Source organism: Francisella sp. Scap27, from assembly GCF_013394105.1.
GTDB classification, from domain to species: domain Bacteria; phylum Pseudomonadota; class Gammaproteobacteria; order Francisellales; family Francisellaceae; genus Francisella; species Francisella adeliensis.
Window position 1 is genome coordinate 461,372 of sequence record NZ_CP041326.1, and the last position, 57,671, is coordinate 519,042.

The following is a 57,671-nucleotide window of genomic DNA, read 5'->3' on the forward strand; positions in this document are numbered from 1 at the left end:
CGGCATTAAAAAATCAAAACAAGATATCAAAACAGCTGTGATATATGGCAATGGTGGAGTTTCTGGTGTTGCCTTTAAAGTTCTTCAAGATTTAGACATAAAAGTTACAATGATTGGCAGAAATCCTAAAAAGGTTGAACAAAAGAAAAAAGAACTTGGTGTAGAAAACATACCTCACTTTGAAGGTCCGTACGATTTAGTAGTAGACGCAACCCCAATATCAGCTTCTGCTAGTCTTGAACAAAACACTCTATTTATTGACTTAGTAAAAAACTCAAAAGTCACATTTTGTCACAATATGCCCGAAAAAGATAGCAATAAAAACCACCTACAAGAGTATTGTAACAATAATGGAATCTTTTATATATCAGGTAAAGATATGTATGCTGCTCAACTTATAAAACAATACAGCTTATACTTTCAAAATTTTGACTCTAATTTAAATATCTCACAAGCTGATATTGTAAAAGCGTGGAACTTATAGAATGTTTAATTAAAATATAGGAATAAAGAGAAATCGTATTCACAACTTATACTTTATAGTTAACAAACCTCACTACGGTTTCTACCTTTCTCTTTGGCATCATATAATGCCTTATCAGCATTATGAAGACAGTCAGCGATATTTTCTGAGCCGTTACTATCAGCTATACCACAACTTATAGTATATGACATGTCATCACCATTAAAACTAACAATTTGTTTTTCTACACTTTTACGCAATCGTTCTGCAATTTTCAAAGCATCCTGCTTATCAGAATCTACAATCAATATAGCAAACTCTTCTCCACCAAGTCTAACTCCAGTATCATCATCACGACAATATTCTTTTATAATCTCTGCAAGGTCTTTAATAACCTCATCTCCATGAGCATGAGAATACGTGTCGTTGACATTTTTAAAAAAATCAATATCTATCATCACTAAAGCATACTCTTGTGCTTTTTTTCTGTGATCATCGTAACTTTGAGTTATAGAATCAAAACCTCGTCTATTAAAAAGCTCTGTAAGAGCATCTTTCTCAGCTGCTTCTCTATGTGCAATTTCAGCTTCTTTCAATTTTGTTATATCATGATGTATACCTGCAAAGTGTGTAACATCATCTCTAAAGCCAAGACTAAGGGGGAATATTGATAAATCTACCCAGTATCTTTCGCCATTTTTTCTATAATTAAGAAGAGTGGTTTTTACTGATTTGTTTTTTTCAATTGCCTGTTTTAATGTAAATAAACGCCTTTGATCTGTATCTTTACCTTGTAATATTTTAGGAGTATTTCCAATAAGCTCTTTTTTTGTATAACCCGTTAGTTTTTTAAAAAAGTCATTAACATAAACTATTTTTGGTCCATTTAATTTTGAATCGTTTTTAGCAGTTGTAATAATCATAGCATCAGTTGCTTTATCCACAATTTGCTGAAATGGCAATCGATATTTTTCAGTAACATCTACAAATGTACTGACTACTCTTCCATGATCAGAATAAGCTTTTACCCAAATCCAAACATTTGATTCGCCTTCAGGGTATTCAATCCCCAATAACATTTCACAACTTTCTTCTTGACCATTATAAACAAGGCTAGATGGCCGTTTATCATTATCAACAGCATCACCACTAGCATCAACTATCCTCCAATTTATTTCAAAAAGATTTTTTCCTAGTAGGTCATCACTATCTATTTTTAAAATATTACAAGCAGATTTGTTAACATAAATAACCGACGCATCTGGACCATAAACAATAACACCTGAATAGATATTATCTAACAACTTAGTAATACACAGGCTTTTCATAATTTAAGGAGTCTTCTTACAAGCTCATAGCTAGGATAATTTAATTCTTAAATTTAAATATACTCTATAATTTTAACTATTACTATTTTTTTAGCATAAAAAATATCTTGTATATAAGTAAAGTTAATGGCCACAAGCAGTAAACTGCGATAGTATTTATAGCCCTCAACATATACTAATCGAATAACTATAGATAATATCTCGCTTCATTAAAAGAAAATTATAACCTACTTAAATCATAATAAAACAATTAGTAGTTAACTAACTTTTCAAATTTTAATTGCAGCTCATTTTTAGTTTCTAAATTATTTGGGTCAATAATTATACAATCAACTGGACATACTTCAATACACTGAGAGTCTGAAAAGTGCCCTACGCACTCTGTACATTTATCAGGATCAATCTCAAAACACTCTTCACCTTGGGATATAGCCTCATTTGGGCATTCAGGCTCACATAAATCACAATTAATACAAAAATCTTTTATTAGTAATGCCATACTAGTTTTTATATTTTTTCTCTAATTCTCTAAATACACATTCAGGAACAAACCCACTAACTCTTTTATAGTTATTTAAAGCTACAGCTCGTACAAGAGTCGATGAAATACAAGAGTACTTTTCACTTGGAGTAAAAAATATTGTCTGAATATCACTATTCAATTTGCTATTCATACTAGCCATTTGATACTCATAATCAAAATCTGATACGGCTCTTAAACCTCTAACTATGGCACAAGCATCATGATCTGATGCATGATCAACTAAGAGACCAGAAAAACCAATCACTTTTACCTTAGGATTACTTGCAAAAACTAGTTCAATAAGACTTACTCGTTGCTCAAGATCAAATAAAGTATTTTTACCATAAGCAGTAGATACTGAAACAACAATCTCATCAAACATGCTCAATGCTCTTTCAACAAGATCTACATGACCATTTGTAATAGGATCAAATGTACCGGGATATACAGCTATTTTTTTCATGTGATTAATTCTTATATGAATTTTAGTAATTATAACTTGGTAAAGATAGTTTTGAAATATTTATAAGGTTTAGGACATTAAAAAAGTCCAAGCTCCAGTTTAGCTTCTTCTGTCATAAGCTCAGAGTTCCATGGTGGATCAAAAACCATAACTACATCAACCTTATCAACATTTGGTAGCATTGCAACACGTTTTTCAACATCTGTCATCAATACTGGACCCATACCACAACCTGGTGCAGTAAGTGTCATATCTATAATCACATGAAAATTACCACTTTCAAGCTTCCTCGTAATCACATTATATATAAGACCTAGATCAACTATATTTACAGGTATTTCAGGGTCATAAACAGTCTTCATCTGATCCCATACTGCATCCATATTAATAGGATCACCAGCTTTAATATTATACTCTTCTACTGGATATTTAACTACCTGCTTGCCTATCGCATCAGCATCTTTACCATCCAGATGAAGAAGGTTACCATTTGCATTTACTGTAAAACTACCACCCTTATCTTGAGTTACCAAAACCTCTTGCCCTGGCATAAGCTCAACCTTATCACCAAATGGTACAGCTACTGCTTCAACCTGTCTTCTTACTATCGTTACATCTGTTGTTTTCATTTTTAAATTTATTCCTATAATTTCTATACAGTAAAACTTTCACCACAACCACATCGAGCAGACTCATTAGGGTTGGTATATTCTAGTTTATATAGTCCAAACTCATGCTTAACATAATCAATATTTACACCACTTAAGAAATCCATAGATTTATTTGATACAAAAAATCTCAAACCATGCTGGCTAACTTCTGTTGTATCTTTAGGCTCTTCAGCCACAAAATCTAAATCATAAGCTAATCCAGAACAGCCCATCATTTTCGTACCTATAAATATACCAACACAATCATTATGCTTTTCAAGATGTTTCTTAAAATGTTTCGTAGCAGCTTCTGTTACAGTTATTATATTATTAGGGTTAAATACTTCAACCATACTAAACCTCTTTTATATTTTTATTTTAATTGATTAATTACTCTATTTAGAGCTTTAATAAATAAGTCTACTTCAGCGACTGTATTATACATTCCTAAAGACATTCTTACAGTAGCATTTATGCCAAACCTATATAATAAAGGATGAGCACAATGCTTACCCGTACGCACACATACTCCTTTAATAGATAATAACTCACCAATATCACCAGCATTACAACCATCAACTATAAAGGTTATAACGCCTGCTTTATGCTTAGCTTCACCGATTATTTTGAAGCCATCTATTTCTTTTAACTCCTGCGTTGCGTACTTCAGGAGCTTTTGTTCAGCTTTTTCAATTTCGTTCATACCAATAGAATTTACATATTCTATAGCTACACCAAGACCTATTACACCAACTATATCTGGTGTACCTGCCTCAAACTTATATGGTGGTTTTGCAAATGTAGTTCTAGCAATAGTAACATCTTCAACCATATCACCACCATAGTTAAACGGTGCCAGCTCTTCAAGTAAATTATATTTACCATAAAGCACTCCCACACCTGTCGGTCCATAAAGCTTATGACTCGAAAATACAAAAAAATCACAATCTAAATCTTGAACATCAACTTTCGAATGTATAACAGCTTGCGCTCCATCGACTAGAATTAGTGTGTTTGGATTTATTTTTCTGACATTTTTCACAATTTCTTTAATAGGATTTATAGTCCCTAATACATTAGAGCATAAGGTAATTGCCAATACTTTTGTTTTAGCTGTGATTTTAGAATATAAATCTTCTAAATCAAGCTCACCATTATCTGTTACTTTTACTACTTTAAAATTAAGGTTTTGACGCTTAGCTAACATTTGCCACGGAACAAAATTAGCATGATGTTCCATTTCTGTAACAACCAGTTCATCACCCTTTACCAAATGACTTTGACTTAGAGAATTAGCAATTAAGTTAATTGCTTCTGTAGTACCTTTTGTAAATACTATCTCTTCTTGTTTTTTTGCATTTATAAATTTTTGTACTAAAGTTCTTACACTTTCAAATTTATCACTAGCTTCTTGACTAAGAAAATACACTCCTCGATGGACATTTGCATACCCAAAAGCATATGCTTGAGACACTGCATCAATAACAGCCTGAGGCTTCTGTGCTGACGCACCAGTATCAAAAAAAACTACTGGTTTATCATTAATATTTTGAGCTAAAAATGGAAAATCGCCACGGATTTCATCTATATCGTACATAATCTTTCAAAAGTTTTACAAATCAACCCAATTATACTAAATTAGTATCATATTACTAGTATATTTTATATTTCCATACCATTACCCTTAACCTATATTACTGATTAAAATTAAGTTGATCAGATTCGATTTTCTTCTATATCTATACTAGTTATTATGGTAATTTTAAGAATATAATAGACAATTATTGTAAATACTACTAAGAGAGAAATATATGTATAGGTTATTAAGTTCATTATGTGTTGTTGCAATTTTAGGTGGGTGCTCTATAGTTCCAGATATCCCAAATGATCCAGCTAAAAAAGAAATAAGTCAGACTTTACCGCCTAAATACTTAAGTATTGATGGGTTTAGAAGTTGCTTAAATATCCAAACCAAAGGATTAGCTAATTTTTATTGTATGCCTAAAACAAAACCAGAAGACTGTAGAAAATCTACTTGGACTGCAATAAACAACCTAAAAGGTTCAGAAAAAATACCTGCTTGTTCTGAAGCAAATGATAATAATCAAAGTTAGATTTTTCTAAAGAAAATTTCTATTATTTAGACTGAGATAGTAAGTATTGTGTAAGTAATGGAACTGGTCTACCACTAGCTTTACAGTTAGCAAAATCACCCATTGCAGAGCCTGCGATATCAAGATGAGCCCACTCATAATCTTCTGTAAACTTTGATAAGAAAAGACCTGCAACTATTGAACCTGCTGATCTATCTCTACCACAGTTATCCATATCTGCTACTTTACTGTCTAATTTTTTCATATAAGGTTTATGAAGAGGTAGTCTCCAAACAAGATCATTTGAAACCTGTGAAGCTTGCTTTAAGCTGCTTGCAAGTTTATCACTGTTAGCAAACATACCAGTAAAAGCATCTCCTAAAGAGGTAATCATAGCACCTGTAAGCGTTGCCATATTTATCACTGTTTTTGGCTTATATTTACCAACATAAGTTAAAGTATCACATAATACTAATCGACCTTCTGCATCAGTATTACTAACTTCTACTGTCAAACCTTTCATAGTTTTAAGAACATCTCCAGGACGATATGATCTTGCATCAACAGCATTTTCAGCTAAACCCATCACACCAACAACATTTATTGGTAGGTTGAGCATCGCAAGAGTTTTCATTGTACCCATTACCGCAGCTGCACCACCCATATCCATTTTCATAGAGTCCATGCCTGCTGCACCCTTGATGCAAATACCGCCATTATCAAACACTAAGCCTTTCCCTACAAGAACTATCGGAGCATCATCATTACCAGTACCGTTATATTCCATACATACGGTATAGTTTGACATATCAGAACCACGACCCACTGCTAATGCACATCCCATACCTAACTCAGCCATTTGTTCTTCATCTAAATAATCTAACTCAAAAGTATCGTACTTAGCAGTAAGCTCACGAGCTTCATTTAACATATAGTCTGTATTACAAATGTTAGCTGGTAGATTTTGTAAATCTTTAGCATAATTTTGACCACAAGCAATTGCTAAACCAATTTTAGTAGCTTGCTCAATATCTTGCTGACCACCATATACAAGCTCTATATTTTCTAGTTCATAATCCTCTTTAGTAGTCTTTAATTCATCAAAAATATATGATTCAGAGATTAATGCTCTTACAGTTTCGCGAGCAAACCCAGCAACATCACCATTTACAAGAGCATAATCAATCGAAACTGCAACTTCTTCAATATTTAATTTTTTTAACTGAGCTGCTGCATTTGCCATAGCTTTATCGTATTCGCTTTGTAAAAAATCTGGTCTAGATCCTAATCCAAGTAATACAACAGTACGATCACCATGCAAAAGAGGTAATACTTCACCAAACTTTGCTTTAAACACTTTTCTATCAAGTAAGGCTTTAGAGTTTGGACATTTTGTATCATTGATTAGTTTTTGAAGATTTTCTTCTGCTACTATTATAAGCTCTGCTTGTAAAGTTGCTGTATCTGTTACTGTTAATTTCATATAACCTCGGTAATTTTATTAAACGACAAAATCATCATATCAAAAAATAGTATTATTTGTAATTAATTTTGTATATCTAGACAAGTAAACAGCTGACTTTTCAATAGAAAAACTATAAAATTGTTATCAGCTTATGAGACTAAAGGGTCTAAATTTTGATTTTAAATAAATATTACAACAAAGACATCGTCAACACCTTTACATCTATAACTTTGTTTATTATATCTATAGTTTCTGCAAACTTACTAATTCGTTTGTTCCAAAAAGCTTATTCACAGGGGCTTGGGCTTGATTCAATTTTAAAATTCATTATTTTAACATTACCCGAGAATGTTACTCTTATAGCGCCAATAGCTCTATTTCTTGCTATAGTTACTTGTTTTGGCAAATACTTCGCTAATAATGAAATGTTCGTAACTTTAGCTGGTGGTGTGACATGGATGGAGATGGTGAAAAACACCCTAAAACCAACATTCCTACTTACTATAATTGTGTTCTTCACAACTATGTTTTTAATCCCCTTAGCAAAACAAACCTCAGACATTTTCCAAACATCTCTATCAGCAAAAGCTCTACTTTCATCAATTACTGATGGGAAAATCATTAATGCTCCTGATGGTAGAGTTTTTTATATAAACAGTAAAAATAGCAATAATCTTAATAAAATTTTCATGTATCAAAGACTTGAAAACAGTAAAGAATACAAAATCCTCACGTCTCCAACAGCTAGTATAGAGTCAAACAAAAGTGCCGCTTTCATAGATTTCAAAAAAGCTCATATCTATACCAGAGATACAGACTCTTTTAAATCAAGCTATGGAACAGCTGATAAAGCTATTTATACAATTTATGATAATTCTATAAGGGATTATAATCATGAACGTATGGATAGAAAGTTTATGGGGGAGCTTATAGCAAAATCTTTTGAAGGTCAGCGTAAATATACAGCTGAATTATTTGCAAGATTAAATAACTGCATATCCATCATAGTAGCTGGTCTAATAGCTATTTCAATGTGTCAGCTAAGACCTAGACAAAACAAATATGCTAAACTTTTACCATCAGTTGTAGTTCTAGCTATTTATTTGTGTAGCAACATGTTTATAAATACTTCTATGGGCTCAGGTGGTGTTCCTCCATGGATTGGTATATGGTTACCACACATATTTTTTATAATTTTTGCAATAAAAGCAATTAGAAAGCAAAATGGCTCATCAATAAAAGGATAAACTATGTTATTAAACCGAATTGATCGCTATATTTTTAAGACAGTTTTTAGTAGCTTCTTAATTGTGACTATAATTTTTTGTATTCTTTTCTTTATCTTCACATATCTAGCTCAAGTAAGTAATGACGAAACTGGCTCATCAACTTTTGATTTAATTTTAATCACTTTATACCAGCTACCAGGCATTCTTTATACCCTCTTACCAGCATGTGCTATGGTTGGAGCCTTGATGGGCTTGAGCTTATTAGCAAATAGTTCCGAAATAATTATTTTAAGAGCTTCTGGTTTCTCTACAGCACAAATATCTAAAGGTGTAGTCTTAGTTGGTATTATAGGCTCAATGGCTACTGTCTTGTTTGGAGGATATATCGCCCCTGTATTACAAAAACTTTCAGATACAAGTAAGGTTGCTTATAATACTCATAACATTTGGCTTAAAACTCCAAACGGTATTATGCATATTGGTGAAATTGACTCTAAGAAACAAGTTGCTCTTGATATTAGAAAATTCATAATTAAAGATAACGAACTAAAAGAGATTCGTTTTGCTGAAAAAGCAAAGTATACAAATGATAATAGCGCAGATGTTTTTAATATAAGTAAAGTAGTATTTCCTAATAAAGATGCTGAAAAAGGTATTGATGTATCAACTAAGATTAAACAAGATAAGTGGGAGAATCCACTACCTCTTTCTGTAGCTCAAGTTATTACAATAAATGATAATGACTATTTAAACTTTACTCAACTCTCTAAATTTATGTTCTCTAATTCACAGGCTAATGATAGCTCTTTAAACCTAAAGTTCTGGCAAGAAGTTTTTCAGCCATTATCTCTAATGGTGCTGATACTTCTAGCCGTCCCTTTAAGCATAGGATCAACCAGATCTTCAACTTTGATAGTTAAATTATTGCTTGGTGCGTTTTTTGGGTTTGCGTTCTTTATATTTAACCAAATATTTGGTCCTATTTCGCTTATTTTACATTTACCACCAATATTAGGAGCTGCAGCACCTACATTCATAGCAATATGCTTACTAATATTTTTATTTATGAAGGCTAAAGAAACATAACAATATGACAATACATTCTTACTCACTTGATAATGGGCTTAACATTCATATCAAACAAGACACCCGCGCTCCAGTAGTTTTATCACAAATATGGTATAAAGTAGGCTCATCTTATGAACCTAAAGGCATTACTGGTATTTCTCACATGCTTGAACACATGATGTTTAAAGGCACATCGAAATACACAAAAGAAGATATGAACAGCCTTGTAGAAAACAATGGTGGTGTGCAAAATGCTTTTACAAGCTTTGACTATACTGCATATTATCAGTTTTGGCATAAAAAGAATTTAGAGCTTAGTTTATCTATAGAGTCTTCTCGTATGAGTGACCTTCAATTCGATGATAATGAATTTAAACCTGAAAAAAAAGTTGTCTTAGAAGAGAGAAATCTTAGAGTTGATGATAAAGCTTTCAGTTTCGCTTTTGAACAATTTATGAAGCTTGCTTATAAAGATACTGGGCGTTATGCTCCTATTATTGGTTGGCGTGAAGATATAGAAAACTATAAACTTGAAGATCTAAAAAACTGGTATCAGCAACACTATGCTCCGAACAATGCAAATATTATCATAGCTGGTGACATTGACCCTAAACAATCATTTGAGCTTGTAAAAGAATATTTCCAAGATATCCCAAGATCGTCTATAGAAAATATTCAAACAAATGAACCTCGTTTTAATGTTGGCTATAGATATTCACAAATCAAGAAATCTCCAAATGAGACTTCTGCTGTTATGATGGGCTATATTACTCCATCATTAACTACAGACTATAATGATAATGACCCTTATGCCTTGATGATATTATCAAATATTCTGGGTGGTGCTGATGCCTCTATCTTACAGCAAAAAATTGTAAGAGAAGATAACCTTTGTTGTCATATTGATAGTGAATACTCCCCTTTCACAAAAGGCGAAGACATATTTGTTATCACTGCGATTGCTAACCAAGATGAAAGCCTTGAAAGCATCCAAGATAAAATTGAATCTATAATTACAAACGTAAAGCAAACAAAAGTCACACAAACTCAACTAGATAGAGCAAAAGTTGTAATTAAATCAGATAAAGTTTTTTCTATGGATTCTCTTGAAACTCAAGCAAATTTAATAGGCTCTTTGGCAAGTATTGGACTTGATGTTGACTACTACAAATATATCAATAAGCTTTATGATGTCTCAATTGAAGATGTTCATCGTGTCTTGAGCAAATATTTTAATAAAGAAAACCTAACATCACTTCACCTACTAAAAGATTAATTATGATACAAAAATCAACTATCAATAATACAAACATTTATTTCGAACAAGCTAATAGTATACCAATGCTTGATATAGCCTTAAACTTTAGAGCAGGCTCAGCTTTTGATGGCAAATTAAATGGACTTGCTGATTTAGCTGTTGGGTTATTTGGTACACAAACTAAAACCTTATCAGAAGAAGAACTTATCAATAAAATTACAGATATAGGTGCTTCTATCCATGCCGAAACTTCTAAAGAATATTTTAGCATCAAAATTCGCTCATTAAGTGATAAGAATATCTTGGTGAAACTATTTGAAATTTTAGAAGAAATTTTCACTCAACCTGATTTTAATGAAGATATTTTAGCTAGAGAAAAGCTACAAACAACAACTCACATCAAATACCTCTATAATCAGCCCAACTACTTAGCTTCTCTTGAATTTTCTAAGAATCTCTTTAGAGATAATCCATATAGCCACCCTACTATAGGTCATATTGAAACTATTGAAAAAGTAACTGTCAAAGATATTAAAGGTTTTTATGATACAAATATTTGCGCTAATAATACCAATATTTGCATAATTGGTGATATTGATAATACTAAAGCTCAAAATCTTGCAAGTACACTGATCAGTTTCTTACCTGTTGGCAATAAAAACATAGAAAACTCTACACAACATCCTGTGTCTAAAACAACTATAACAAAAAGTTTTGCGAGTAAACAAACTTCTATACTAATGGGACACCAGCTTTTTTTAGATATTGATAATTCATTATATTTTCCATTAAAACTTGGCAATGAAATACTCGGTGGAGGTGGATTAAACTCATTACTTTTCAATAAAGTTCGTGAGGAGCTAGGACTTGTATACAATGTAGGAAGTAGCATTAATCTTAATCCCGACTATGGTAGTTTTGTAATTTCAGCACAAACTAGTAACCCTGAACTTGCACTTAAAACCATAAATGATGTTTATACTGATTTCATATCATCAAATATCGATGAAGAAACTCTATGTAATTCAAAAAAGCATATTGAAGGAACTCATTTGCTAGGCTCTGTTAGAAATAGTTCTCGTTTAAGTATGATGTCATCTATAGCTAATAAGGATTTAGCCTTAGACTTTTTTGACACTTATGTTGATAATATAAATAAAGTTAGCTCCACAGATATAAAAAATGCTTTTACCGAAGTCCAAAAAAACCAAATGCTAACAGTTATGGTTGGAGATGTATAACATTGAAAACAAATACTATACGAGTTGTCGCTGGTAAATATAAAAATCGTAAACTAAAATTCCCATCAATAAATGGCTTACGTCCAACATCTGATCAACTTAAAGAAACTATATTTAATTGGTTAGCTCCATATATTCATGATAGTGTCTGTGTTGATGCTTTTGCTGGTAGTGGTAGCTTAGGTATTGAGAGCTTATCTCGAGGAGCTGAAAAGATCATTTTTTATGAACTTAATTTTAAAGCTATAACTCAGATAAAAGAAAACCTAAATAGCTTAGAGGAAAAAAACTTTGAGATACATAGAAAAGATAGTATAAAAGCATTAACTACTATCAAGCTAGATTCTAAAAGTATAATTTTTATTGATCCTCCTTTTAACAAGAAAATAGCTCCTAAAGCAATAGAATCAATTCGTAATAATATTTCTATAGAAGCTAACACAATCATATATATTGAAACCGAAAAGAATGCTAGGCTAGATCTACATGACTTTAATATTCTTAAAGAAAAAAACACTTCTAATATTTCTGCAAAATTAATTACAAAAAGTTAATTCTTTTTTTGATAATAAGATTTAGAATATACTTAAATTTATTTACCTGGTTTTAGGCTATGAGTAATATCAATCATGTTGGCATTTCTGGACCATATATTTTTAGTATAATGTTTATGCTCGGCATAGTTGCTGAAAGTATGACTGGTGTGATTTCTTCATCTAGAAGGAACATGGATGCATTTGGGGTTGTTGCCATAGCACTAACTACAGCTCTGGGTGGTGGTGTAGTAAGAGACCTACTCTTAGGTAATTTACCTGTGACAATCATCCTTGAACCACACTATATAGTTATATGTTTATTTTTTTCAGTAGTAGCACTTTTTACACAAAAATATATAAACAAATTCTATAAAGTGTTTCTAATTCTTGACTCTATTGGTCTGATAGCATTTGCGTATATAGGTAGTAACATAGCATATGAAATTTGCACAGAAGTCTTTCACATGCAGTTTTTAAGTACTTTAGTGGTTGGTATTACAATTGCTATTATAAATGGGGTAGCTGGAGGGATTATGCGTGATATGATCTGTAATGACATACCCGTAGCATTTAAATCTGAGTTATATGCTTCTGTTGCTGCTTTAATTGGAGGCTTAAATATAATATTCATTCATCTTGACATAAACTCGTATGTTGGAGCTGCAATAATAATTAGTTTTGGAGTAAATATCCGTCTTTTAGCAATTTTGTATAAATGGAAGCTACCTACAGTTTAAAAAACTGTTTTAGCATTTAAAAAAATTCAAGTATAATCTTCTACCTTACGACCATTAACCTTTATTATAATTTCCTATGACTTTTGTAAAAAATAAAAATCATATAATTATATTCTCTATATTTTGTATTTTTTTATTTATAAACCTTTGTCAGCCATTAGTAATGGATGACTTTTGGCGATCAAACATTAATGCTTTATATAAAGGAACCATATTCACTAATGTTTATCAGGACTATTTTTATTGGACTGGAAGAATATCTGCCCAGATTCCTGTATATTTGTTTTTTAACAAGAGTTACCCATTTTTATTAGGTTTTATAGACCTAATCAATGCTTTTGCTATGACTTCATTAGTAGTATACCTTTATAAGAGCGTTATAAAAAATGAATACAATACTTGCTCTAAACAGTTTATAATATTTTTAAGCTTATTCTTGTTATACTTTTTCAAATCTGGATTTATCTCTAGTGCTACGTGGAAAACAGGCAGTATCCAATATTTGTGGGGGCTAAGTCTATTAGTTTATATTTTCCATAAATTACATGTCGAAAATATAAGTCAAAGGCTTTTAAGCATTATCTATGGGATTATACTTGGCTGTTATAATGAAGCTTTTTTCATGGTTATATTTATAATTATTTTTTACTATATTATTTTTCAGATCACTGCTCGAGAAAAATTAAACAAAAATACTTTATTCTTTTTTATTCCATTTATAGTTTCTGGAGTATTAATGATTATAGCTCCAGGCAATTATGTTAGAACTGCTGGAATGCTTAGTGGCCAAACTTTGTTCTCTTACCTTGCATCTCACTTTATAGACTTCATTATTTTATTCGTTACCAAGTTTGAACTCTCTATACCTTTTTTACTATCTATAGTTCTTACATTAATTTATGAGAAAAACACAAAAACTAAAACATTTATATGCCTTGGATTAATTTCAATTTCATTAACTATTTTTTTGATCATGTTTGGGCTTTCTACTAGAGTTGAAATGGTATACATGCTTGTATATTTTTATATTTGTTGTAAGTATTTTTTAAGCATAGAGAGAATATACCATTTCAAATACCTACATATTATTTTTTTAATTATTCTTGCTATTTACTCATATAAACTAGTATCAGTATATTTTCAGGTTGGTCTTCGTAAGGAGATGAGAAGTGAAGAAATTCATCAGTATAAAAAAGAAAATAAAAAAAATATAACTCTCACTAACTTTTTCCTTCCAAGCAGGAATAATGTATATTACACCGAATTAGCACCCTTTAAAAATGACTGGTATAATGAGCAATTTGCTAAATACTATGGTTTTGATTCTGTAGCTGCAAAATACCATGGTTTTGGTTATGTACCCAAAAAAAAGTAAAGTCACTCTACTGATTAGTTTATTATAGTGACTGACTAACGGATGGATTATCAAGAATATATTTAACTATAATACCGAAAAATATAGTCATAAATTAGCAAAGAACAGCTGTTGTAAAACAGCACTTAAATAGCGATAAAGCTTCAAATATTTACAGTTTTTAAGTACAATATATTACTCTATTATAATATTTATTATTACTCTTTTTATGGCAAATATGAAAAATAAAACTTATGCTATAGCTATACTTATATTTTGTTTGTTTTTATTTATAAATTATTGTCAACCATTAATAATGGATGACTTTTGGCGCTCAAATATTGATGCTTTATATAAAGGAACTATCCTTTCTAATCTCTATCATGACTATTTCTACTGGACTGGAAGAATGTCAGCACAGCTTCCTGTGTACCTATTTTTTAACAAAAGCTATCCTTTTTTACTAGTATTAATAAACTTTATTAATGCTTTTGCTATGACTTTATTCATAATCTACCTTTATAAAAGTGTTATGAAGAACAAATACAAAGTTTGCTCTAAACACTTTATAATATACTTAAGCTTATTTCTATTATATTTTTTTAAATCTGGGTTTATTGCTAACGCCACATGGAAAACAGTCGGCATTCAATATTTGTGGGGAATAAGTTTATTAGTTTATATATTCCATGAATTATATGTTGAAGATAAAGTCCAAAGGCTTCTAAGTATCATATATGGGATTATACTTGGTTGTTATAATGAAGCCTTTTTTATGGTTATCTTTACTATTGTCTTTTACTATATAATCTTTCAAGTTACTGCTCGAAAAAAATTAAATACAAACACATTATTCTTTCTTATTTCATTTATAATCTCTGGAGTGTTAATGATTATAGCACCTGGAAACTATGTTAGAACTAATGGGATGCTTGAAGGACAATCTTTACTTTCCTATCTTTTAACTCACTTTATTGATTTTATTACTTACTTCACCAATAAACCTGAATTATTTTTACCATTTTTACTCTCTATTATCCTCACATTAGTTTATGAGAAAAACACAAAGACTAAAATATTTATATGCCTTGGCTTAACTTCGATTTCATTTACGATGTTTTTTATAATGTTTGGGCTTTCTACTAGGGTTGAAATGATATACATGGTCGTATATTTTTATGTCTGTTGTAAGTATTTTTTAAATATAAGGCTAATTAACCATTTAAAGTATTTATACCTCTTGTGTTTAGCTATTATCGCTTTTTATTCATATCAGTTATTTTCAGCTTACTTAGAAATGGGTACTGATAATCAGATCAGAAACCAAGAAATTATAGAATACCAAGAGAACAATATTAAAGACGCTGTTGTTTCAAATTATTTTCTATCAAAGCAAAACGATGTTTACTATTATGAATTAGCTCCATTTAAGAATAATTGGTATAACCAGCAGTTTGCAGAATATTATAATTTTGACTCCATAGTAGCAGAACATTAAAACATAAATCATTCACAATAAAAAATCCACATTATCATCATTATCAAAAACTTCTAGTAATGGTTCAAAATTAATCGACAATCCTATTACTTTAAATACTTCAGCTAACTTATCTCCAAGTAAAAGTTCTTTCATATCTGTACTATATCTCAGCTGTTCCTCTAAGCTTATCCGTTTTGATATATCTGTAAATACGCTTGCTACATCCGCTCTTTTAAGAAAGTTTGACTGGGTCATAAACCCCTGTAATTCAAACCCATTTTCACAGGCACTTTCAACAACGGCAGTAAAATCAATATGAGCTGTAATATCTTGCTCACCAACATTAATAAAAGGGTCATAATTCACTCTGTGCTGATGATAACAAGCTAAGGTTCCCATACTTCTTTCAGCTCTATAATAATCTGCTCGATGATAACCATAATCAGCTATTAGCACAACACCAGCTTCTAAGCATTCTGAAAGAGATTTTACCCAGGGTCTAATCCAGGTATTAACTTCACTTGTATAATCAGTTTCAAATATAAGCCCATCATTTTTAAGAATTTCTACTTCATTATCAAATCGAGATTCATTTTTAGACAAATCAACAAAGCTAAACTCATTACCAACCAAAGCTACACCTTGTTGCTTTATACTTGTGCCATATGACTTAAAAATTTCTACTGGCATTGCATCTAAAACTTCATTAGCAAAAACTATGGCTTTAACTTTTTGTTTAGGTAATTCATACAACCATTCAAATTTATCGTAAAGGTGAGGAGCTTTTTCTTTTATAAAATATTGTTGTCGTAACCTTAAGTCATTACTTAACTCTATAATAATGTATTTTCTAGGCAGCTCCTTAAGTCTCTCAAGTTGTAGTATACTATCAACTGCAAACTTACCAGTACCAGCGCCAAACTCAATAACACATGTATCTTTACCTATCTCTCTTATAATCTTTGCGAATACTTCAGCAAAAGTACAAGCAAATATAGAAGTTTGGCTTGTTGCCGTTATAAAGTCACCTGCTGAAGATATTTTATCTTTAGCTCCCGAATAATATCCTAATTCAGGATAGTATAATGCTAGATGCATATAATCCTGAAAAGTTATTATGCCATCATTTTTTTGGATTTTTTTACAAATAATTTCTTTAAGACTCAAAACAATATCAAATAAAATTTAGTTAATTGTGATTATTTTAAAAGTATTTTAAATTTTAAGCAAAAAAATATGACTTTCAAAGAAAAAAAGATTAGAATACTAGCTCATAAAATACCTATAATTAAAAAACATGTCAATTATAAATACTTATCCTATTGCAATAACAGGCGGTATAGCTAGTGGTAAATCTAAAGCTACAGAAATTTTACGCGAAAAACTAGATTTAACTGTCGTATGTGCTGATACTATCAGTAGAGAAATTACAAAAAAACCCACAGTCATAAAAAAAATAGCAGAAAAATTTGGCAGCGATGTCATAATGAATAAAAATATAAATCGTGCAATGCTTAGATCAATTATTACTGAGTCGCGCGAAGCAAAAAAATGGCTAGAAGATTATCTACATCCTGTAATTAATAGAGAAATAAAAAAACAAGTAAAAGAATCCTCTTCTTCTATGACTATTGTAGATATTCCTCTACTAGCACCTTATAACATCAAGCACTATAGTTATGTAAAAAAAGTAATCGTAATTAAAGCAGACTTTGAAACAAGAGTTCAAAGATTAATGGAAAGAGATAATAAAGATCGTCAACAAGCTACCGCTTTCATAAACTTACAAATATCTGATACTGAAAGAGAAAAAATGGCTAATTTCGTTATTGATAATACAAGTTTATCAGACCAAGAATTAGAAGATAAGCTTATTGACACAATTAATGACATAACTAACTTGACTAACTAATTTTTTAAATCTATAATTGTCATCACTTAATTGCACCCATAGCTCAACTGGATAGAGTACTCGGCTACGAACCGAGCGGTTAGGGGTTCGAATCCCTTTGGGTGTGCCATTAAGAATTCTTGCGGGAATAGCTCAGTGGTAGAGCACAACCTTGCCAAGGTTGGGGTCGCGAGTTCGAGCCTCGTTTCCCGCTCCAAGATATTTTAATCTACATACATAATATTACTTATCTAAAAGCATTCAATATGTTAAAATTTCAAGTAAAATATCACTAGTAATTTACATATGTCTAAAAAAATTATTTTAACAGGAATAACTCCCTCTGGAACTCCTCATCTTGGTAACTATATTGGTGCAATTAAGCCTGCTATAGAAATGTCTTTAAATCAAGATTACCAGTGTATGTACTTCATTGCAGATCAACACTCACTAGTAAAACTTTGGGATAAAAAACTTCGATTACAATACATTAATGAAATCGCTTGTTCATGGTTAGCTCTTGGGCTTGATCCAGACAACTCTTTTTTCTATCGCCAATCAGATATTCCAGAAATAATGGAACTTAATTGGATACTTACCACTGTTGCTCCAAAAGGCTTACTAAATAGAGCTCACGCATATAAAGCTCTTGCTGACCAAAATATCCAAGCAAATAATTCAGATCCAGATAAAGGTATAACTATGGGGTTGTTTAACTATCCTGTATTAATGTCAGCTGACATTATAATGTTTGATGCAGAAGTTGTTCCTGTTGGCAAAGACCAAATTCAACATATAGAGATAGCTCGAGACCTTGCAAATAGATTTAACCATATATATAAAACTCAAACGTTGGTTTTACCTCAAGCTTATACTAATGAAGATGGTCAAACCATACTTGGTTTAGATGGCCGGAAAATGTCTAAAAGTTATGATAATACTATTCCGATATTCTCTACTGAAAAGAAGCTTAGAAAACAGGTTATGAAAATAATCACAAATTCTCAACTACCTGAAGAAAAAAAAGATCCAACTAACTGTACTGTGTTTGCAATTTATAAAGCAATTGCAGAAGAGTCTGAAATTAAAAATTTAGAGCAGCAATATATAACTGGTGGATTGGGCTGGGGAGATGCTAAACAGATTTTATTTGAGAAAATAAATACATTCTTAACTGAATCACGAGAAAAATATGATTATCTGATAAACAATCCTAAAGTAGTTGAAGATATACTTGCTAAAGGAGCCAGTAAAACAAGACCACTTGCAATAAAAAAACTAGAAGAGATAAAAAATGCTATAGGAATATAGAATGAATAATTCCTCAAAAAACGTCATAATTGCAAACTATAGTATCCACTCTTTAGCTCTTATTTGTTGGGCGAAAGAAAACTTAAATAATGACTTCTATGTGCTTTCTGTAGATACTGGCTTTGCTTCAAGTGATTGGAATGACTACCTTGAAAAAGTCTTTAGTTGGCTTGATAAATCAAATATAAAATACTCACATTTAAAATCTGAAAATTCATTTCAAGAATTAGTTGCAGCCCGTAAACAATTTCCTTCTCAGCAATTTAGCTGGTGTGCAGGATTCTTAAAAGGCATTACATTACTAACTGAAATTGATGAAATAGATCCCGATTGTGAGGCAACTATTTTACTTAGCCACCGCAAAGATCTATCTTTAGCATCATCTTTACTTAAAAACCTAGATGAAGAAGAAAAATATGATTATCGTGAATTAAAATACCCTCTTTTAGATAAATCGTTTGCTGATATTCAGCAGTACATATCTGATTTACCTTTCACTCCAGTATTTAGAAGTCAAGAATGCCAGCCATGTATTCACTTTACAAAAAAAGAATTTGAAACTATCACTACACATGATAGTCAAAAAATAATACAATTAGAACAAGAAAACCAAACCTTTATGTTTGGAGTTGAATCTTTTGCTAATTCAAAAGATAACTTTTTAGATAAAGATAATATTATGCTAGAACTTTCCAAAGCTTGTAGCTGGGAATATAGCTGTGGCCTTTAAAGCCACTTTTTATAAGGATAAAATACCATGAATGAATATTTTTTATTTAGCTTACTCACTGTAGTAGCTGCCATGATGAGCTATATTAACACCAAATTTTTAAAACTTCCTAAAGCTATAGGACTAACGGTACTTTCAATAACTTTTTCTGCACTATGTGCTTCATTTTTATCTAAAGATAACTTCTTAGTAGTCGCCTTATCTAGTTTTGATTTTAAAACTACTGTTTTAGATGGAATGCTGTCATTTTTATTATTTGCTAATGCATTACATTTTAATATGATTGATCTAAAAAAAGAATTAAAAGCAATATTTGGGTTGGCTAGTGTTGGTTTATTTTTATCTGCTGGATCAACAGCCCTTTTAATTTATGGATTTTGTAAACTAGTAGGTGTGGAGCTAAGTTTTGGTTATTGCCTAGTATTTGGTGCTCTAATATCACCTACTGACCCTATTGCAGTAATTAGTACACTCGCAGGCAACAAAACAATCCCTAAACATCTTAAAACTCGAGTCGTTGGCGAGTCCTTATTTAATGATGCAACTGGAATTGTCCTTTTTGTAGTACTTTCAAATATTGTATTCTTTGGTAGTGGTGGTGATTTTGGTAACACAATATCAGTTAGTAATTTTGACTTTATCTGGACCATATCAAAGCAAATTACCATTGAAGCAGGTGGCGGTATACTTCTTGGTTATATTTTTGCAAAAACTGCTTTAATCTTTTTAAATACCAATGAAGACTCTGAGACATCAATTTTCTTAACTCTAGGTATTGCCAGTATGGGCTATGTAATTGCGCATAGCTTGCATGTATCTGGACCCATATCAATGGTGGTAGCTGGATTGTTTATTGGTAATAGCCTTTCAGACCGTAAAAATGTAAATCCTGAACAAGTCCGTAAGTTAGATAACTTTTGGATGGTAATAGATAACATGCTCAACTCATTCTTATTTATCCTAATAGGTCTTGAACTAACAAGCATACCATTTAATATAAATGCTTTTTGGATAGGTGTTGCGGGAATATTTATTGTAACGATTTCAAGATTTATTAGTGTTTCTATACCTATAACATTAATTGATAAAAAACTATCTCATAGCTCAACTAAAGATAATGTCTTAGTAGCTTGGTCAGGTGTCCGAGGAGGTATTTCCCTTGCTTTAGCATTATCACTTCCTGATGAAGGGAACATGATAGTTGGAATTACATATACTGTTGTGGTCTTATCAATACTTCTTCAAGGGTCAACTTTGAAGTTAGTCTTAAATTGGATTTATCCTCCTAAAATCATTAAGAAAGCTGCTAATGACGAGGCTTGTTAACCTCAGAAAAACTTGATATTAATAGTCATTTCTCAATCGACTATTGTTTGCTCCTTTACTATCATAAAAACCACTATTATGTGTAGAACTCATTAAACTTTCATAATGATGATTACGCCCATAGAAATCAAAATAATTATCTGTCAGCTGCTCGGGAAATGACCCTTGAAGAGTATCACTATAACCATATGGTCTTTTATAATAAGATGCTGACTTATTTAAGTAACTTGGTTCATTTTTAAGTTCAGTAGCTGCTGAGAAAACAGTTACAGAATCGGGATTCAAGTTAACTATTTTTGCACCCTTTGTTTTATTATTTGAAAAACTAGCCACGCCATCTGCATCAGTTTCATATACTTTTTCAGCAAAAACACCCTGTACTAAAAATACAGCAGTCATTATAGAAATAATCTTTTTCATAATGCTTATCTCTTTATAAAATTCTTATTATTCTTTAATATTGCCAAAGCTTGCCTATAATCACAATCATTAAGTATCATAACAATTGCTATTTTGACTGATTTATTGGCTTTCTCATAATATTCTTGTGCGACTTTATAGCTGACACCTGTAGCCTGACAAACTATATTTTTAGCCCTTTCAACAAGCTTTTCATTTGTAGGTTTGACATCGACCATCAAGTTTTCATATACTTTACCAATCTGAACCATTGATAATGTTGATATCATATTTAATATAAGTTTTTGTGTTGTTCCAGATTTAAGTCTAGTTGAGCCAGTTAAAACTTCAGGACCTGGTACAACTTCAATATTATGATTCGCAAATTCAGAAATTTTAGCATTTTTAGTGCAACTTATAGCTACAGTATTTGCATTTATTGAATTCGCATATTTTAATGCTCCAATTACATAAGGAGTTCTACCACTAGCAGCTATCCCTACAACGATATCTTTAGAACTAAGATCTATATCCATCAAATCAGATTCACCAAATATAGGATTATCTTCTGCACCTTCTTGAGCCTCAATAAATGCTCTCTCTCCACCAGCTATTAATCCAACTATAGTGTTATAATCAACACTAAATGTTGGTGGACATTCAACAGCATCTAATATCCCCAGACGACCACTTGTTCCAGCACCTACATAAATGATCCTACCACCGTTTTCTAATACTTTTGCTGTATGAGTTATAACATCTACTAAATTTGAATGTTGATCTTTTAATGCTTCAATAACACTATATTCTTCATTTATCATCAAACTAATAGCATCAGATATATTCATTTTATCTAGATTGATACTTTTGTCATTACGTAATTCTGTGTTTATATTCTTTAATATGCTCATAATACTGTCTGCTTAACTATTCCTAGTGGATAAAGATATTTACTATCTAAATATATTTTTTCTGGAAGAGCTTCCTCTTCATCATCTTTGCTATCTGCTTCTTTTTTAGCTTTAATTTCAGCTAGCTTACTTTCTCTAGTTTGGCTTTTCTTTTTATCTTTTGAGTTATCTTTAACTTCATTCTTATCTTCTGGTGCATCTTCATCTCCAAGTTCATCTTTAATTTCTTGAGCTTTCATATCAAGAGCTGTTGTTTGGATATAAATCTTATTTACTGTATTTTTCACAGAATCTATATCTGCTAATATTTGTGGGCTTACTGCACTATCTAAATCAATTGTTTGTAAAATATCAAAATCATAATTCAATTGCATGACCTTGTCTTTTGTAAATACAAATAAATAACCAAACTTAGGAACTACTAACTGTATCCCCTCATCACTATTCTCCTCTTCCTCATCATTTTTATCCTGCCCAAGACGCTTTGGTTTTGGTGGGGGTGTAGGCTGAGATTCATCTTTTTCAAACTCGAACTCTTTCTCTAAACCATTTTCACCATATTCTAAAGATTCAAAACTTCCATAACCTTTCTTATACTCATAGCGATGTAATTTTTCAGGTTCATAAGTAATTATGTATATTGATTCATTATTTTTTGAAACAATTACTGGCTCACCAACACTTTCACCATCAATATAAGTATCTAAACTTTTTCCAATTCTATGGTCACCATTATAATTAAAATCACTTATATGCATTAAAGTTTTACTGTTATTATCTGGATGAATAATTAATGCCATATTTGCATCAAAATTATTTGTGAAGTCAGGTACAAGTAATTTAATATTTTTTTCTGTCAATTCTCGCTTGATATTTAGTTTACCACCAAGCTTCATTTTATATTGCTTATCAGAAGTTGAATATGTTGAATAATAAGCCTCTAATATTTCCATAGAACCTTTCTTCTGATCAGCTTTTCTTATAATGACTATTTGTGGGGGAGAATCTTTCTCCTCATAATACCAAGCAACATCAAAAATATTTTCTTTAATAAAAGGTCCACCGATACTACCACCACTAGAATCTCCATTTGAAACAGGCTTCCAATTACCTATTTCATTGCCTAACTGCTCATTATCCTCTTCTAAACCCTTAACCTCATCAGCAAGAATATCTTCTAAGTTTACACTTGTTGTAAAAAGTTTATTTGTATCATGAATTATAAGATGTAGAGTCCATTTCCCATCTTCAAGATTCCAGCCAACTTTAACCTTAAACTCAGAGTCCATACCTTCTGGAATTGGTACACCTATCTTTGCATTTTCAGTAAATATACTTATTTGTTGATTTTGAACCTGAATAAAACCAATAAATCCTTTATAATCTTCCTCTATTTCACCATCAGAAAGTCTATAGCTTTTTGCCTGTGGTTCAGTTATTGCAGAAATATTTATCATAGGAACATTTATAGGGATATAATCTCCATCAAAATTTTGATAAATATTATCCATAGCTGCGTTATAAATTATATTTTTGGTTAAATCCACTTTATCGCCGCTACGATTATATGCCTTATATATATCATTGAAACTCATATATTGTTGCCCTTGATATAATTTAGCATTACCATTCTTTGGAAAAAATGATGTGATATCATCTTCATCGACAACTATCTCAAATTTACTATTCCCAATGATATATTCATTTGTCTTAGTAAAATCTATATCATCTTGAATATTTGAAACATAGGTTTCACCTAAAACCTTTTCATTACTATTTTTAACAATGCTTTTTGTTGTAAGCAAACCCATTCTGAATGAATAAAGCAACCCTGTAAGCATTACCATAATTACAAAAGCAAAGATTAATGCCATAAGTAAGGCAGAACCAGAATTTTTAATACTCTTAAATCTCATATGCCACTTATGTCGTACCCATTAAATAAATTTTACTAAATTTTTTACCATCAACTTTAAATGATAGTTTCAATGCTGCTATTTTGTCACCTCTAACCGTAATTAACTTATTTTTTACTTTCTCCCATTTTATAGTAGGATCACCCTGCTTTATATCTTCATTAAAGACATATTCAATATGTAATTCACTAATTCCATCGATAAGTTCATAAGCTGAAGTATCATTTGGACCTTGCTTCACAAACTCATAAAGTGCGTAGATTTCTTTTTTATCCTTACCTTTACGACCTGTATCTGCTATAAAAAATGTTTCTAATATATATTTTCCAACATAATCATTTTCTTTAAACTTATCTTCAATTCGTTGATTAGTTGAAACAAAATCACCAGTAATTGCTGATACTTTTTCTAACTCGCACTCTGTAGCATTACAAAGTACTAAATAATCGTTAGCCTTAATATCTTGTTCAGGAGAAACTCCTTTTCTGAACTCATTTAGTTTAAAAATATTATTTGATGAATTTGTTTTTAGTGATGAACCAAGAGTTGCTCGCTGAATCATTATAAAATCAGTTTTTGGCTGTACGCAGTGAAGCTCTGTATAAATATTCATACTTTCTAAGCTTTTGTTATCTTTCTGTTTTTCTTTACACAGTTCTGGATCAAGCTTTAAATCCTCCGGTAGGCTTGGTATGTTAGCTACCGGAGATTCCCCAATAGTTATAATACCTGCTTTGCCGAATATATCACCAAAGTTATCCCCTGAGTTATCCACAAGATCTTGGTACATATCTCCATATTTTGTCGCAAAACCAGCTCCGCCGATAGCATTATAAAATATTTGCTTGACCATTAACTGCTTTGCATTCATCTGATGTCTTTTATCTAGTTTATTGTATTGGTTTTTCATATCTATATAAATATTCAAAGCCATACCCATTACAAGGGCTGCTATAACCATTGAAACCATTAATTCTGGCAAAGTAAATCCAGCGATTTTTTTATACTTCATCGCTCTCATTTTTTACAACCTCTCTTTCAACAATTTTTATTCTATCAGCAGCTCCCATAGTATCATCAAAGGCTGCGATATTTACTATCTTATATACAATATCGACATCATTATCTTCTGCCTTTTGTGCTTTCTTATCAGCTTTTTCTGCCATTTTTTTAATATCAGCAACACTTAAAGCTTTAAATCTATTAACAGATTTTTCTTCTGATTTCTCCTCAGGTATTGATTCATTCTCTTGTTCGATAATTACAGTTTTTTTGAACTCAATTCCATTTTTAGTAGGCTTATCATCAAAAACGCCTGTAAGACGATAGATACTTACTCGCTCATCTAAAGTACTAGAGATTTCATCTTTCTTATTATCTAGTGCGATACTAACTAAAACACTATTTAGAAGTATAAAGCCTGAAGATAATACAAAAAGTAGAATCATTGCCGCTAACATTGATTCTACTATCCCAAAACCTTTTTGGGATTTTATATTTTTTAGGCTCATGACTTCACAGAAAAGCTTTTATGCTTCTTTGAACTGTCCGAATGACATTAATTTATCATATCTTTTAGAGTTTCTTTGTTCTACAGACATTTTACTTAATTCTTTGATTTCTGCTGAAAGAGCTTTTTTAATATTTTCAGCAGTTACTCCATAGTCTCTATGCGCTCCACCTAATGGCTCAGGTACTACACCGTCGACTATTTTAAGCTCTTTAAGTCTATTAGAAGTAATATTCATCATTTGTGTAACTTCAGAAGCTTTTTCTGCAGTTTTATGAAGTATAGAAGCACACCCCTCTGGAGATATAGTAGCAAAATAGCTATATTGAAGCATAAGGAGTTTATCACCAACACCTATACCTAAAGCTCCGCCTGAACACCCTTCACCTATAACAGTACAAACTACCGGTACTTTAAGAGCACTCATCTCAAAAAGGTTTCTAGCAATAGCTTCACTTTGGCCACGCTCTTCTGCTTTAATTCCTGGATAAGCTCCTGGAGTATCTATAAATGTAACTATAGGCATATTGAATTTCTCAGCTAATTTCATAAGTCTTAGAGCCTTACGATAACCTTCTGGATGCATCATACCAAAGTTGTGTTTAATCTTACTTTTAGTATCACGCCCTTTTTCTTGACCTATAACCATTACTGGTTGGTTATTTAGTTTTGCTAAACCACCAATTACAGCTAAATCATCACCAAAGGCTCTATCGCCATGAAGCTCTTGAAAATCTGTAAATACAAGAGGCAATAAATCTTTAAAATATGGTCTATCTGGATGACGAGATAATTGTACTACTTGCCAGTCAGTCAGCTTAGAATATGTAGATTCCATAAATTCTAGTCTTTTCTTATTCAGCCTTTGTAATTCTTTATCTGTCTTTTCATCTTCAAATATATGTGATAAAGATGTGATTTTGTCTTCAACTTCTTTTATCTTTGATTCAAAATCTAGATAGTTCATTTAAGTACCTCTTGTTATAAATAAAAATATTAATCGTAAACGCTAACCATATATAATAATGTATTTTTCTAAAATAGAAAAGAAAAGAAAACGAACTGATATGATTTTTTTAATGGAACTTTATATAAAGCTACTGCTTTTTATTTTTCTTATAATATTATACATCAAATTCTAATGCTCTTTTTGGTACTCTATAACATTTCATCTACTCTATTAAGGTAGAGTTATACCCCCCCCTGTTATTTAATTTATCTAAAAACAACTCCATAAAAATATAACTATAGTTAAATCTGCAAACCAATGAGTGATTATCGGTGCTAGTAGACCTTTTACTTTGTATCTCATAATACCTAAAGCACCAGCATATATAAAAGTCATGCCAAAGCCAATTACGCCATTAGGGAAACCACCCGCATAATGAAAAGCTGCAAATAAAATACCTTGTATAAATATAGCTATCGAATTAGTAAAGATTTTACTTAGCTCTGTTTGAATAATTCCTCTAAAAACAGTTTCTTCAACTATTGCATTTAATAGCGTCATCAAAGGTATTAGCAATAAAAGTAGAATCGTACTATGCTTTTTCAACTCTGTAATCATAGCTGCTCCGACGCCTAAATTATCTGTCCACAATCCCCACAAAACTAAGCTTGTAGAAGCTATAATTGAAACAACAATAATAGCTAACCATATTTTGATATTTTTTATTTTACCAAGGCTGAATAATTGAAATACTTGTTTTCCATACACTAAAGCAGATATGAATAGCGTAATCATTAATGTTGCAAACATTGGATTTTGATATAGTGGGACTATTAAGTAAATAGGCAAAGTTGATAGAAACAAAAACAGATTTGAGTTAAATACTCTTTTCTCAATCAGCACACTTAAAATCAACGATAAAGCAGAAAAAACGATAGCTAGACACCCAAATAGTTCGTTCTGAAAATAAAAAGATGAAGTTATAAAAAATACATTTATAACAAAAAGAGTCTTTATAAGATTAAGCTTCGTAGACATTTTGTGTAGTTATTAGACAAATCTACAAGTGATTATAGGGAAAATTATTTTGGCTGCCAAACAATATCAAGCTCTTTAGCGGCTTTTACATCATCTAGGCGACGAGCAGGTAGATTGTACGGAGCACCTTTTAGATACTCTGGGTTTGTTTTCGCTATTTCACGAATCTCTACCATTGCTTGGATAAACTGCTCCATGCTATCTACATTTTCAGTTTCAGTTGGCTCTATAAGTAAGCATTCTGGCACTAAAAGTGGGAAATACATAGTAGGAGCATGTACACCTCTGTCGATTAAGCATTTTGCAAAGTCAGTAGCTGTTACACCATACTTTTGTAGCTCCGGCTTTAAAGTCACGATAAACTCATGCGATGCTCTACGCTCCGGGTAAGCTATTGTGAAGCCTTCATCTTTTAGGCGAGCCATAATGTAGTTAGCATTTAGCGTAGCCATTTCAGATGCTTTTGTTAAACCATTGCCACCAAGCATTTCACCGTATATCCAAGCACGCATTAGCACACCGATATTACCATTAAATGCTGATAACCTACCTATAGAGCTAGGTACATCTTCTTCAGTAAGCCAAGCGAGACCATCACCCTTTTTACCTGCTGTAGGCATAGGTAAAAACTCTTTTAACTTATCGTTTACAGCTACAGGACCTGCACCAGGACCACCACCACCATGTGGAGTAGCAAATGTCTTATGTAGATTCATGTGAAGTACATCAAATCCCATATCGCCAGGGCGAGCTTTACCCATAATTGCATTTAGATTTGCACCATCATAGTAAAGTAACCCACCTGCTTTATGAACCATTTTAGCAATAGTACCGATACTTCTTTCAAACACACCTACAGTAGATGGATTTGTCAGCATAATACCTGCAGTTTTAGGACCTAGCACTTTTTCTAGTGCATCCATATCGATATCGCCACATTTTTTAGTAGGTATTTCGATAACTTTTAAACCACAAACTTTTGCAGTAGCTGGATTTGTACCATGAGCTGCATCTGGAACTATGATTTCATTTCTTTCAAAATCACCGCGTTTGTGATGATACGCTTTTATCATAGATACACCAGCAAACTCACCTTGAGCTCCTGCCATAGGTGCTAATGATACGCCTGTCATACCTGTAAGCTCTTTGATAAGCTCTTGTAGGTCATACATACATTCTAGCGTACCTTGTACACTTTCATTAGCAGAGTATGGGTGTCTATCTAAAAATCCCGGTAATGAAGCATATTTATGAGCTGCACGAGGATTATATTTCATCGTACAAGAACCGAGCGGATAGAAATTAGTATCTATACAAAAATTCTTTTGTGAAAGTTGTGTGTAATGTCTTACTACATCAAGCTCAGCTTGTTGTGGCAATATTGGCTTTTTAGCACGAAGCATATTCTCTGGAATGTTTATAGTTCCAGTTGCTTTTTTAGGAATAACTGCAGGAGAGTTATGACCACGAGTTTTTTCAAAAATAACCATTTCTTAACCTCCTACTTTAGCAATTACTTTTTTAGCTGCAGCAACATACTCATCATGGTCACTATCATTATGAATTTCTGTTGAGCAAATCATTACACAGTTTTGTAAATTTTTATCAAATTGAGCCAAGTCAAAACCTGCATCAAAACCTTCTTTTGCCATTTCTTTGATAAAATCTTTTGCTTTGATTGGTAAATTAATAACAACTTCATGGAAATGCACACCGTCAAATCTCACACTTACATCATCAAGACTTGAAAGTTTATTTGCAAGACTGTTGGTATTTACATGACAATTCTCTGCAACTCTAGCAAGACCTTCTGCACCCATCAAGCTCATATAGATAGTAGCAGCTGTTACCATCAGACCTTGGTTAGTACAAATGTTTGAGGTAGCTTTTGCTCGACGGATATGTTGTTCACGAGCTTGTAAAGTAAGGCAAAAACCATCTTTACCATCTAAATCTACAGTTCTACCAACTATACGACCCGGCATTTGACGCACAAATGGCATCTTACAAGTCATAAAGCCAAAGTATGGTCCACCAGAAGCTATAGGCACACCTAAAGGTTGACCTTCGCCACAAACTATATCAGCACCTGTTTCACCCCATTCAGCAGGCGATTTCAGTATTGCTAAAGACACAGGATTTGTCACAGCTACGACCAAAGCACCATGATTATGAGCCCAATCTGTCAAGCCATCTACATCTGGAATTTGACCCAAGAAATTAGGACTTTGAACAACTACCGCAGCATACTGAGTAGCTTCAAAATCTTTTAGATTATCTACAGAATTCTTACCATTTCCTAAATCTAAGCTTACTACATCAACCTCTACACCTTGGTGCTTAGTTACAGTTTCTACAACTTTTAAATAAGTCGGGTGTAAAGCATCCGCTACTAGTACTTTTAGTGACTTTGCTTTTTTGTTTGAGCGAATAGCCATTAATATAGACTCTGCAAGTGCAGTCGCACCATCATACATAGATGCGTTTGATACATCCATACCTGTAAGTGAAGCTATCATTGTTTGGTATTCATAAATTACTTGCAGACCACCCTGTGATGCCTCTGCTTGATACGGTGTATATGCAGTATAAAACTCACCTCTAGCAACTATATCCCATATAGCAGCAGGTATGTGATGACTATATGCACCAGCACCGATGAAGTTTACAAGCTCTTTGTTTTTTGAAGCTCTTTTTTTAGCTAAACGAGCTAACTCTATCTCGCAAAGACCATCAGCTATTTTAAGCTTATCTGCTCTTAGCTCTGGTAAAATCTCATCAAACAAATCATCAACTGAACCAGCTTTGATTATATCGAGCATTTCTTTGATTTGCTCAGGCTTATGTGGAATAAAAGACATACAATCTCCTATGTATAGGTATTTAATAGTTAGTTAAACTTTGTAGACAAGAAATATTTAGTCTGCAATTACTTCTGAATAACTGCTAGCAGACATAAGAGCATCTAATTCTGATTCATCCGACACTTTAAGCTTAAATAACCAACCTTCACTGTAAGGACTATGATTGACTTGTGCTGGATCATCAGATACTGAATCATTTATCTCTATAACTTCACCTGCCACTGGAGAATAAACATCAGAAGCTGCCTTTACAGATTCAACTACACAAGCGTCATCACCTGTAGAAAACTCATCTCCAACTTCTGGCAACTCAACATATACAAGATCACCCAGAAGTGATTGTGCATGCTCAGTAATGCCTACAATTACTTCATCACCATCAACTTTTATCCATTCATGACTCTTTGTGTATTTTAGTTCACTAGGTATATTAGACATATTTATTCCTCCGTTATATTAAAATGTATTTATCTTATTTTTTTACTTATTTACTAGATAGCACAATATACTCGATACTATCTCTACAATCATTTAGCTATAATTTAGCTATAATTTAGCTATAGCAGTGACTTACCATTTTTGACAAATCTAGGCTTAGTAACTTCTACATCAAGTTCTTTACCTCTAATATTTACTTTAGGATTAGTTCCTTCTTTAGGTATATATGCTAATGCTATTGCCACTTTTAAACTTGGTGAAAAACTACCACTCGTAATATAACCTTTTTCACCATTATCAAAGTCTATTTCTTGACCAGCCCTTAGTACACCTTTTGAATGAAGTACTACACCAGTCCACTTAGTTTTTACACCTTGCGCTTTTTTAGCAAGATACGCTTTCTTACCGTTAAATTCTCTATCTTCATCAGATAAATCCACACTCCAACCCAAACCTCTTTCTAGTGGTGTAGTTTGAGTATTCATATCTTGACCATATAAGTGCATACCTGCTTCAAGTCTCAGAGTGTCTCTAGCACCTAAACCAGCTGGTTCAGCTCCATTCTCAAGCAACGTATTCCAAAAATCTACTGCTTTGCTTTGTGGTAAGATTATCTCAAAGCCGTCTTCGCCTGTATAGCCCGTGCGAGCATACATCCACTCACCATCTAATTTAAAGCTAAATGGTTTTAACTCTACAAGCTCACTTGAGATACTAGAACCTACTGATTTAGCAACTATATCTTTAGCATTAGGTCCTTGTACTGCGATAATTGCAGAATCTTCACAAGTTGTAATAGCCACATCAAAATCTTTTGAGTTTTCTCTAAACCAGGCTACATCAGACTCTCTATTACCAGCATTGATAACTATTCTAAAGTGATTATCAGCAACCTTATAAGTTATCAAATCATCAATAATACAAGCATCATCATTAAGCATACAGCCATACAACGCGTGATTTACTTGAAGTTTCTTTACATCATTAGCAAGTATGTTGCGCAAGAAATTCTCAGCATCTCTGCCTTCTATATCTACAGCGAGCATATGTGACACATCAAAGATACCGCAACTTGTACGAACAAGCTCATGTTCTTTGATTTGTGAACCATAATTTATTGGCATTGACCAACCCGAAAAATCTACCATGCGAGCACTTGCATTCACATGACAGTCATATAATGGAGTTTTAAGCATAGTAAAACCTTTTGAATAAAATTTAACACAATTCAGATAAATATCACTATACATTTTTAAAAGCTGTTTTATAAGTATTTTTTTAATTTTTGCATAAAAATATAGTTTAAAAAAAACATCAATTGATTCCAATGAAAGGATCTTGCTAAAAAATAACTTCCTAACTTAAACTTTTAAGATAATATATAAAGCAAAATTTAAATGTATTTGTATTAGAAAAACAACAGTAAATACGCTATCATCTTGTTGTTATATTTTAAAATTTTCGTCAAACGATAAAATAAGGAAGGAAATCCATGAATTTACATGAATATCAAGCTAAAGATCTTTTAGAAAGCTACGGCTTAAAAGTTCAAAAAGGTATTGTTGCTCATAATCCAAATGAAGCTGCTCAAGCATTTGACCAAATCGGTAGTAAATTTGCTGTTGTTAAAGCACAGGTTCATGCTGGTGGCCGTGGTAAAGCTGGCGGTGTTAAAGTTGTTAAGTCTTCTCAAGAAGCGCGTGAAGTTGCTGAAGGTCTTATCGGTACAAACTTAGTTACATTCCAAACAGATGCTGATGGTCAACCTGTAAATTCTGTTGGTATATTCGAAGATGTATACCCTGTTTCTCGTGAATTATACTTAGGCGCTGTTGTAGACAGATCTAGCCGTAAAGTTACATTTATGGTTTCATCTGAAGGTGGTGTAGATATTGAGGAAGTCGCTCATAACACTCCAGAAAAAATTCTTAAAGTAGAAGTAGATCCATTAGTAGGTCTTCAACCATTCCAAGCTCGTGATGTTGCTTTTCAACTAGGCTTAGAAGGCAAACAAATCAACGACTTCACAAAGACTATGCTAGGTGCTTACAAAGCATTTGTTGAATGTGACTTTGCATTATTTGAGATTAACCCTCTTGCTGTAAGAGAAAATGGTGAGATCGTATGTGTTGATGGTAAAATCAATCTTGATTCAAATGCTCTATACAGACACCCTAAACTTTTAGCTCTAAGAGATAAGTCTCAAGAAAACGCTAAAGAGCTTAAAGCATCTGAGCATGAGCTAAACTATGTTGCTCTTGAAGGTAATATCGGTTGTATGGTAAACGGCGCTGGTCTTGCAATGGCTACTATGGATATCATCCAGTTATATGGTGGTAAGCCTGCTAACTTCCTAGATGTAGGTGGTGGCGCAACTAAAGAAAGAGTTATCGAAGCATTTAAACTAATCTTAGATGATGAGAATGTAAAAGCTGTATTGATCAACATCTTCGGTGGTATCGTTAGATGTGACATGATCGCAGAAGCTATTATTGATGCTGTTAAAGAAGTAAATGTAACTGTACCAGTTGTTGTTCGTTTAGAAGGTAACAATGCTGAATTAGGTTCTAAAATCTTATCAGAGTCTGGCTTAAAGCTTATCCCTGCAGAAGGTTTAGCTGACGCTGCTGATAAAGTTGTAAAATCTCTAAAGTAATTTAAATAAAGACAGTTAAAAAGGATATTAAATAATGAGCGTATTAGTTAATAAAAACACAAAAGTTTTAGTACAAGGTTTTACTGGTAAAAACGGTACATTCCACTCAGAGCAAGCGATTGCTTATGGTACACAAATCGTAGGTGGTGTAACTCCTGGTAAAGGTGGACAAACTCACTTAGATAGACCAGTTTTTAACACAATGAAAGAAGCTGTTGCTGCTACTGGTGCTGATGCATCTGTAATTTATGTACCAGCTCCATTTGTAAAAGACTCTGTTATCGAAGCAGTTGATTCTGGTGTAAAACTTGTAGTTATAATCACTGAAGGCGTACCTACTTTAGATATGTTAGAAGTTAAAGAATACTTAAAAGATAAAGATGTACAAGTTGTAGGTCCTAACTGCCCTGGCGTTATTACTCCTGGTGAGTGCAAAATCGGTATTATGCCTGGCCATATTCATCAGCCTGGTAAAGTTGGTATCATCTCTCGTTCTGGTACTTTAACTTATGAAGCAGTTGCTCAAACTACTAAGCTAGGTTTTGGTCAATCTACTTGTATCGGTATAGGTGGCGACCCTATCCCAGGTATGAACCAAATCGAAGCACTTAAATTGCTAGAAAAAGATCCTCAAACAGAAGCTATCATCCTTATCGGTGAAATTGGTGGTACAGCTGAAGAAGAAGCTGCTGAATACATCAAGGATAATGTTACTAAGCCAGTTATTGGTTATATTGCTGGTGTTACAGCTCCTCCAGGTAAGCGTATGGGTCATGCTGGTGCTATCATCTCTGGTGGTACAGGTTCTGCAGAAGAAAAGTTTGCTGCTTTCGAAGCTGCAGGCATTGCTTACACAAGATCACCTGCTGAATTAGGTTCTAAATTAAAAGAAGTTACTGGCTGGTAATGTATCTCAAATAGATTCTTCTAACTTTTTCTTATATAATATCTCTAAATTAAATCTATTTATATAATCAAATGTTTATATATTTTTTAATATTTATTTATAAAGTATCCTTCTTGGCCTTTATTGTATCACTAGCAAAAAACTCTAAAAGTGCTTGGTTAGCACTTTTACTATCAACAATTACTTATATACTAACAATGATACCTATAGAGTATATTAGTATATATAGTATGAGATACTTTTTAGATCAAGTATCTATTATCATACTCGCAATTATTGGCTTTTTAACTTATAACAAAAATGATGCAGTAAATAATTTCAAATCTGCTACCTTCATACAGCTCTCAATGATAATTATAACTTGTGTCATACTTGTTTCGAGCTATTATTACTATATTTTATGCATAGTCTCAGGTATATCTTTTTGGGATGACCCTGCTCGTTTTGGAGCTTTGTTTATTAAAATACTTTTCATCATTATGGGAATTTTAGCAGCACTACTTAAGTTACGCATATCTTATATATATTTAGCAATTTCTATTCTTGCATCACTTGTTTATGGGATTCTTTGTTACCCTATTTTTAAAAACACTGCTGAATTAATATTTACATCCACTTCTCTTATAATCATGCAATTAATTCTCATAGTTGCATATAAAAAACATTTTTCCTCTAAAGAGTAATTTAAAGATAGTTCCTAAGCTAACCTAAAACACTCTTAACTACTACTTAGTTTTATGATATCTTTATAGTCTTACTTTAATCACTAAAATAGAACGGAAATAATTTTGTTAGACTATAAAAATAACTTTATCGGCAGAAATGTTAAATCTGATGTTTTATCTGGATTTGTTGTCGCAGTTGCTCTTATACCTGAAGCTATAGGATTTTCAGTTATCGCTGGAGTCTCACCTACTGTAGGTTTATATACAGCCTTTATACTTGGTCTAATTACAGCATTAATTGGTGGTAAACCTGGCATGGTCTCAGGTGCTACTGGTGCTGTAGCAGTTGTGCTTGTAGGACTTGGCATACAAGTTAAAGCATCTCTATCACCTGAAATGCTTCAATCCTTAACAGCATCTGGTGAGCTTAGTAGCTATATATTACAATATATATTACTATGTGCGATTATGGCTGGCGTTATCCAGATAACTATAGGCTTACTTCGTCTAGGTAAACTGATTCGTTTAGTGCCTCAACCTGCGATGTATGGCTTTGTAAATGGTTTAGCTATAGTTATTGCTTTAGCTCAAATACCTTTATTTCATCATGAAGGTCCTATGATGTATGGTTTAGTATTACTAACTATGTTTATTGTTTACTTCCTACCCAAACTTACAGATAAAGTACCTTCAGGCCTGGTGGCAATAATTGCAATTACAGCTATTGTTGTTATATTTAAAGTCGATACAAAAAGCGTTGGGGACTTAGCTGATATTTCTGGAGCTTTTCCTAGTTTCGCTATCCCAAATATTCATATTACTGCTGAATCTTTTATTACAGTACTGCCTTTTGCAGTTATTGTTGCTTTAGTTGGATTAATTGAGTCATTACTTACTTTATCTGTACTAGATGAGATGGATGAAAAACATGGTAATGGTAACCAGGAATGTATTGCCCAAGGTGTTGGTAATATTACTTGTGGTTTCTTTGGTGGTATGGCTGGCTGTACTATGATAGGACAGTCCATCATCAACTTCACTAATGGTGGTCGTGGTAGACTATCATCGCTTACAGCTGCTTTATTACTTATATCTTTTGTAGTAGCCTTATCAGGGTATATTTCATATATTCCTGTAGCAGTCCTAGCAGGAATTATGTTTATGGTCTGTATTAACACATTTGAGTGGGAAAGCGTAAATCGCATTAGATATATGCCAAATTCTGACAGATTTGTACTCGTTGCTGTTACAGCTATTACAGTTTATTCAGATTTGGCTATAGCTGTTATTTCTGGTGTAATAATATCTGCGTTAGTTTTTGCATGGAAAAGTTCACAAGTTCACAGTCGTACACACCGTGAAGATGAAAATACTAAAGTATATGAATTTTTCGGTCCACTATTCTTTGGTTCTACTGGTTCTTTTAAAAGCTTATTAGACATTAATTTTGACCCCGAAAATATTGTCCTTGATTTTGCAAACTCGAGAGTTATGGATATATCTGGGGCTGAAGCTATTGACGACATTACAAAAAAATACCTAGATTTAGGTAAAAAAGTGACAGTTAAGCACCTAAGTAAAGACTGCCGTAAAGTTCTTAAAAATGCTGGTCCTTACTGTGTATTTGAAGAAATTGATCCAACTTACAAAATAGCGAGAGATATGTAATATGCTAAAAACAAAAATTAATACTGTAAATGCTCCTCAAGCAATAGGTTCTTATGAGCAAGCAATTGTTGTGAATGATTTTGTTTATACCTCAGGACAAATTGGTTTAAAGCCTAATGGTGAATTAGTTGGTGAGTGTATAAAAGAGCAAACAACTCAATGTATGCAAAATTTAAAAGCTGTATTAGAAGCTGCAGGCTCTAATTTAGACAAGGTTATTAAAGTAACTATATTTATAAAAGATATGGTTGAATTTAAAACCATAGATAATATTTATGGTTCTTTTTTTAATAATAACTTTCCAGCTCGCTCTTGTGTTGAAGTTGCTAGACTACCTAAAGATGTTCGCGTTGAAATAGAGGCTATAGCTATAATCTAACAACTTGTCTTATTTATATGTGATAAAATTGTACAAATTTATTATTCGCCTAATGATCTCCTCCTTTTGAAACATAAAAAACTAATTATTAGCTCTGCTATTTTATTAACTGTCGCTTCATTTTCAGTAATTATGGTTGTAAATAAATATAAAAATCTGCTTTTTCACGAAGATTTTTCTTATTCTAATATCATATCTTTTGGTGATAGTCTCTCTGATAAAGGTAACACATACAAAAAATCCTTAGAAACTATACCAAATGACAATACTTGGTTTAACGGTAGATTTAGCAATAACAAAGTTTGGGTAGAATACCTATGTGATTACAGTAAAGACAGAAAATGTAAACTGATAGATAATGCTTATGGCGGTGCATATAGTAAAAATGGTTACCAAGATATTAAGCTCAATGACAAATCAATTATAAAGCTTATAACCAATCTACTTCAGCAAGTTGAAAATTTTGTTAAGAAAGATAAATCATACAATCCAAACACTACATTATATACTATGGAGATCGGTGCTAATGACATAATGGATCTTGGTGCTGCCCCAAGTATAATTGCACAAAACATAGATACTTCTTTAAACTTATTAATCAAAAAAGAAAAGGCAAAACATATAGCTTTTCTTAATCTTCCCGACTTTAGTAAAGCTCCAAGATATGCTAAAGCAAGTGTTAAAAAACGAGAAAGTATTCATAATAGGGTTATAGAAACAAATGAACTTACTAAAAAAATTATTGAGAAGTATAAAAGTGAAGGTATTGATATTAAAATTATAGATTTTCATAAGTTGTTAAACTCTTTATTGAAAAACAAAAATTTAATAAGTGATAAGCCTTGTTTAAATATACCACTAAAAACTGGTAAACTCGATTTTTTGATAGACTACAGAAAAACAAAAAATTGTGAATCCAAACTTAACAAGTATATATTTTTTGATAATTTACACCCTTCCAATATAATTCATCAAAAATTAGCTAAGCTTACTAGAGAGAATTTTTAAAAACTAAAAGCTTCCATTTATGTTTAAACTTAATTATATTAACTTTAGACCTCACTAATTATTTTTAGTATGAAAACCTTTAAACATCTTTACGCCCAAGTATTAGTAGGAATTTTTATTGGCATAATTCTTGGAATATTTGCACCAAGTATTGCTATTAGCTTAAAGCCTTTTGCAGATGTATTTATTAAGTTAATAAAACTAATGATCGCTCCTATCATATTTTTAACTCTAGTCTCTGGCATAGCTGCTATGAGTGATCTAAAGGCTGTTGGTAAAATTGGTGGTATTGCTTTACTATATTTTTTCGCTACTACAATTGTCGCTTTATCTATAGGCATGATTATTGCCAATTTAGTCAAGCCTGGAATTGGGTTAAATATAGATCCAAACTCTTTAGATATAAATAGTGCTAAAGCCTATATGGGTAATGTTGAGCATATGGAGAGCGTACAAGACTTCTTTATGGACATTATCCCTCATACATTTGCTGGTGCTTTTACTGATGGTGATATTTTACAGGTACTATTTGTGGCAATATTATTTGCTGTGGGTCTAGTAGCTTACGGAGAAAAAGCTCAACCAATAATTACTGGCATTCAATCTCTATCTCAAGTATTTTTTAAAATCATCCATATAATCATGTACTACTCACCTTTAGCAGCATGTGCTGCAATGGGTTACACTATAGGTATGTATGGTACCGATACTCTTTTTGGGCTTTTAGGTTTATTACTATGCTTTTATGCTACTTGCTTAATTTTTATATTAGGAATATTAGGTTTAATTTTAAGACTTTATTGTGGTATAAACATCTTTAAGCTTTTAGGCTATATAAAAACTGAGATTTTAATCGTGCTAGGGACATCTTCTTCTGAAACAGTATTACCAAATTTAATGGAAAAACTAGAAAAACTTGGTTGTGACAAATCTGTTGTCGGCCTTGTTATACCAACTGGTTACTCTTTCAATTTAGATGGTACAGCTATATATCTATCATTAGCAGCTATATTTATTGCTCAGGCTTTAGGTGTAGATCTTACACTACAAGAACAGTTATTTATGTTAATTATTATGATTGTTAGCTCAAAAGGTGCTGCTGGCGTTACTGGTAGTGGGTTTATAATCCTAGCTAGTACTTTAAGTGCATTAGGGACTGTTCCAGTAGCTGGTATTGTGATTATACTAGGTATAGATAGATTTATGTCTGAAGGTCGCTCAATCACAAATATGATCGGAAATACTGTTGGTACAATTATTATTTCTAAGTGGCATGGTAAATTAAATACTGAGCAACTAAAGCATCAACTAAGTTAGAGGATACTTTTTAAAATGCTTATAGATAAAATAATTAATGAATATGATAAGGATTATTGTACATTTTTAGAACTTTGCTATGGTGAAGGGTTGATGTCCGAAGGTGGCACAGAGGCTATTAATGATTTAATAAAACCATATAACCTAAACAATAAAAAAGTTTTAGAAATAGGTTTTGGCTTAGGTGGTATGGCAAAACATTTAGCTAAAAAGTTTCCTCAAATTGATTACTATGGTTTAGAAATAAATCCATACTTAGTAAAAACAGCTACAGTTAAATACTCTCAAGAAAATGTGAAATTCTTGCTTTCTAAAAATAATGATAACCTACCTTTTGAAGATTGTTTTTTTGACTATATTTTGTCTGATGGTGTTTTAGTCCATGTTCCTTTAAAAACTAAACCAACTCTGTTTAATGAGCTATCACGAATCATAAGGAAAAGTGGCCAAATAATTATTTTTGATTGGTTAAGTCGAGATGGTGTCGGATTTGGTGAAAAAATCGACAAAATGTCTGAAATAGAAGGTTTATCATTATTTCCAACAACTGAAAAACAATATAGAGGAATATTTAAAAACTTAGGGTTTAAGGATATACAAATATCTGATGAAAATACAAATTATACCCGTTATAACCATAATGTTGTTAAGCGCATGCAGAGTACTATAATAAAAAATACGATTATTAAAAAATATGGTTTAGAATACTACAATGAAGCTGTTAATTGTTATAAATGGATAGCTGAAGCATTTGCAGAAAATGAGCTTTTAGCTAGAAAAATTACCGCTAAAATATGAAAAATAACCTTCTAAATATAAAATACCCTATAATCCAAGCACCAATGGCAGGTAATATCTTATCTTCTAAATTTATAGCAAACATTGCCAACAATGGCTTTTTAGGTATGATTCCGGCTGGATACCTAAGCTTGGTTGACTTAGAAAAGATGATTAAAAGCGTTTATTCAAAACTAGACCGTGATGAGTATTCTATTGGATTAAACCTATTTATTGAAAATCACAAATCTCAAACCTTACAAAAAAATCAAAGAGTAATATCTCTCGAAACAAGCCTGATTAAAAACAAGAACAATTCTGTAGAGTTTGAAGTTCGTACTAGCATAGATGAAGACACATACATAAATCTAATTTTAAAATACAATATAAAAATAGTTAGTATGACTTTTGGTCTTTTAAGTGATAAAGCAATTACAAAGCTAAAAAATCACGGTATAAAACTAATAGCAAATGCGACCTCTATTGATGAAGTAATATACTCTATTAATAAAGACATAGATATTATCATAATACAAGGAAATGAAGCTGGTGGACATCAAGCTAGCTTTCTGCATAATCAAATCAACAAAAATACAACCCTTGAGCTTCTAAAAAGTGCTAAACAAAAATATCCATCAAAATGCTTTATCGCTGCTGGTGGAATTAGCGTAAATAATATGCAAAACTACTTTAATGCAGGTACTGACTATATACAACTTGGTAGTGCTTTTATGATGACTAGTGGAAGTAATATTTCTAAAGAAACTAAAAACCATATTCGCAATAATTTCTCCACTGTAGTTTCAAACAATATAACAGGCAAATATGCTCGAGGTATCGCTAATACTCTAATAAAAGATTCTTCTATTCGAGAGTACACTTTTCCGATACAACATTATCATACTGCTAATTTGCGTAAATATGCAAAAAGTGAAAATGATTTTAAGTTACAATCACTATGGATAGGCTCAAACAAGGATAATATCCATACAAAAAATTTGTTTGATTTTATCAAGGAATTAAAGAGTAAACTTAATTGTATAGATTATAATAGTTTTGATTAGCTGTGAGCCATTTTTTCAAGAGTTTCAATGCTAATCACTTCAAGCGTTAGCTCATTAGTAGCTTCAAGAATAACTTTTGGTGCTACTCCTTGAGTATATGCTTCTAACCACCTTAATGCACACAAACACCATTTATCTCCTGGCTTCAAACCACGAAAACCAAACGCTCGATTAGGTGTGCTTAAATCATTGCCTTTACTAGCTGTATAATCTAAAAATTCTTGAGTCATAATCGCACAAACTGTATGGAGGCCAAAATCAGCTGTTTCAGTTTTGCAAAAACCATCACGATAATAGCCTGTCATCGACTCAAAACAGCAAGCTTGTAACTTTGAACCCAAAACATTTTTTTGATTACTCATTTGAATAATTCCTTATAACTTAGAAATATCTGCAATTGATGCAAACATCTTTCTAATCTTAGCCAACAAAGCTATCCTATTATTTCTAACTTGTAAATCTTCATCCATGACCATTACATTATCAAAGAACTCACTAATTACTTTTTCTATAGTGCTAAGTAATTCTAAAGCATAAGTATATTCGCGGTTGTTAAGATATTTTTCAAAATCTTTTTCAATCTCATCAAGACTATCAACTAGTGCCAACTCATAAGCATTACCAGCATTTTTTGATGCTTCTCTATTAAACTCTACAGAACTACCCTTTGCATTTTTATTTAGAATATTTGCAACTCTTTTATTTGATGCTATCAAGCTTTTTGCTTTATCTGATTGACTAAATTTAACAACTGCTTTAACTCTAGCATCAAAATCTTTTATAGATTCGTAATTAGTAGTACTAATAGATTCAAATATATCAGTAGCAACACCCTCTTCTTTATATAGGTTTTTCAATCTATCAAGACAAAAGTTTATCACTTCAACTTTAGTGTTTGAGCTTAGTTCAACAGCATTTATACATTTATAGCTTTCTATAGCTATATCAATCACTTGCTCTAAAGAAATATCTATATTATCTCTAAGAATACGCAAAATACCTATCGCTGATCTACGCAGTGCAAATGGATCTTTATTACCTGTAGGTTTTTGTCCTATGCCAAATATACCAACTAAAGTATCTAGCTTCTCAGCTAATGCAACACAATTAGCCACATTTGTTTCAGGTAGCTCAGCACCAGAATATTTTGGCCAATACTGTTGCTCAATAGCATCAGCTACTACATCTGACTCACCATATGCTTTTGCATAATATTTACCGATTATGCCCTGTAAATCAGTAAATTCAAAAACCATATCTGAAATTAAATCAGCCTTTGCTAATAAGCCTGCACGATAAGCTTGTTCGCTATCTATATTAACAATTTCAGCTAAATTCTTAGATGTATTTGCTAATCTTTGAGCTTTTTGGTGCATATTCCCTAATTTATTATGGAAGGTCACACTCTCAAGTTTAGGTAATAAACTTTCTAAAGAGGTTTTTAAATCAGTATCATAGAAAAATGCTGCATCTGCTAAACGAGCATTCATTACTTTTTGATTACCACTTGTGACTAATTCAGGCTTTGTGCTTTGAATATTTGATATAGTGATAAAGTTAGCGACTAGATTATCTTGTCCATCAAGCAAGGCAAAACATTTTTGATGCTCTTCCATTGAAGATATAAGTGCCTCTTGTGGAACTCTTAAAAAATCGTCATTAAAGCTACACATCATCGCATGTGGATACTCAACAATAGCACAAACTTCTTCAACCAAAGCATCATCTAAAACAACCTTATAGTTATTTTGCTTAGCTAGTGCTTTTGCTTGTTTAATTATCTCACATTTACGCTCTTCCCAATCTACTACAACCATCGCATCAGCAAGTAAGCCTACATATTCAAAAGCTGATTTTACAGCTATTGCTTTTGGATTATGGAATCTATGACCATAAGTAATATTTGATGATTTTTTATCGAAAAGTTCAATATTAACTATCTCTTCACCAAATATTGCAAGCACCCAATGTACCGGTCTTACAAACTCAACATCTGAACTTCCCCAACGCATCATCTTAGGAATAGGAAGCTGTTTAAGAGCTTTAGATATTATATCTTGTATAAGCTTTACAGTTTTTTGTCCCTGTTGAGTACTAGAGTAGTATAACTTATCACCTTTTGGAGTTTCAATTTCCTCAAGCTCACTAATTTCAACACCACAAGATTTTGCAAAACCTAAACCTACTTTTGTCGGCTCATTATCTTTATAAGCTATGCTTACTAGAGGACCTTGTTTTTCGATAGTGATGTCTTCTTGGCTTTGAGCTAAACCCTCAATAATAAAAGCTAATCGTCTTGGTGAAGCAAACCATCTTGTCTCATCAAAACTAACTTTAGCTTCTTTTAGTTGACTTTCAACTGATGAAAGTAGTGATTTAGCTAAGCTTTTAAGTGCTTTTGGAGGTAGCTCTTCTGTACCTAATTCAAATAAAAAATTGTTTGTCGTGTTACTCATTTGCAAACCTTATAAAATGATGTCTATTTTAATCTATATATAACTTGTTGTATTATAACTTAATCAAACCGATATTTTAACAAAACAACGAATGTTTATAGATACTCATTGCCATTTAGATTTTGATGTTTTTGACTCTTTTAGAGATGAGCTAATAACTAAATGCAATAAACTCAATATCACTCAGTTCATAAATCCTGCGACACAACACTCTAGTTGGGATAAACTTATTGAGTTGAACAAACAGTTTAAGTCTATAAAGATAGCATTTGGATTACACCCTATTTTTATAAAAAATCATGAAAGTCAGTACTTGGATATGCTTGAGCAATATACTATAGCACAAAACACAAAGCTAATTGGTGAGATTGGACTAGATAAACGAGTTAAGGACTTTGATAAACAATTAGACTTTTTCAAAGCTCAAATAAGTATCGCGAATAATCTAGCAAAACCTGTAATTATCCATAGTGTTAAATCTCACAATGAGGTTATTAAAATCCTCAAAGATAGTAGGTTTAATCATGGTGGGATAATTCATGCCTTCAATGGCAATACAAACATTGCTAAAACATATATTGAACTTGGTTTTAAACTTGGAATTGGTGGATTAATTTCGCAACCTAAAGCTAAGCTTAAAGATACAGTTAAAGATATACCAGCTCAAAGTATAGTTTTAGAAACAGACTCTCCAGATATGCGACTTTATGGAGAAAAAACAATCAATACACCTGAAAAAATTCCTGAAATTTTCAGATTATTATGCGATATTTATCAATCAAATACTGATATACTAAAACAACAAATTTACACCAATAGCCTAGAATTTATCTAAAATGTATATATCTAACTTACAGCTACAAAACTTTAGAAATATACAGTCAAAAAGCTATGATTTTGATAAGGATATAAACTTTATTATAGGCAAAAATGGTTCTGGTAAAACATCTATTCTTGAGTCAATTTACTTTCTATCTCACAGTCGCTCATTTAGAAGCTCTCAACTTAACAGAATTATAAATCATGATGCTGATGAGTTTGTGATATTTAGTCGAGTTTTTAATCAAAACGATATTACGATTTCGTTATCGCGTAAAAAAAATAACTCTAATGTTTCAAAACTAAACTCAGAAGTACAAAAAAACCATACCGAGATAACAAGAAATCTACCAATTCAACTTATGAACCCTGAGAGTTTTAACATCATAAACTCAGGTGCCCAACAGCGTTGTAAAATCTTAGATTGGGGAGCCTTTTACTTAGATAAAACATTTTTAAAAATTTGGCAACAAACTAAGTTTTTAGTAAAGCAAAGAAACTCAGCTCTAAAACAAAACTATCCGTATAGCTATATTGAAGGTATTGATAAAAAACTTTGTGAATTTGGAGATATTTTAGATCTAAAAAGACAAGATTATTTTGCAAAACTAAAACCGAAAATATTTGAAATTCTTACAAAATTTAATCCTGATATTACCCTTGATATAAGCTATTTTCGTGGTTGGAATAAAGATAAAAATTTAAGCCAAGTTTTAGATGAGTCTTTTAACTATGACAATCGCTACAACCAAACTAATCATGGCCCACATAAAGCAGATATTGTGATGACAATAGATAGCAAACCTATTCAAGATATATTTTCCCGTGGTCAGCAAAAGCTATTAATATGTGCGATAAAACTTGCTCAAGGTGAAGTACATAATCTTGAAAATTTAAACAAATGTATTTATTTAGTCGATGATATAACCTCCGAACTAGATACTGTACATACAGCTACTTTATTTGCATATTTACAGCAATTAGATTCACAAGTTTTTGTATCTACTACAGATAAAGCAAAAATCTCAGCTTATATTGGTACAGAGAGTAAAATAATTGAATTATGATATATTTATTGATTATATAATAGTATTTGCGAAGAATTTTGTTCATCAAGCTTAATTTTCATTAAATACCGTTATAGACTCATTAACAAGTTGTTGTAATTGCTCAGCATCTTCTCTTGATGGATCTATCGTTGTCCCCCCTTCAAATGAAGAATATAGAGTAATTGCATCATCTGAATCTTCCTTATATAGTTGAAGTTGGTTGATACTAGGAATCTCTTGAACCATCCATCTTTCCCCATTAATTTCAGTAACTGCACATTTAAAATCTGTACAATTAGCAGCAACTCCCTCATGTTCAGTGCCGAGAACATTCTGAGTAAAAGTAAAAGGATCTTCATCTGCTATCGCATCATACAAAGAGTCTACTAGGTTTCCAACTGATATCTCATTACTATTAGTAGCAACATTAGACATATACTTCTCAGGTATATTTCCAGCTTCTTTAGTTATTGTCAGTGTTGTTGGCATACATACTGAAGGTATCATTCCAAGTAACAGTGTTACTGCTAATGATAACATTTTTTGTTGAGTAGGCATTTTTTCTCCTATTTATGTTTTTTAAAATAATAGATCTGAAATAAGCAACCTAATTGCAGCTAATCACTAATTGCTAGCCTGTATTGAAAATAAGAATCACTAGAAAGTACAGAGCTTGCTAGATACACTTTTACTAAAGCTTCATTATTAGATTCTCTTTCAACAACTATCTCTTTGACATAATCTGTATTAAGTATAGTAGTTTTCCATACATTACTATCATCTGGAGGAAATTCACCTTTTTCATTTGAGTATACTTGCAACTCCTTAACAAAAGACTGAGCTTCATGTTCAGCATTAGATATTTTACTTCTAGTTGTATAGTTATTATATATAGGTATAGCTATAGCTGCTAATATTGCAATTACTGCTATTACAATCATTAACTCAATTAAAGTGAATCCTCTTTCTTTCATCATAACCTCTTCTTATTTATATTGAGTCATATAAAGACATGTTTATATCTATGATTTATAAACTCATAGAATATTAACAATGCTAATAAACGAAACATATAATAAAAATTGATAGCTCTAATCAAAAATAACCACCCTTGTTTTAGTTGCTACTATAGAACCCAAGTTAGACATTGCAATTTTATTTGCGTATTTACAGTAATTAAAATTGCAAACTTTATATCTACTAAAGATAAAGCAAAAATCTTAGCTCATATTGTCATAGAAAATAGAATAATTAAGCTATAATACTCTTATAGATATACAACCTTTTTTGAAAATGAATTTACATAAAATACTTATATTTATAACGATTCTTATAGCACCTTTTTCTACTTTTGCAGATGTTAAATGTGATGGCAATAGCTACGAGATAAACCAATGTTTAAAGTCTCAAATGGCTGACTTTGAGTCTAAAATCAACCAACTTGAAAATCATGATATTGTAAATTTTAAGAACTATCGCGATAAAATATGCAATGATATAAGTTCAACTTATGAAGGAGGTAGCTACCAATCTGTCAAATATGGTAACTGTGTAGTATCTCTTGATAAATGGTATATTAAACAAACACAAAGGTAGTATAGGTGTAGTATGTTACAGAAAAATATTGTTTTATTACTTGTATGTTTTATTCTTGCAAGCTGCACTCCTCCTAGTAGTAGAGCTCAAGCTTTAAGAGATAAAGCTTTTAAAAGAAAAGGCTTTAATACTGAAAGGTACAAAAAATTCAAACATGCTCACGATATTGATAATGTAGATTATGATATTGGTCCTTATCATACTTATATGATAAAAGATTAAGACATAGCAAATGAATTACCCAAAATCATGGTATGCAATTGCTCATATTAGAGAGATAAAAAACAAACCTCTAAAACTAGAAAGGTTTGGTAAAAATCTTGTAGCTTGGAAAAGTAGTTCAGAAATAATAGTAATGGAAAACCGTTGTCCTCATAGAGGTGCGGAACTAAGCTTAGGAAAAGTCTGTGATAATGCTATAAAATGCCCTTTTCATGGCTTTGAGTTTGATACATCTGGTCAATGTCGTTATACTCCTGAAACTGAATCTAGTATACCTAAACTAAGAGCTAAAACATATCCAACTAAAGTAATTGCAGATATGCTTTGGATAAACATTTATGATGAAGATTTAGACAACAGCTATGCATTTGAGTTTATAGAAAGTTTACACAATGAATTCAAAGGTAAATACTCTATTCTTACAGACACTTGGCGTAATAATATTCGTCATTGCATAGAGAACCAACTTGACTATACTCACCTAGCGACTGTTCATAGAAAATCTATTGGTAGAGGATATAAAATCCCTCAAAATGTTGAACTAAAAGTTACAGATAATTATTTAGCTGCGTATAAAGATGATAAGTTGATGCTTAAATATATTCTGCCAAACTTTTGGGTGCTAAATAATGCTGACTCATTAAAAATCACAGTGTATTTTGTACCTATAAATGAGAATAAAACAAAACTTTACCTTATAAATTATCGTAAGTTTTTAACATCTAAAGTCATTAAGCCTATAACTGACCTAGTGTTTAGCATTACTAATAAAATTATTCTAAATGAAGATAAGCGAGTTGTTAAAACTCAAAAATTTGATGAGGATTATAATACTAAAGATTTTCTACTCAGGCATGATCAAATAATTAAAGAATTTAGGAGAATTTGGGATATAAAAAATTAAAGGTTTTTCTTATATAAGACACACTTGATACCTTTTAATTCACGATTATCCACATATTCCATACCAGTTTTTTTCATTATTGTAATCGAAGCTATATGATCAACACCTGTAAAAGCAAAAACCTCTTTATACTCCAAACTATATCTAGCCCATTCTAATAATGTGTTAGCAATTTCTGTAGCATAACCTTTCCCCCAAGACTTATAGTCAAGAACATAACCCATTTCCACTGCGTTCAGTTCACTTGTATAAGAGAATCCTGCTCTGCCTATGAAATTATCTTCTTTATCAAACACAAGAAAAACAGGTGTTTGATATTTTTCATATCCTCCAACAAATCTTTCTACCATGGTAGGAATTTGATGTTTATCTAATGCTCCATTTGGAAAGAATTCTCTATTGATAGGATTAGTATCTAAAACTTTCAGTAACTTTCTATCTTCTTCACTTCGTGAAATAAGTCTATAAGTTAATCTTGATGATTGTGGTAGTTTCATAAAAATTCCTCATTTAAAAATAACTAGTTCGCCACATTGATGATACATTATCAACAACTGTCGCCCTATCATCAATATTAGTTAAAAAATGTAATCCCGTTCTGCTTTCAATATCTTTAATTGAAGTTCTATAGTTTGCAATTTTTGTTTTATTGACTCTAGCATTAGGCATTACAAAAGCTATGGCTTTATTTTTACTTGGCACATAAATTATTTTGAAATAATAATCTGGCACAGCAATCTTATTATAACCAATAGTTTTATATACTTTTTGCTTTTTATATATTGGACCTGTATACACATAAATACTATCATACATATTTGCCCAGATTCTTTCATCTGTTTCTAACCTTTCCCAACCTTGTCTGTTTAACCCTGCCTTTTGTGGTGACATATTTGACAACAAAAACGATTCATCAGCAGATTTTTGGCTAAAGTCCATTGATGCATAAGATGCTAAATGCCCTCTATCGTAGCCTGATTTACTATAATCACTCAAAGTAGCTCTATATACAAATGGTACATCGCTATCTTCTTTGAATCTATCTTTTCGTTTTAGCTTGTTTGCTACTTTTGACTTTGTAAGCTTAAATGCTACCCAACTTGCCTGTTTGGTTTGATAATTATAACCAACAACATAACCATCTCTGCATAAGTAAAGATTAGTTTGACCTAGACCTGAAGTCACATCAAAGCTAGGATTACCATAAGCGAGAAAATCATGACAGTATTTACTAACTGCTGGCATGGTTCTTTCAGGAGCATACTGTTTTAAGTTTTCAAACTGATTTTGTTCCTTAGGTTGCTCTTTTACCTTATCACTTTCTGAGAAAAATCTTGCCACTATATTTTGATTATCTTCAGGCTTAAAGTTTTTAATAGGTTCTCGTGTAAAGTAATCATAAACCTCATGTCTAAAGTCTATAAATTTCTGTTTGAGATTATACTTATCAAAATATACACCTGAAAAGCCAGCTGATATAGCCGCTCCCAAGACAACTAATATTTTTAAATTTCGAAAAAAATTGTTTGCAGGTTTTTTAGTTGGTACAGTTTTTGGTTTTTGCTTCTGTTTAGTCATAACTGTTTCTTAAATAAAATAAATTAACTTACAAAAAATATTTTACATCAGTAGTTATAAGTTATACATAGCATATAGGGCTAAATCCCAAATAAATAAACAATCTTCACAAATAGATTTATAAAAGTGATAAAATCAATTATCTAGATAATGAATTCCAATTTTTATGAATAATCAAAAAAAATATCGTAAAAACTTAGCTATTTCTCATCATGTTATACATCACTATGGATGGGATGATTTATTAGCAACTCATATCTCTGCTAGATTACCTAATGGAAATATTATCATTACTCCTCATAATGTATCTTTCGATAAAGTGACTAAGAAGAATCTAGTCACAGTTGATTTAGATGGCAATATAATCTCTGATAATGGCTACAAGGTAATGCCACAAGCTGCCAATATTCATCTTGAAACATATAAAGCTAGGAAAGATATTAATGCAATTATTCATACACACAGTAAATATGCTGTAGCATTATCATCACTAGAGTGTGGCATGCAATTTTGCAACCAACAATCACTAAGGTTTTATGATGATATTTCATACCACCACTACTATGGTCTTGCTCTTGAAAATGAAGGTAAAGCTATAGCTGAAAGTCTTGGTGAAAAAAATAATATGATGATATTGGATAATCACGGAGTTATAACAACTGCTGACTCTATCGAAAAAGCTATTTACAAACATTACTACTTTGAGCAAGCTATTGAAATAGAAATTAAAACTTTAGCTACTGGTCAAAAGGTTAAACCTATTCCTCAAGAAGTGTGCAAAAAAACAGCTGAGCAATTTTCTAATATACAGTCTTGTCATCATGAGTTTGAACTATTTAAGAGAATTACAAAAAACTATAGGTAAAGCCTTTTCCACTATTTTTTATCAATAATCTTTTTATCTAAAAAATCAATTTTTTGATATAATTTACATTATATTTATACTTTTAAAAAATCATCATAATGAAAGCATCTCAAACACTTGTTGCTACTACAAAAGAACTACCTAAAGAAGCTGTTTTAACATCACATCAATACATGCTGAAAGCTGGGCTTATTAAAAAGCTTGCTTCAGGTATTTATACATGGATGCCAATGGGTTTAAAGGTACTGCAGAAAATTCAAACTATAGTTCGTCAAGAAATGAACAAAGCTGGTGCAAGTGAATTACTTTTACCAACAGTATTACCATCTGAGCTTCTTAAAGAGACTCATCGTTGGGACAAATTTGGTCCTGAGCTTTTAAAGCTTAAAGATAGACATGATAGAGACTTTTGCTATGGCCCAACCCATGAAGAACCAATAGTTGATATGGCTAGAGATACTATCAAAAGCTACAAACAACTACCATTAAACTTGTACCAAATACAAACAAAATTCCGGGACGAAATTCGCCCTCGTTTTGGTGTGATGAGAGCTAGAGAATTCATAATGAAAGATGCTTATTCTTTCCATGAAAATGTAGAGTGTTTAAATAAGTCATATAAAATTATGTTTCAAGCTTATTGTAATATCTTAAACCATATTGGGCTTAACTTTAGACCAGTAAAAGCTGATACTGGAGCTATTGGTGGTGATAACAGTCATGAGTTTCAAGTACTTGCAAATGCTGGTGAAGATATAGTCTGCTATAGTAATGATAGTGATTATGCTGCAAATATAGAGCTTGCAACTTATGCTAAGCCTGACTTGAGCAAAAAAATAGTATCCTCAAATTCTATAGAAAAAATTCATACTCCAAATATTAAAACTATCGAAAAACTTTGCAAAGAAATGGATTTTGACATCAAACAAACTGTTAAAACAATGGTTATCAAAGATGCTGATGATAACTTCTTTGCATTAGTTATTCGTGGTGATCATGAACTTAATGAAACAAAAATAAACAAGCTTGAGCAAATAACAGCTCCATATAACCTAGCGAGTAGAGAAGAAATTTTCTCACTTTTTAATGCTAATCCAGGGTCGCTTGGTATTTATGAGTGTCCTATTAAAATAATAGCTGATTTTAGTGCTGTGGAAATCTCAGATATAGTTTGTGGTGCTAATGAAGATGATTATCACCTTACAAATGTAAATTGGGATAAAGACATAGCAAACTATGAAGTTGCTGACATCCGTAATGTAGTAGCAGGAGATATCTCACCAGATGGAAACGGTACACTAGAGCTCACAAATGGTATAGAAGTTGGTCATATCTTTGAGCTTGGAGATGTTTACTCTAAACCGATGAATGCGACTGTAATTGGCCAAGATGGTAAAGGGAAACCTATACTTATGGGTTGCTATGGTTTTGGTGTTTCTCGTGTAATGGCAGCCGCCATTGAACAATCTCATGATGATAGAGGTATTATTTGGCCTGAAGCCATAGCACCATACCAAGTAGCTATATTACCAATAAATTATAATAAATCTGAAAAAGTTAAAGAACTTGCTGATAACTTATATCAAGAACTTTTAGATAAAGGCTTTGATGTACTTTTAGATGATAGAGGTGCAAGACCTGGAGTAATGTTTGCTGATGCGGACTTGGTTGGCTACTCTCATCATGTAGTAATTGGTGATAGACTATTAGAACAAAATTTAATTGAGTATAAAAATCGTAAGACTCAGGAAAAGCAAGAAATTACTGTTGAAGAGCTAATGACTACAATTTAAAATGAAAAAAAACATTCTTTTTAGCCTCGTATTAATTATAGCGATAGACATAGTCTTCCCGACATTAGCGATGCCTACTCCAACTGAATATTCAGTATTAATAGTACTGTTGATATCAGACCTATTATCTAACCTTATTGTTAGCTCAACGGGACTAAAAAAATATTTATTGGATGACAGCCATTCATTCAACACATATCTATATCACCTTATGTTAGTAGGATTTGTAACTTTTTCAGTTATTCTTTGTGCTGGATGTTTTGTATTCATTCTTACAAATAAAGGATTTGTTTATTTGCAAGTAGAATTTTTCATAACTGCAATTACGGCAATACTTTTACTTTTCAAGGTCGTAACTTCATCATTAAAAGATAATTTAAACAAGGATGTTGAAGGCATTTATAATCGCTATAATTATATATACTATTTGATAAATATTTTTTATTATTCTCTCAAAATAAAAAAGTAACCTTTAAAACTTAACAACTGTTCTAATATTTTTATGCATATCTGCAAAACCTTTATTAATATCTTCTATTTGAATATTCGAGGTTATTAGGTTATCGATATCAATCCTTCCATCCATGTACCAGTCAACTATCATTGGTACATCTGTACGACCTCGCATTCCACCAAAAGCGGATCCTTTCCAAGTACGACCTGTTACAAGTTGAAACGGTCTTGTGCTAATTTCTTGCCCTGCTCCAGCGACTCCAATAATCACACTTTCACCCCAACCTTTATGTACACACTCAAGTGCTTGACGCATTACACCCGTTTTACCAATACACTCAAAGCTGTAATCAGCACCACCCCCGGTTAAACGAACCAAATGGGCAACTATATCTTCATCCAATTCATTAGGGTTAACAAAATCTGTCATGCCATATTTTTCAGCTAGCTCTTTTTTGTCATTGTTAATGTCTACACCAACTATTTGTCCAGCTCCGACTAATTTAGCTCCTTGGATCACATTTAAACCAATACCTCCCAAACCAAATACTACAACACTAGATCCAGCTTCAACATTAGCTGTTTTAACCACAGCACCCACACCTGTAGTTACACCACAACCGATATAGCAAACTTTATCTAAAGGTGCATCTTTACGAATTTTAGCAACGGCTATTTCAGGAAGTACTGTATAGTTTGAAAATGTTGAGCACCCCATATAGTGATGAATTGCTTGACCATCTGCTGTTGTAAAACGAGATGTACCATCAGGCATCAGACCTTTACCTTGAGTTTCACGGATAGACTGGCAAAGATTTGTTTTAGGATTTAAACAAAAGTTACACTCTCTACACTCTGGCGTATATAGTGCTATTACATGATCACCTTTTTTTACAGATGTTACATTCTTACCAACCTCAACCACAACTCCTGCTCCTTCATGCCCTAATATAGCAGGAAAAAGTCCTTCAGGATCCATACCTGAGAGTGTAAATGCATCAGTATGGCAAATACCAGTAGCTTTTATCTCAACCAAAACCTCATTATCTTTAGGTAGCCCAACATCTACAATCTCTATAGAAAGTGGTTCACCTGCTTTATATGCAACTGCTGCTTTAGATTTAATAACCATAGTCTAACTCTTAGAAAGTTTAATTTGTGACTATAATTTTAAATGATAAGAATATAAATAGACAATAATTTTATGAAATATTATTAATTGAATTTAATCACGCTTGTAGATATCTTCCAAACGCACGATGTCATCTTCACCTAGATAATCACCTACTTGAACTTCAATTATTTGAATATCACTATCTGTAAAATTTTCCAATCTATGCACAGATTCTTTTGGTATAAATACATTTTCACCAACATTATACTCTTTCACACTATCATCAACTGTAATAGTTGGCTTACCTGTAACGACTACCCAATGCTCAGCTCTTTTAAAGTGCTTTTGCAATGACAACTGCCCTTTTGGCTTTACTGTGATAATTTTAGTTTGACTCTTATCTGTGAAATTAAGGGTTTGATATGTACCCCATGGGCGTTCGTAAACTTTACCTGTTTCATTTAAATCAGACATTTTATTTATCCTTATTTAGTTTATTTTCAAAACATATTATCAGCTATTTACTTATCTAATTCAAGATTACTATCTTAGTAGCTGAATTTAATAGAACTGTTTTATAGCTTATCCTTTAAATGGAATTTCAAGCATACCTTTAATACTTTGTGTAGTTCTAGCATCTTTATACTCATCAAGACCTATATTCATCTCATAATGTCCTTTACTAGGTTGAGCTTTATAGGTTTTAAAAAACCTATCCCATATGGAAAAATTAAAACCAAAGTTTGAATTTGTCTCACCCACAACAGTTGAATGATGGACTCTATGCATATCAGGCGTTATTATAAAAACCCTCAAAATTTTATCAACATTCTTAGTTAAACCAATATTACCATGATTAAACATTGCAGTTGCATTCAAAACTATCTCAAAAATAATTACAGCTAATACAGGTGCTCCTATTATTGTAACTACAACTATTTTAATGAGCATCGATAAAATCATTTCGAACGGATGAAATCTAAGTCCAGTCGTTACATCAATATCCATATCCGCATGATGTACTTTATGAATACTCCATAAAATAGGAATATGATGAAATAATACATGCTGCAAATATATTGATAAATCTAGTACTATAAAAGCAATTACTATTTTTAATGATTCAGCAAATTCAAAATAGTTCAAAACTCCAATTTTGTTTAACTCACAAAATAAAGCCACACCAACTGCAGCAACTGGAAAAATCAGTCTAAGAAGAATTGTATTAATAAAAATCAACAGTAAATTATTTAGCCAACGAGTCGACTTTTTCTGTTGTAGTTTTCTTTTTGGCAAAAATAGCTCAAGTGTAGCAACTATAAGTAACATACCAATAAAAAAAATTAATCTAATAGTTACTTCAGTCATTTAAATATAGCTATCCAGTAATTTATAATATCAGATATCTTTTATTACACCACACCACATTCTATTTCCACCTCCACCTAGAGGTTCTGGATCATCAGAATAATTATCTGATCCTTCATGCACCATCAAGCTATGTCCTTCAAGTTCCTCTAATGAAGCTAATCTAGGCGCAACAACTGGTTTTGTAGCACTCCCATCAGGATTAACAATCAGCACAGGTAAATCTCCTTTATGTCCATCATCACTATATGGACCTAAATGCTTATTAGTGTTTTCAGGATCCCAATGTCCTCCAGCAGCTTTACCACCATCCGCACAACTTGGATTAATGTGTATATGCATACCATGAGTAGTTGAGGGTGGTAAGTTATATAAATGAGGAGTTATCAGTAAACCTTCTTGATCACCATTAGTAACGTATGGAGCAATAGTAATGGTTCCTACTTCTTTATTTGTCTGAGTATCTTTAAGATGTACAATAAGTTCATTATCGTGTTTAAGATCGTAGGTTTTTTCTTTTTGTTCAATAATAGCACAACTGCCTAACATCCCAACACAAACTAAATTACTAAGCATTTTAATATTTTTTAACATTGCGAACTCTTATTATAGTAAATAACTCTACAAATCATCATACCAATAATCATAAATATTTCAAAATATTATAGCAGAAATTATATTTTTGTATTTTTACACTGAAAAAAATAATGATATAAACATTAATTACTCATACCAACTATCAAGTTTTTGTTTAAGTTTCTCAAGCCCCATTTTTTTAAGAGCTGAAAATAATTGATATGACACTTTATCTGTAGTTTTAAAAGTAGCTAAAAAACTATCTAACATTTTAGTTGCTTGAGCTCTTTCTCTATTATTTAGCTTATCTGCTTTTGTAAGCAATATATGTAAATTAAGGTTACAAGCTATTGCTAACTCTATCATTAAGCAGTCAAACTCTTTAAGGTCATGACGAGGGTCAACTAAAAGTACAATTCCTGTTAGGCATTCTCGTGAAGCCAAATATAACTCCATTTCGCTCTGCCATTGTTTTTTAATTTTTTCAGAAACTTTTGCATAACCATAGCCTGGTAAATCAACAAGTCTTTTACCTTCACCAATATCAAATAAATTAATAAGCTGAGTCCTACCTGGAGTTTTACTGACTCTAGCTAAAGCTTTTTGCTCTGTAAGAGTATTTAAGGCACTTGATTTACCAGCGTTTGAACGCCCTGCAAATGCTACCTCTATTCCAATATCTTCTGGAAGCTGTGAAACTTTAGCTGCTCCCATGATGTATTTTGCACTTCTATATATCATAGTTTATTCTCTAGTTTAATTTTTTCAAAAAGTCCATGACAAGCTGTATCAACCATTAAAAAAACTTTCTCAAAATTATCTTCATAATACGGGTCCGGAACATCGGTTAAATTTATTGCTGGCGCATATTGAAGCATCTTAGTAACTTTTGAAAAATCTGCACGAGGAAACATTACTTTCATAGTGTTGATATTTTCTTGATCCATCGCAACTATATAGTGATAATCATCAAAATCTGACTCTAATAATTGTTGAGATCTCTGATCTGATAAATCACAATCATATTTTTTAGCCATTTCTTGTGCTCTAAAATCGGCTTGATCACCTTCATGCCCCCACTTCTGTGAGCTAGTTCCACAAGATGCTATCTCAATTTTATTACTAAAGTCATTAGAGTCTACAATATCTCTAAAAATCCCATGTGCTGTCGGGGATCTACAAATATTACCCTTACAAACAAATAATACTTTTATCATATCTTGACCTTTACTCATAACTACTTAGCTTCCTTCATATCTTTTGCAA

62 protein-coding genes, 2 tRNA genes and 1 pseudogene (2 of these 65 running past the window's edge) are annotated in these 57,671 nt (G+C 32.0%); 33 read left to right on the forward strand and 32 right to left on the reverse strand.

Features of this window, described 5'->3' with window-relative positions; genetic code table 11:
* Positions 1-484 carry the 3' portion of a shikimate dehydrogenase gene (locus tag FLM55_RS02200; protein WP_178947814.1) on the forward strand. 362 nt of this gene lie to the left of the window's left edge, so 484 of the gene's 846 nt are visible here — the last part of the coding sequence; its start codon lies beyond the left edge, outside the window; its stop codon occupies positions 482-484.
* Positions 485-543: 59 nt separating this feature from the next.
* Here the strand turns inward: FLM55_RS02200 and FLM55_RS02205 are convergent, their stop codons facing one another.
* From FLM55_RS02205 to FLM55_RS02230, 6 genes are all read right to left on the reverse strand, one after another.
* The gene (locus FLM55_RS02205) at positions 544-1,791 is read right to left on the reverse strand and encodes a diguanylate cyclase (protein ID WP_178947815.1); all 1,248 of its coding nucleotides are present in this window, start codon (positions 1,789-1,791) and stop codon (positions 544-546) included.
* Positions 1,792-2,041: 250 nt separating this feature from the next.
* Positions 2,042-2,290, reverse strand: coding sequence for a YfhL family 4Fe-4S dicluster ferredoxin (locus FLM55_RS02210; protein WP_112869766.1), 249 nt, complete (start codon positions 2,288-2,290; stop codon positions 2,042-2,044).
* Between the two features lies 1 nt (position 2,291).
* The gene (coaD, locus tag FLM55_RS02215) at positions 2,292-2,777 is read right to left on the reverse strand and encodes a pantetheine-phosphate adenylyltransferase (RefSeq protein WP_178947816.1); all 486 of its coding nucleotides are present in this window, start codon (positions 2,775-2,777) and stop codon (positions 2,292-2,294) included.
* Positions 2,778-2,854: 77 nt separating this feature from the next.
* Positions 2,855-3,406 carry a putative Fe-S cluster assembly protein SufT gene (sufT, locus tag FLM55_RS02220; protein WP_112869764.1) on the reverse strand — a complete coding sequence of 184 codons (552 nt, stop codon included), beginning with the start codon at positions 3,404-3,406 and terminating at the stop codon, positions 2,855-2,857.
* A gap of 23 nt (positions 3,407-3,429) precedes the next feature.
* Complete coding sequence (locus FLM55_RS02225; protein ID WP_178947817.1) at positions 3,430-3,780, reverse strand: iron-sulfur cluster assembly accessory protein; 351 nt, start codon at positions 3,778-3,780, stop codon at positions 3,430-3,432.
* Positions 3,781-3,800: 20 nt separating this feature from the next.
* On the reverse strand, positions 3,801-5,024 hold the full coding sequence (locus tag FLM55_RS02230; RefSeq protein ID WP_178947818.1) for an aminotransferase class V-fold PLP-dependent enzyme: 1,224 nt from the start codon (positions 5,022-5,024) through the stop codon (positions 3,801-3,803).
* 214 nt (positions 5,025-5,238) lie between these two features.
* Between FLM55_RS02230 and FLM55_RS02235 the strand changes: the two genes are divergently transcribed.
* A complete protein-coding gene (locus FLM55_RS02235) occupies positions 5,239-5,541 on the forward strand; it encodes a hypothetical protein (RefSeq protein WP_178947819.1) in 303 nt (100 codons plus the stop codon).
* Between the two features lie 22 nt (positions 5,542-5,563).
* On the opposite strand, the gene FLM55_RS02240 is transcribed toward FLM55_RS02235, so the two are convergent.
* Positions 5,564-7,003 (reverse strand): leucyl aminopeptidase, encoded by a 1,440-nt coding sequence (locus tag FLM55_RS02240; protein ID WP_112869760.1) that lies wholly within the window; start codon positions 7,001-7,003, stop codon positions 5,564-5,566.
* Between the two features lie 155 nt (positions 7,004-7,158).
* Here FLM55_RS02240 and lptF point away from each other — a divergent pair, with 155 nt between their 5' ends.
* The 8 genes from lptF to FLM55_RS02280 all read left to right on the forward strand — a co-directional run bounded on the left by lptF (position 7,159) and on the right by FLM55_RS02280 (position 15,906).
* A complete protein-coding gene (gene lptF / locus FLM55_RS02245) occupies positions 7,159-8,232 on the forward strand; it encodes an LPS export ABC transporter permease LptF (RefSeq protein WP_178947820.1) in 1,074 nt (357 codons plus the stop codon).
* 3 nt (positions 8,233-8,235) lie between these two features.
* A complete protein-coding gene (lptG, locus tag FLM55_RS02250) occupies positions 8,236-9,300 on the forward strand; it encodes an LPS export ABC transporter permease LptG (protein ID WP_178947821.1) in 1,065 nt (354 codons plus the stop codon).
* Between the two features lie 4 nt (positions 9,301-9,304).
* Positions 9,305-10,558 (forward strand): pitrilysin family protein, encoded by a 1,254-nt coding sequence (locus FLM55_RS02255; protein ID WP_178947822.1) that lies wholly within the window; start codon positions 9,305-9,307, stop codon positions 10,556-10,558.
* 2 nt (positions 10,559-10,560) lie between these two features.
* Positions 10,561-11,781, forward strand: coding sequence for a pitrilysin family protein (locus FLM55_RS02260; RefSeq protein ID WP_178947823.1), 1,221 nt, complete (start codon positions 10,561-10,563; stop codon positions 11,779-11,781).
* A gap of 2 nt (positions 11,782-11,783) precedes the next feature.
* Entirely contained in the window at positions 11,784-12,335 is a 552-nt protein-coding gene (rsmD, locus tag FLM55_RS02265) for a 16S rRNA (guanine(966)-N(2))-methyltransferase RsmD (protein ID WP_178947824.1), read from the forward strand.
* Positions 12,336-12,403: 68 nt separating this feature from the next.
* Complete coding sequence (locus FLM55_RS02270) at positions 12,404-13,054, forward strand: trimeric intracellular cation channel family protein (protein WP_112870891.1); 651 nt, start codon at positions 12,404-12,406, stop codon at positions 13,052-13,054.
* Positions 13,055-13,130: 76 nt separating this feature from the next.
* The gene (locus tag FLM55_RS02275) at positions 13,131-14,429 is read left to right on the forward strand and encodes a DUF6056 family protein (RefSeq protein ID WP_178947825.1); all 1,299 of its coding nucleotides are present in this window, start codon (positions 13,131-13,133) and stop codon (positions 14,427-14,429) included.
* 217 nt (positions 14,430-14,646) lie between these two features.
* Entirely contained in the window at positions 14,647-15,906 is a 1,260-nt protein-coding gene (locus tag FLM55_RS02280) for a DUF6056 family protein (RefSeq protein WP_256868903.1), read from the forward strand.
* A 12-nt stretch (positions 15,907-15,918) separates the two neighbouring features.
* Here FLM55_RS02280 and FLM55_RS02285 read toward each other — a convergent pair whose 3' ends face one another.
* A complete protein-coding gene (locus FLM55_RS02285) occupies positions 15,919-17,055 on the reverse strand; it encodes a class I SAM-dependent methyltransferase (protein WP_178947826.1) in 1,137 nt (378 codons plus the stop codon).
* Positions 17,056-17,185: 130 nt separating this feature from the next.
* On the opposite strand from FLM55_RS02285, the gene coaE reads away from it, so the two are divergent.
* The 6 genes from coaE to FLM55_RS02315 all read left to right on the forward strand — a co-directional run bounded on the left by coaE (position 17,186) and on the right by FLM55_RS02315 (position 21,146).
* Positions 17,186-17,800 (forward strand): dephospho-CoA kinase, encoded by a 615-nt coding sequence (gene coaE / locus FLM55_RS02290; RefSeq protein WP_112869752.1) that lies wholly within the window; start codon positions 17,186-17,188, stop codon positions 17,798-17,800.
* A gap of 32 nt (positions 17,801-17,832) precedes the next feature.
* A tRNA-Arg gene (locus tag FLM55_RS02295) sits at positions 17,833-17,909 on the forward strand.
* 12 nt (positions 17,910-17,921) lie between these two features.
* A tRNA-Gly gene (locus FLM55_RS02300) sits at positions 17,922-17,996 on the forward strand.
* Positions 17,997-18,085: 89 nt separating this feature from the next.
* Positions 18,086-19,090 (forward strand): tryptophan--tRNA ligase, encoded by a 1,005-nt coding sequence (gene trpS / locus FLM55_RS02305; RefSeq protein ID WP_178947827.1) that lies wholly within the window; start codon positions 18,086-18,088, stop codon positions 19,088-19,090.
* Position 19,091: 1 nt separating this feature from the next.
* Complete coding sequence (locus FLM55_RS02310; RefSeq protein WP_178947828.1) at positions 19,092-19,820, forward strand: hypothetical protein; 729 nt, start codon at positions 19,092-19,094, stop codon at positions 19,818-19,820.
* Between the two features lie 27 nt (positions 19,821-19,847).
* Positions 19,848-21,146 carry a sodium:proton antiporter gene (locus tag FLM55_RS02315; protein ID WP_178947829.1) on the forward strand — a complete coding sequence of 433 codons (1,299 nt, stop codon included), beginning with the start codon at positions 19,848-19,850 and terminating at the stop codon, positions 21,144-21,146.
* 18 nt (positions 21,147-21,164) lie between these two features.
* Here FLM55_RS02315 and FLM55_RS02320 read toward each other — a convergent pair whose 3' ends face one another.
* The 11 genes from FLM55_RS02320 to gcvT form a co-directional block, all read right to left on the reverse strand.
* Entirely contained in the window at positions 21,165-21,566 is a 402-nt protein-coding gene (locus tag FLM55_RS02320; RefSeq protein ID WP_178947830.1) for a hypothetical protein, read from the reverse strand.
* Between the two features lie 5 nt (positions 21,567-21,571).
* Positions 21,572-22,456: an N-acetylmuramic acid 6-phosphate etherase gene (gene murQ / locus FLM55_RS02325; protein ID WP_178947831.1), complete on the reverse strand. Its 885-nt coding sequence runs from the start codon at positions 22,454-22,456 to the stop codon at positions 21,572-21,574.
* Positions 22,453-24,372: a hypothetical protein gene (locus FLM55_RS02330; RefSeq protein ID WP_178947832.1), complete on the reverse strand. Its 1,920-nt coding sequence runs from the start codon at positions 24,370-24,372 to the stop codon at positions 22,453-22,455. Before FLM55_RS02330 ends, murQ begins: the two co-directional genes overlap by 4 nt.
* 7 nt (positions 24,373-24,379) lie before the next feature.
* Positions 24,380-25,393 carry a PilW family protein gene (locus FLM55_RS02335; protein ID WP_178947833.1) on the reverse strand — a complete coding sequence of 338 codons (1,014 nt, stop codon included), beginning with the start codon at positions 25,391-25,393 and terminating at the stop codon, positions 24,380-24,382.
* Positions 25,374-25,883, reverse strand: a complete 510-nt coding sequence (locus FLM55_RS02340) for a pilus assembly protein (RefSeq protein WP_178947834.1) — start codon at positions 25,881-25,883, stop codon at positions 25,374-25,376. The genes FLM55_RS02335 and FLM55_RS02340 overlap by 20 nt, the downstream gene beginning before the upstream one ends.
* 18 nt (positions 25,884-25,901) lie before the next feature.
* Positions 25,902-26,849 (reverse strand): acetyl-CoA carboxylase carboxyltransferase subunit alpha, encoded by a 948-nt coding sequence (locus FLM55_RS02345; RefSeq protein WP_178947835.1) that lies wholly within the window; start codon positions 26,847-26,849, stop codon positions 25,902-25,904.
* Positions 26,850-27,101: 252 nt separating this feature from the next.
* Complete coding sequence (locus FLM55_RS02350; RefSeq protein ID WP_178947836.1) at positions 27,102-27,869, reverse strand: CPBP family intramembrane glutamic endopeptidase; 768 nt, start codon at positions 27,867-27,869, stop codon at positions 27,102-27,104.
* Positions 27,870-27,913: 44 nt separating this feature from the next.
* Positions 27,914-29,359 (reverse strand): aminomethyl-transferring glycine dehydrogenase subunit GcvPB, encoded by a 1,446-nt coding sequence (gene gcvPB, locus FLM55_RS02355; protein WP_178947837.1) that lies wholly within the window; start codon positions 29,357-29,359, stop codon positions 27,914-27,916.
* A 3-nt stretch (positions 29,360-29,362) separates the two neighbouring features.
* Complete coding sequence (gcvPA, locus tag FLM55_RS02360) at positions 29,363-30,730, reverse strand: aminomethyl-transferring glycine dehydrogenase subunit GcvPA (protein ID WP_178947838.1); 1,368 nt, start codon at positions 30,728-30,730, stop codon at positions 29,363-29,365.
* A 57-nt stretch (positions 30,731-30,787) separates the two neighbouring features.
* Positions 30,788-31,171: a glycine cleavage system protein GcvH gene (gcvH, locus tag FLM55_RS02365; RefSeq protein ID WP_178947839.1), complete on the reverse strand. Its 384-nt coding sequence runs from the start codon at positions 31,169-31,171 to the stop codon at positions 30,788-30,790.
* Between the two features lie 119 nt (positions 31,172-31,290).
* Positions 31,291-32,367: a glycine cleavage system aminomethyltransferase GcvT gene (gene gcvT, locus FLM55_RS02370; protein ID WP_178947840.1), complete on the reverse strand. Its 1,077-nt coding sequence runs from the start codon at positions 32,365-32,367 to the stop codon at positions 31,291-31,293.
* Between the two features lie 296 nt (positions 32,368-32,663).
* Between gcvT and sucC the strand changes: the two genes are divergently transcribed.
* The 9 genes from sucC to FLM55_RS02415 all read left to right on the forward strand — a co-directional run bounded on the left by sucC (position 32,664) and on the right by FLM55_RS02415 (position 41,612).
* Positions 32,664-33,827 carry an ADP-forming succinate--CoA ligase subunit beta gene (gene sucC, locus FLM55_RS02375; RefSeq protein WP_178947841.1) on the forward strand — a complete coding sequence of 388 codons (1,164 nt, stop codon included), beginning with the start codon at positions 32,664-32,666 and terminating at the stop codon, positions 33,825-33,827.
* 34 nt (positions 33,828-33,861) lie between these two features.
* A complete protein-coding gene (gene sucD / locus FLM55_RS02380; protein ID WP_178947842.1) occupies positions 33,862-34,734 on the forward strand; it encodes a succinate--CoA ligase subunit alpha in 873 nt (290 codons plus the stop codon).
* A 113-nt stretch (positions 34,735-34,847) separates the two neighbouring features.
* Complete coding sequence (locus FLM55_RS02385; RefSeq protein ID WP_178947843.1) at positions 34,848-35,417, forward strand: hypothetical protein; 570 nt, start codon at positions 34,848-34,850, stop codon at positions 35,415-35,417.
* 105 nt (positions 35,418-35,522) lie between these two features.
* Positions 35,523-37,067, forward strand: coding sequence for a SulP family inorganic anion transporter (locus tag FLM55_RS02390; RefSeq protein ID WP_178947844.1), 1,545 nt, complete (start codon positions 35,523-35,525; stop codon positions 37,065-37,067).
* A 1-nt stretch (position 37,068) separates the two neighbouring features.
* Positions 37,069-37,446, forward strand: coding sequence for a RidA family protein (locus FLM55_RS02395; RefSeq protein ID WP_178947845.1), 378 nt, complete (start codon positions 37,069-37,071; stop codon positions 37,444-37,446).
* Between the two features lie 66 nt (positions 37,447-37,512).
* Complete coding sequence (locus FLM55_RS02400) at positions 37,513-38,454, forward strand: SGNH/GDSL hydrolase family protein (RefSeq protein ID WP_178947846.1); 942 nt, start codon at positions 37,513-37,515, stop codon at positions 38,452-38,454.
* Between the two features lie 69 nt (positions 38,455-38,523).
* A complete protein-coding gene (gene dctA, locus FLM55_RS02405) occupies positions 38,524-39,771 on the forward strand; it encodes a C4-dicarboxylate transporter DctA (RefSeq protein WP_178947847.1) in 1,248 nt (415 codons plus the stop codon).
* A 15-nt stretch (positions 39,772-39,786) separates the two neighbouring features.
* The gene (locus FLM55_RS02410) at positions 39,787-40,569 is read left to right on the forward strand and encodes a class I SAM-dependent methyltransferase (protein ID WP_178947848.1); all 783 of its coding nucleotides are present in this window, start codon (positions 39,787-39,789) and stop codon (positions 40,567-40,569) included.
* Positions 40,566-41,612, forward strand: coding sequence for a nitronate monooxygenase family protein (locus FLM55_RS02415; protein WP_178947849.1), 1,047 nt, complete (start codon positions 40,566-40,568; stop codon positions 41,610-41,612). Before FLM55_RS02410 ends, FLM55_RS02415 begins: the two co-directional genes overlap by 4 nt.
* On the opposite strand, the gene FLM55_RS02420 is transcribed toward FLM55_RS02415, so the two are convergent.
* Together FLM55_RS02420 and glyS are read right to left on the reverse strand one after the other, a co-directional pair.
* Positions 41,609-41,974: a DUF2237 family protein gene (locus tag FLM55_RS02420; RefSeq protein ID WP_178947850.1), complete on the reverse strand. Its 366-nt coding sequence runs from the start codon at positions 41,972-41,974 to the stop codon at positions 41,609-41,611. The two genes, FLM55_RS02415 and FLM55_RS02420, sit on opposite strands and share 4 nt — an antisense overlap.
* Positions 41,975-41,986: 12 nt before the next feature.
* Positions 41,987-44,068, reverse strand: coding sequence for a glycine--tRNA ligase subunit beta (gene glyS, locus FLM55_RS02425; protein WP_178947851.1), 2,082 nt, complete (start codon positions 44,066-44,068; stop codon positions 41,987-41,989).
* A gap of 91 nt (positions 44,069-44,159) precedes the next feature.
* Between glyS and FLM55_RS02430 the strand changes: the two genes are divergently transcribed.
* Complete coding sequence (locus FLM55_RS02430; protein WP_178947852.1) at positions 44,160-44,903, forward strand: TatD family hydrolase; 744 nt, start codon at positions 44,160-44,162, stop codon at positions 44,901-44,903.
* 1 nt (position 44,904) lies between these two features.
* On the forward strand, positions 44,905-45,954 hold the full coding sequence (gene recF, locus FLM55_RS02435; RefSeq protein ID WP_178947853.1) for a DNA replication/repair protein RecF: 1,050 nt from the start codon (positions 44,905-44,907) through the stop codon (positions 45,952-45,954).
* Positions 45,955-46,005: 51 nt separating this feature from the next.
* Here the strand turns inward: recF and FLM55_RS02440 are convergent, their stop codons facing one another.
* Both FLM55_RS02440 and FLM55_RS09565 read right to left on the reverse strand, forming a co-directional pair.
* Positions 46,006-46,494 (reverse strand): hypothetical protein, encoded by a 489-nt coding sequence (locus FLM55_RS02440; protein ID WP_178947854.1) that lies wholly within the window; start codon positions 46,492-46,494, stop codon positions 46,006-46,008.
* A gap of 310 nt (positions 46,495-46,804) precedes the next feature.
* Positions 46,805-46,913 (reverse strand): annotated as a pseudogene (locus FLM55_RS09565) (prepilin-type N-terminal cleavage/methylation domain-containing protein); the annotation flags it as partial.
* Positions 46,914-47,229: 316 nt separating this feature from the next.
* Between FLM55_RS09565 and FLM55_RS02450 the strand changes: the two are divergent.
* Genes FLM55_RS02450 through FLM55_RS02460 form a run of 3 tightly spaced genes read left to right on the forward strand, consistent with a single transcriptional unit; the run spans position 47,230 to position 48,658 of the window.
* On the forward strand, positions 47,230-47,532 hold the full coding sequence (locus FLM55_RS02450; protein ID WP_178947856.1) for a DUF1311 domain-containing protein: 303 nt from the start codon (positions 47,230-47,232) through the stop codon (positions 47,530-47,532).
* Between the two features lie 12 nt (positions 47,533-47,544).
* A complete protein-coding gene (locus tag FLM55_RS02455) occupies positions 47,545-47,754 on the forward strand; it encodes a hypothetical protein (protein WP_178947857.1) in 210 nt (69 codons plus the stop codon).
* Positions 47,755-47,764: 10 nt separating this feature from the next.
* Positions 47,765-48,658, forward strand: coding sequence for an aromatic ring-hydroxylating dioxygenase subunit alpha (locus tag FLM55_RS02460; protein ID WP_178947858.1), 894 nt, complete (start codon positions 47,765-47,767; stop codon positions 48,656-48,658).
* Here the strand turns inward: FLM55_RS02460 and FLM55_RS02465 are convergent.
* Positions 48,655-49,155: a GNAT family N-acetyltransferase gene (locus tag FLM55_RS02465; RefSeq protein ID WP_178947859.1), complete on the reverse strand. Its 501-nt coding sequence runs from the start codon at positions 49,153-49,155 to the stop codon at positions 48,655-48,657. The two genes, FLM55_RS02460 and FLM55_RS02465, sit on opposite strands and share 4 nt — an antisense overlap.
* A gap of 13 nt (positions 49,156-49,168) precedes the next feature.
* On the reverse strand, positions 49,169-50,236 hold the full coding sequence (locus tag FLM55_RS02470; RefSeq protein ID WP_178947860.1) for a DNA/RNA non-specific endonuclease: 1,068 nt from the start codon (positions 50,234-50,236) through the stop codon (positions 49,169-49,171).
* Positions 50,237-50,402: 166 nt separating this feature from the next.
* On the opposite strand from FLM55_RS02470, the gene FLM55_RS02475 reads away from it, so the two are divergent.
* From FLM55_RS02475 to FLM55_RS02485, 3 genes are all read left to right on the forward strand, one after another.
* A complete protein-coding gene (locus FLM55_RS02475) occupies positions 50,403-51,101 on the forward strand; it encodes a class II aldolase/adducin family protein (protein WP_178947861.1) in 699 nt (232 codons plus the stop codon).
* Between the two features lie 98 nt (positions 51,102-51,199).
* The gene (locus FLM55_RS02480) at positions 51,200-52,894 is read left to right on the forward strand and encodes a proline--tRNA ligase (RefSeq protein WP_178947862.1); all 1,695 of its coding nucleotides are present in this window, start codon (positions 51,200-51,202) and stop codon (positions 52,892-52,894) included.
* A 1-nt stretch (position 52,895) separates the two neighbouring features.
* Positions 52,896-53,363 carry a hypothetical protein gene (locus tag FLM55_RS02485; protein ID WP_178947863.1) on the forward strand — a complete coding sequence of 156 codons (468 nt, stop codon included), beginning with the start codon at positions 52,896-52,898 and terminating at the stop codon, positions 53,361-53,363.
* A 3-nt stretch (positions 53,364-53,366) separates the two neighbouring features.
* Here FLM55_RS02485 and FLM55_RS02490 read toward each other — a convergent pair whose 3' ends face one another.
* The 7 genes from FLM55_RS02490 to hflC form a co-directional block, all read right to left on the reverse strand.
* Positions 53,367-54,479 carry an S-(hydroxymethyl)glutathione dehydrogenase/class III alcohol dehydrogenase gene (locus FLM55_RS02490; RefSeq protein WP_178947864.1) on the reverse strand — a complete coding sequence of 371 codons (1,113 nt, stop codon included), beginning with the start codon at positions 54,477-54,479 and terminating at the stop codon, positions 53,367-53,369.
* A gap of 93 nt (positions 54,480-54,572) precedes the next feature.
* Positions 54,573-54,935 (reverse strand): phosphomannose isomerase type II C-terminal cupin domain, encoded by a 363-nt coding sequence (locus FLM55_RS02495; RefSeq protein ID WP_178947865.1) that lies wholly within the window; start codon positions 54,933-54,935, stop codon positions 54,573-54,575.
* 108 nt (positions 54,936-55,043) lie between these two features.
* Positions 55,044-55,829 (reverse strand): sterol desaturase family protein, encoded by a 786-nt coding sequence (locus FLM55_RS02500; protein ID WP_178947866.1) that lies wholly within the window; start codon positions 55,827-55,829, stop codon positions 55,044-55,046.
* A gap of 30 nt (positions 55,830-55,859) precedes the next feature.
* The gene (locus FLM55_RS02505; protein ID WP_256868928.1) at positions 55,860-56,378 is read right to left on the reverse strand and encodes a superoxide dismutase family protein; all 519 of its coding nucleotides are present in this window, start codon (positions 56,376-56,378) and stop codon (positions 55,860-55,862) included.
* A 174-nt stretch (positions 56,379-56,552) separates the two neighbouring features.
* Positions 56,553-57,146 (reverse strand): ribosome biogenesis GTP-binding protein YihA/YsxC, encoded by a 594-nt coding sequence (gene yihA, locus FLM55_RS02510; RefSeq protein WP_178947867.1) that lies wholly within the window; start codon positions 57,144-57,146, stop codon positions 56,553-56,555.
* A complete protein-coding gene (locus tag FLM55_RS02515) occupies positions 57,143-57,640 on the reverse strand; it encodes a low molecular weight protein-tyrosine-phosphatase (RefSeq protein WP_178947868.1) in 498 nt (165 codons plus the stop codon). Before FLM55_RS02515 ends, yihA begins: the two co-directional genes overlap by 4 nt.
* A 2-nt stretch (positions 57,641-57,642) precedes the next feature.
* Positions 57,643-57,671, reverse strand: partial view of a protease modulator HflC gene (hflC, locus tag FLM55_RS02520; protein WP_112869712.1) — the final stretch only. It continues 892 nt past the right edge of the window; only the last 29 of its 921 coding nucleotides appear in the window; its start codon lies beyond the right edge, outside the window; it ends in the stop codon at positions 57,643-57,645.

Excerpts from the sequence above, each read along its gene's own strand:
- FLM55_RS02255 (WP_178947822.1), top strand. The coding sequence starts at position 9,305 with ATGACAATACATTCTTACTCACTTGATAATGGGCTTAACATTCATATC.
- FLM55_RS02350 (WP_178947836.1), bottom strand. The coding sequence starts at position 27,869 with ATGTCTACGAAGCTTAATCTTATAAAGACTCTTTTTGTTATAAATGTA.
- FLM55_RS02460 (WP_178947858.1), top strand. The coding sequence starts at position 47,765 with ATGAATTACCCAAAATCATGGTATGCAATTGCTCATATTAGAGAGATA.
- FLM55_RS02240 (WP_112869760.1), bottom strand. The coding sequence starts at position 7,003 with ATGAAATTAACAGTAACAGATACAGCAACTTTACAAGCAGAGCTTATA.
- coaD (WP_178947816.1), bottom strand. The coding sequence starts at position 2,777 with ATGAAAAAAATAGCTGTATATCCCGGTACATTTGATCCTATTACAAAT.
- FLM55_RS02210 (WP_112869766.1), bottom strand. The coding sequence starts at position 2,290 with ATGGCATTACTAATAAAAGATTTTTGTATTAATTGTGATTTATGTGAG.
- FLM55_RS02430 (WP_178947852.1), top strand. The coding sequence starts at position 44,160 with ATGTTTATAGATACTCATTGCCATTTAGATTTTGATGTTTTTGACTCT.
- gcvPA (WP_178947838.1), bottom strand. The coding sequence starts at position 30,730 with ATGTCTTTTATTCCACATAAGCCTGAGCAAATCAAAGAAATGCTCGAT.
- FLM55_RS02490 (WP_178947864.1), bottom strand. The coding sequence starts at position 54,479 with ATGGTTATTAAATCTAAAGCAGCAGTTGCATATAAAGCAGGTGAACCA.
- FLM55_RS02225 (WP_178947817.1), bottom strand. The coding sequence starts at position 3,780 with ATGGTTGAAGTATTTAACCCTAATAATATAATAACTGTAACAGAAGCT.
- FLM55_RS02275 (WP_178947825.1), top strand. The coding sequence starts at position 13,131 with ATGACTTTTGTAAAAAATAAAAATCATATAATTATATTCTCTATATTT.
- FLM55_RS02450 (WP_178947856.1), top strand. The coding sequence starts at position 47,230 with ATGAATTTACATAAAATACTTATATTTATAACGATTCTTATAGCACCT.
- FLM55_RS02315 (WP_178947829.1), top strand. The coding sequence starts at position 19,848 with ATGAATGAATATTTTTTATTTAGCTTACTCACTGTAGTAGCTGCCATG.
- FLM55_RS02395 (WP_178947845.1), top strand. The coding sequence starts at position 37,069 with ATGCTAAAAACAAAAATTAATACTGTAAATGCTCCTCAAGCAATAGGT.
- gcvT (WP_178947840.1), bottom strand. The coding sequence starts at position 32,367 with ATGCTTAAAACTCCATTATATGACTGTCATGTGAATGCAAGTGCTCGC.
- FLM55_RS02340 (WP_178947834.1), bottom strand. The coding sequence starts at position 25,883 with ATGAGCCTAAAAAATATAAAATCCCAAAAAGGTTTTGGGATAGTAGAA.
- FLM55_RS02205 (WP_178947815.1), bottom strand. The coding sequence starts at position 1,791 with ATGAAAAGCCTGTGTATTACTAAGTTGTTAGATAATATCTATTCAGGT.
- FLM55_RS02440 (WP_178947854.1), bottom strand. The coding sequence starts at position 46,494 with ATGCCTACTCAACAAAAAATGTTATCATTAGCAGTAACACTGTTACTT.
- FLM55_RS02410 (WP_178947848.1), top strand. The coding sequence starts at position 39,787 with ATGCTTATAGATAAAATAATTAATGAATATGATAAGGATTATTGTACA.
- FLM55_RS02500 (WP_178947866.1), bottom strand. The coding sequence starts at position 55,829 with ATGACTGAAGTAACTATTAGATTAATTTTTTTTATTGGTATGTTACTT.
- FLM55_RS02495 (WP_178947865.1), bottom strand. The coding sequence starts at position 54,935 with ATGTCTGATTTAAATGAAACAGGTAAAGTTTACGAACGCCCATGGGGT.
- murQ (WP_178947831.1), bottom strand. The coding sequence starts at position 22,456 with ATGAGCATATTAAAGAATATAAACACAGAATTACGTAATGACAAAAGT.
- FLM55_RS02310 (WP_178947828.1), top strand. The coding sequence starts at position 19,092 with ATGAATAATTCCTCAAAAAACGTCATAATTGCAAACTATAGTATCCAC.
- coaE (WP_112869752.1), top strand. The coding sequence starts at position 17,186 with ATGTCAATTATAAATACTTATCCTATTGCAATAACAGGCGGTATAGCT.
- FLM55_RS02235 (WP_178947819.1), top strand. The coding sequence starts at position 5,239 with ATGTATAGGTTATTAAGTTCATTATGTGTTGTTGCAATTTTAGGTGGG.
- FLM55_RS02280 (WP_256868903.1), top strand. The coding sequence starts at position 14,647 with ATGAAAAATAAAACTTATGCTATAGCTATACTTATATTTTGTTTGTTT.
- sucD (WP_178947842.1), top strand. The coding sequence starts at position 33,862 with ATGAGCGTATTAGTTAATAAAAACACAAAAGTTTTAGTACAAGGTTTT.
- FLM55_RS02420 (WP_178947850.1), bottom strand. The coding sequence starts at position 41,974 with ATGAGTAATCAAAAAAATGTTTTGGGTTCAAAGTTACAAGCTTGCTGT.
- FLM55_RS02330 (WP_178947832.1), bottom strand. The coding sequence starts at position 24,372 with ATGAGATTTAAGAGTATTAAAAATTCTGGTTCTGCCTTACTTATGGCA.
- sufT (WP_112869764.1), bottom strand. The coding sequence starts at position 3,406 with ATGAAAACAACAGATGTAACGATAGTAAGAAGACAGGTTGAAGCAGTA.
- dctA (WP_178947847.1), top strand. The coding sequence starts at position 38,524 with ATGAAAACCTTTAAACATCTTTACGCCCAAGTATTAGTAGGAATTTTT.
- gcvH (WP_178947839.1), bottom strand. The coding sequence starts at position 31,171 with ATGTCTAATATACCTAGTGAACTAAAATACACAAAGAGTCATGAATGG.
- FLM55_RS02345 (WP_178947835.1), bottom strand. The coding sequence starts at position 26,849 with ATGAACTATCTAGATTTTGAATCAAAGATAAAAGAAGTTGAAGACAAA.
- recF (WP_178947853.1), top strand. The coding sequence starts at position 44,905 with ATGTATATATCTAACTTACAGCTACAAAACTTTAGAAATATACAGTCA.
- FLM55_RS02455 (WP_178947857.1), top strand. The coding sequence starts at position 47,545 with ATGTTACAGAAAAATATTGTTTTATTACTTGTATGTTTTATTCTTGCA.
- trpS (WP_178947827.1), top strand. The coding sequence starts at position 18,086 with ATGTCTAAAAAAATTATTTTAACAGGAATAACTCCCTCTGGAACTCCT.
- glyS (WP_178947851.1), bottom strand. The coding sequence starts at position 44,068 with ATGAGTAACACGACAAACAATTTTTTATTTGAATTAGGTACAGAAGAG.
- FLM55_RS02230 (WP_178947818.1), bottom strand. The coding sequence starts at position 5,024 with ATGTACGATATAGATGAAATCCGTGGCGATTTTCCATTTTTAGCTCAA.
- yihA (WP_178947867.1), bottom strand. The coding sequence starts at position 57,146 with ATGATATATAGAAGTGCAAAATACATCATGGGAGCAGCTAAAGTTTCA.
- sucC (WP_178947841.1), top strand. The coding sequence starts at position 32,664 with ATGAATTTACATGAATATCAAGCTAAAGATCTTTTAGAAAGCTACGGC.
- FLM55_RS02515 (WP_178947868.1), bottom strand. The coding sequence starts at position 57,640 with ATGAGTAAAGGTCAAGATATGATAAAAGTATTATTTGTTTGTAAGGGT.
- FLM55_RS02475 (WP_178947861.1), top strand. The coding sequence starts at position 50,403 with ATGAATAATCAAAAAAAATATCGTAAAAACTTAGCTATTTCTCATCAT.
- FLM55_RS02415 (WP_178947849.1), top strand. The coding sequence starts at position 40,566 with ATGAAAAATAACCTTCTAAATATAAAATACCCTATAATCCAAGCACCA.
- FLM55_RS02320 (WP_178947830.1), bottom strand. The coding sequence starts at position 21,566 with ATGAAAAAGATTATTTCTATAATGACTGCTGTATTTTTAGTACAGGGT.
- FLM55_RS02335 (WP_178947833.1), bottom strand. The coding sequence starts at position 25,393 with ATGAGAGCGATGAAGTATAAAAAAATCGCTGGATTTACTTTGCCAGAA.
- FLM55_RS02465 (WP_178947859.1), bottom strand. The coding sequence starts at position 49,155 with ATGAAACTACCACAATCATCAAGATTAACTTATAGACTTATTTCACGA.
- FLM55_RS02485 (WP_178947863.1), top strand. The coding sequence starts at position 52,896 with ATGAAAAAAAACATTCTTTTTAGCCTCGTATTAATTATAGCGATAGAC.
- FLM55_RS02260 (WP_178947823.1), top strand. The coding sequence starts at position 10,561 with ATGATACAAAAATCAACTATCAATAATACAAACATTTATTTCGAACAA.
- FLM55_RS02480 (WP_178947862.1), top strand. The coding sequence starts at position 51,200 with ATGAAAGCATCTCAAACACTTGTTGCTACTACAAAAGAACTACCTAAA.
- gcvPB (WP_178947837.1), bottom strand. The coding sequence starts at position 29,359 with ATGGTTATTTTTGAAAAAACTCGTGGTCATAACTCTCCTGCAGTTATT.
- FLM55_RS02470 (WP_178947860.1), bottom strand. The coding sequence starts at position 50,236 with ATGACTAAACAGAAGCAAAAACCAAAAACTGTACCAACTAAAAAACCT.
- FLM55_RS02505 (WP_256868928.1), bottom strand. The coding sequence starts at position 56,378 with ATGTTAGGCAGTTGTGCTATTATTGAACAAAAAGAAAAAACCTACGAT.
- lptG (WP_178947821.1), top strand. The coding sequence starts at position 8,236 with ATGTTATTAAACCGAATTGATCGCTATATTTTTAAGACAGTTTTTAGT.